Raw genomic sequence first — 57,671 nt, 5'->3', positions numbered from 1 at the left:
TCGCTGTCGAATTACGACCTGCGAACAGCGACGACGTGATCCGCGGGCTCGGCTGGTAAGTAATATTGGCGTCGTAACCCAGCCCCGAGAATTTCTCGCGGACGACCTCGGTGCCGACAAATCCGACCTGCGGCGGCGGCGCCGGGAAAATCTGCACGATTGTCGACGGATCGGGCATCGATTCGAGATACGACAGGCCGAGCGAGATGGAGAACCGCGACCCCAGTTCGCGCTGGAAGCCGAACCGGCCATTCATGATTTCGGCGCCGTCGTTCGTCACGCCGCCGCCCGGCAGAAAGACGTTGCGGTTCGGATAGCTGACCTGGTTCCACGTTCCCGACAGCGAGAACCGGCCAATATTCCCCAGCCCATAGCTGATCTGCGGGCTGACGGCCAGACTGTCGACGTCGAACTGGTTGCGCTCGGCGCTCTTGTTGCGCGTCTGGAATCGCCGGACACTGCCGCCGAAACCGATGCCGATCGGTCCCTGGCAGGTCACCGAAGCGCCAAGGGCCAGACGCTCCTGGACGTTCGGCACGACTTCCGCCTCTTCCGAGAACAGCGACTGCCGGCTGTTGAAATCAATGCCGACGCCGCCGGTGCAACGGTTGCCGGCAACCAGGTTGACGCCGCCGCCGATATTGTACCGGTTACGGTTCAGCCGCGTGTTGCGCAGGTAGAAATCCCGGCCGATGATACCGCCCAGATAGATCTGCTGCCGGCCGACCGGCACGCCGACCGATGCCGTCACCGATGGCGAGATCCGGAAATCGCTCTTGGAGCTGTCGGGACGCTGCAGGACCTCGTCGCCGGTGCGCAATATGTTGCTGTCGTACAATGTCCGGACGCTGGCCTCGAGCTGGTAACCACGGCCCGCCACAGCGGGTACCGAGGTCAACCCCGTGTCGGTGAAGCTGGGGTCATCGCCGGCCGTATTGGGTGCGGCGATCGCGGTCGCCGACAGCCCGACGGTTACGCTCGCTGCGGCCAACAGAACAGACCTGGACATCATTTTCCGCATCATATCGAAACCCCTTGGTTGGCTGCTGCTACACGCCCGCACTTGCTTCGGCAACTGTCCGCCGCATGTGCGAACTCAAGCCTTTCTACTCGATGAATGGCGTATTGTTGCGAAAAGCACCTGTTATTAAAACACGGGCTTGTATAGACCGGGCTCGATTGCGCGTATTGAGCAGAGTGAGAAGCAGAAATGATCTGGAAACGCTGGTCGCGCTCGGAACGGACCACAGCCGAGGCGGCCCCCGAGGCGCTGCTCGCCCCCGGTTTGTCCGACGCCTCGCGTTTCGACCCCGGCCTGACCGGCACGACATCGACGGCTTCTGACGGCCCGACCGTGTTCGCTGCCGGCACTGCCGATGGCACCCGCGAAGCCCGCCCGGCGTTCCTCGACACATTGTGGCGTGAGCCGGAGGAAGGCCCCCGCAACCAGGCGCTGCCGCGTTTCTCGGCATCGGCATCCGACGATGTCGAAAGCACCGACGCCGATTCGTCGCTGTCCCGTCGCAAATTGGCGCTGCGCGATGCGCTGGGCGCCTCGCAGCCGGTCATCGGCCGTGAGAGCTTTGCCGGCCGCCACGATGCACTGGCGCAGCTGATCGGCTGCATCGAGCAGCAGCGCGTCCATGTCGTCATCTACGGCGAACGCGGCATCGGCAAGACCAGCCTGGCGCATGTTTTCGCCGAAACCGCGCGTGAAGCCCGCTACCTTGTGCTGTATGGCAGCTGCGGCACCGAAGCCCATTTCGATGCGATGTTCCGCGCCTTTGCGGCCCGCATCCCGCGGCTTTATCACAAATCGGTCCTTCCGAATTCCGCAGAAGCCGAACGCGGCGACCATTTTGACACCATGCTCGAGGAACATTTCGGCCCGCGCGAACTCGCCGACCTGTTCGCGGACGTCACCGGCACCCGCGTCATCATCATCCTCGACGAATATGACCGGGTCCTCGATCCCAACTTCCGCCGCGACGTGGCCGAGCTCATCAAGAACCTGTCCGATCGCGCCGCGCGGGTCCAGCTGGTGCTGACCGGCGTCGCGCAGAACCTCGACGAGCTCATCGGCTATGCCCCGTCGATTCGGCGCAACATCGTCGGCTTACCGATGCGGCCGCTGTCGGCTGCCGAAGTTCGCGAAGTCATCGCCATCGGAGAAGTGGCCGCCGAAATCCGCTACTCCGACGAAGCCGTCGCCATGGTCACTGCCATGGCCGGTGGCTCGCCCTACCTTGTCCGCCTGCTCGCCCACCAGGCCGGGCTGGCGGCGCTGACCGACAAGCGCTCCGTCGTCGACGAAAAACACGGCCGGGCCGCCATCGAGCGCGTGTTGACTGACTGGAACGCCTCGCTGCCCCGCCGCGTCCAGGCCAGCCTCGGCCGCGACGAAGCCCGCTCGCAATGGCCACTGCTTATCGCTGCCGCCCGCGCCGGCAGCTCCGCCGACGGCTATTTCGGTGTCGACGACGTCTATACCGAGCTTGGCGGCACCCAGTCGCCGCCGCTGATCGAGCGCGACCTCAAGCGTTTTGCCCACCCGCACGACCTGCTCGAACTCCACGAATTCGAAAGCGAGGTGCGCTTCCGCTTTCGTTATCCCGGCGTGTCGTCGCTGTTGCTGATGTCGGCCGCAATGGCGCGGATGACCCCGTGACATCGGCTGGCCGGGGCCAATTGGCGCGCTGAACGCAGATGTTCTCGGGCATTGCCGAAAAGCTGCGGATCTGGCGATTGCGGCGCAACGAATATGAAAGCCTGCCGCTGCGAGCACATTTCGCGCGCCGCTGGCAGGTCGAGGTCGGCCTGTACAGCTATGGCTGCTTCGATCCGTGGCGAGTGCCGCCGCGGACCCGGATCGGCCGCTTTTGCTCGATCGCGAAATCGGCACGCATCCTCGATGCCAACCACCCGATGGAAGCGCTGACCACCCACCCCTACCTCTACGAAGCCCGCTTCGGCGTCGTACCGGCCGATCGCATCGACTCCGTCTGGCTCGATATCGCCGACGATGTCTGGATCAGCCACAACGCCATCATCACCCCCGGCTGCAAATCGATCGGCCGCGGCGCGGTCATCGGTGCCGGCGCGGTCGTGACCCGCGACGTGCCGCCCTACGCCATCATGGCCGGGATGCCCGCGAAACGGCTGCGCGATCGCTTCGATGCGCCAACGATCGCGGCGATCGAAGCGTCAGGCTGGTGGCTGCTCGACAAGGCGGCGCTCGCCGACCTCGTGCGCCGCAGCCCCGAATCGGTCTGGCACCCGACCCCGGCAAACCTGGCCCCGCTCGCTTGACTTCAGGTTCTGCCATGGTCGACAGCGCGCAACCCCGCGTCACCGTCATCATCCCGCACCTCAACACCCCCGAATCGCTCGGCCGCTGCCTCGATTCCGTCACCGCACAGCATCTCGACCGCGGCCGCGCCCAAATCATCGTCGTCGACAACGGCTCCTCGGTATCACTCGATGCTGTCAAGGCCCGCTACCGCGGCGTCGTTTTCGCCGCCGAGCCCCGTCCCGGCCCCGGCCTGGCGCGCAACCATGGCATCGCGCTCGCCGCCGCCCCAGTCCTCGCCTTCATCGACGCCGATTGCCGCGCCGCTCCCGGCTGGCTGCAGGCCGCCGTCGATGCGGTAGAAGCCGATCCCGCTCGCGCCATCATCGGCGGCGACATCCGCATCGATTTTGCCGATGCCGCGCACCTGACTCCGATCGAGGCCTATGAGGCAGTGTTCGGCTTCCGCCAGCAGATGTATATCGAGCAAAAGCATTTCTCGGTCACCGCCAACCTCGCCATGGCGCGCCGGGTCCATGCCATCGTCGGCGATTTCGCCGGCATCGACACCGCCGAGGACCTCGACTGGGGCCAGCGCGCCCATCGTCTCGGCTTCGCCATCCACTACCTGCCGTCGATGCGCGTGTACCACCCCGCGCGGCCCGACAGCACCGCTCTCGAGCGCAAGTGGCAGCGCCACACCCGCCACGACTGGAACGCACATGTCGCTGGCGGGCGTCCGGCGTGGCGCTGGCGGGCCCGCGCCGCGGCGATGGCGTTGTCGCTGCCGGTCGAAGCGCTCAAGCTGTTCACCTCGGACCGCATCTCCGGTGCGGCGAACCGCCTCGCTGGCGTCGGCGCCCTCGCCCGCATCCGCTGGTTCCGCGCCACCGAGATGCTGCGCCTGATGTCGGCACCCACCGAAAGCGGCGCCGATTTCTGGAATCGCAGCCCCTGATCGGTTGCCGACAAGTAAACATGGCACGCATTGCAGCGTTAAAAGTTGACCAAGGCGGCGCCTCAAGGGCATTGACTCCGTATCTTCAGTATCGAATCCGTTTTCAGGAGCATCAATAATGGCATTGGCACGTGTCTCCCTGCTGGCTTCGGCCGCAGTGGCGCTTCTCGCACTCTCGGCCTGCAACAAATCCGCCAAGCTTCCCGAAGGCCAGGTCGTCGCGACAGTCGACGGCACCGATGTCACCATTCACGAACTCAACGCCGAAATCGCGATGATCCCCAACAAGGGCGCCAACGCCCCGCGCAAGCTGGTTGAATCGGTCGCGCTGGCCCGTGTCGTCGAACGCAAGATGCTTGCCAAGGAGGCCACCAAGCTGGCGCTCGACAAGAATCCGCAGTTCCTTCTCGCCCGTACCCGCACCGACGAAGGCCTGCTCGTCCAGGCGCTGCAGTCCGATATCCAGCGCAAGGTCTCGCCGACGACCCGCGAAGCCGCGCAGAAGTTCGTCGCTGAAAATCCGCAGGTCTTCGGCGATCGCAAGATCTTCACCCTCGACCAGATCCAGTTCCTGCGCCCGGCCAATATCGACCAGTTGCCGTTCAAGGATGCCAAGACCATGGCCGAGGTCGAGGACATCCTCGTCAACGCCAACCTCGAATATCGCCGCGCCCCGCAGCAGCTCGACAGCCTGACCGTCGCGCCGGCGCTGACCAATCAGATCGTCAAGCTCAGCAGCAACCCCAACGCCGAGCCATTCATGTTCGCCGACCAGCCCGCCGGCGCGCCGGTCCCGGTGATCTACGTCAACCACGTGACCAACACCAAGACCCAGCCATTCACCGGCGAGCGCGCCATCGCCTATGCCCAAAACGTGCTGCAGCGCCAGGAAATCCAAAAGCGCCTCGCGAGCGAACTCAAGAAGTGGCAGGACGCCTACAAGTCCAAGATCGTCTACGCCAAGGGCTATGCCGCCCCTGACCTGACCGCTCCCGGCGCCAAGCCTGCCGCTTCCGGTGCCGCGCCGGCGACCCCGGCCGCCGCAACACCGACATCAGCGACTCCGACTGCAGCGACTCCGGCACCCGTCGCAAACTGATCGAGACGCGCCGCCGCCCCGCGGCGCGTCCCCTCCCTGCCTTCTGACAGGATCTGGCCCCTTGAAGACCCTCCGCATCGGGCTCCTCTGGCACGCAACCGCGGCCGGGAACCTCGGCGTCGGCGCGCTCAGCGTCGGCAACATCGCCCTCGCCCGCGAGGCCGCCGCCCGCGCCGGCGTCCGCCCGCACTTCACCCTGCTCGGCGCCCGCGAAACCGGCGTGCCCTACATCACCGATACCGACATCGACGTGCGCGCCCTCACCGGCCGCTACATGCTCTCCCCCGGCGGCTACCGCGCCGATGTCGCGAGGCTCGATATCCTCCTCGATATCGGCGCCGGCGACAGCTTCGCCGACATCTACAACGACAAGCGCTTCGCCTATATCGTCGCCACCAAGGCCATGGCGATCGCCATGGGCAAGCCGCTCATCCTGTCACCGCAGACCATCGGACCCTTCACCCGGCAACCCCACACCGCCATCGCCGCCTGGATCTGCAACCGCGCCGCGCAGGTCTTCGCCCGCGACCCCCTCTCGATGCAGGTCCTCCAGGACCTCAGCCCCCGGGCCAAGGCCCACCAGGTCATCGATGTCGCCTTTGCCCTGCCCTACGACCGCCCAGCCGCGCGAACTGGCGGCCCAATCAAGATCGGCCTGAACGTCTCGGGCCTGCTGATGAACGGTGGCTATGCCGGCGGCAACCAATACGGCCTTACCGTCGATTACGCCGCCCTAACCCGCCGCCTCATCACCGAATTCGCCGCCATCCCGGACACCGAAGTCCACCTCGTCCCCCACGTCTACGCCCCCGGCATGCCCACCGATGACGATGGCGCCGCCGCCGACGCCCTCAAGGCCGAATTTCCCCACCTCGTCCGCCATCCGGACTTTACCTCGCCGTCGGCCGCCAAGTCGTTCATCGCCGGCCTCGATTTCCTCGTCGGCGCCCGCATGCACGCCACAATCGCCGCCTACTCGGCCGGCGTCCCCGTCGTGCCGATCAGCTACAGCCGCAAGTTCGAGGGCCTTTATTCCGGCCTCCACTACCCCTGGCTCGTCCCTGCCAAGGGCATGACCACCGATGCCGCCACGTCCTTCATCCTCAGCGCCTTCGCCAACCGCGCCGATCTCGCCCGCGACATCGCCGCCGGCACCCCCGTCATCACCCGCGGCCTCGAGGACTATACCGCCGTCCTCGCCACCGAATTCAAGCGCCTCGCCGAAAAACAATGAAACCCTTCAAACGGCTCGGCGTCGTCCACGCCCGCCTGCGCCGCGGGCCTCTCGCTAACCGCGCCGCGCTGGTCGCCTATATCCGCGCCAACCCCAACATACCCGAGGCGATCTTCGCCTCGGCCATCAAGTTCGTTGGCGCCGCCGTCAGCTTCGGCTTCAGCTTCCTCATCGCCCGCAACCTCGGCCCGGTCGGCACCGGCGGCTTCGCCCTTGCCCTCACCACCGGGCTCTTCGGCTCGACAGTGGCGCTGTTCGGCCTCGATTATGTCCTGCTCCGCTCGATGGCGGGCAGCATCCGCGAGGGCAACCCCGCCGCCGCGCGCGGCATCTCGCGCACCACCACGCGCATCGTCGCGGTCTTCGCCGTCATCGTCGGTGCCATCCTCATCCTCGCCGGCGGTCCCGCCTTCGCCGCCCTCCTCGGCGGCGAGATCGACCAGCGCCTCGTCATCCTCGCCGGCATCGCCGTCCTCCCCCTCGCCATGATCCGCGTCGCCATCACCTCGCTGCGCGGCGCCGGCTTCGTCCTCGCCGGTCAATGGCTCGAAGGCCCGCAGGCTACGCTGCTCGCCATGCTCGCGCTCGCCGGCCTCGTCCTCATCGGGACAAAACTCGACGCCCTCGATGTCAGCCTCCTCTATTTCGGCATGGTCACCTTCAGCGGCGCCGTCGCCTGGATCATCTACGCCCGCCACGCCCGCAAATGGCCGCCCGCCGCCCCCCAGGCGGTCAAGCCCCTTCTTGCCCAGGGCTGGCAGATCAGCTTCATCGTGCTCAGCCGGATGGCCGTCGACTGGATCGTCCTCCTCAGCCTCGGCGCCTATGCGTCCGTCGCCGATGTCGGCCAGTTCCGCGCCGCCTGGCAGGTGGCGATGCTCATCACCCTCATCGTCACCACCTTCGATACTGTCTCCGGCCCGCGCATCGCCGCCGCTCACCGCGTCGGCGACACCGCTCATATCCGCCAGATCCTGCGCCAGGCGGTAATGACCATGTCGGCGCTCTCGCTCCCGCTTTTCGTCGTCATGCTCGGCTTTCCCGAGTGGGTGCTCGGGCTGTTCGGCCCCGAATTCGTCGTCGGCGCCACCGCGCTGCGCATCCTGGCGCTCGGCCAACTCGTCAACATACTCGCCGGGCCGCTCGGCGCCGTCATGGTGATGACCGGCGAGGAGCGCTGGGCGGCGCGCATCTCGGTCGCCGCGCTCATCCTGCTCGGCGTATTCTGCGTCACCCTGATCCCGGCATTCGGCCTCGTCGGTGCCGCGCTCACCACCTCTCTGACCCTGGTGTTCCGCACCGTCACCCAATATGTCATCGTTCGCAGGGTCCTTGCAGCACGAGATTAACAACAGGTTTCGCCAAATCCTTCGCGATCAAGTATTTGCTGCGTTGCAATATTTCTTACCGCCAAACCCGGCATTATCCGTTGCAGCCACCGCCCCTTGCCGGTATCCCGCACCAACGCGGCCAGAGTATCGGCCGGCCCCAACGGCAGGAACATACATGACTGAACGGCGTGGTATTATCCTGGCAGGCGGCTCCGGCACCCGGCTCTATCCACTGACCAAATCGGTCTCCAAGCAGCTGATGCCGGTCTATGACAAGCCGATGATCTACTATCCGCTGTCGGTGCTCATGCTCGCCGGCATCCGCGAGATCCTGATCATTACCACCCCCGCCGACAGCGCCGGCTTCCGGACCCTGCTCGGCGACGGTTCCGACTGGGGGCTGTCCATCCAGTACGCCGTGCAACCCGAGCCCAAGGGCCTCGCCCAAGCCTATCATATCGGTGCGGAGTTCGTCGGCGATCGGCCCTCCACCCTCATCCTCGGCGACAATATTTTCTACGGCCACGGCCTCCCCGAACTGCTCGCCAATGCCTCCGATCGCACCGACGGCGCTACCGTTTTCGGCTATTACGTCAAGGACCCCCAGGCATACGGTGTCGTCTCCTTCGACGAAAACGGCCGCGCCGCCACCATCGAGGAAAAACCCGCCAACCCGCGCTCGAACTACGCCGTCACCGGGCTTTATTTCTACGATGGCGACGCCGTCCGCCTCGCCCGCGACGTGCAACCCTCGCCGCGCGGCGAGCTCGAGATCACCGATCTCAACCGCCTTTATCTCGAAGCCGGCAAGCTCGATGTCGAGCTCATGGGCCGCGGTTTCGCCTGGCTCGACACCGGCACCCATGGCTCGCTGCTCGACGCCGGTCTCTACGTCCGCATCGTCGAGGAACGCCAGGGCCTCAAGATCTGCTGCCCCGAGGAAATCGCCTGGCGCCAGGGCTTCATCACCGCCGACCAGCTCGCCCGCATCGCCGAGCCGCTGCGCAAATCCGGCTACGGCGAATATCTCCTGACCCAGCTCCGCATCGCCGGATGACCAGCGCGGCGCCATCGACGGGCGAGATCGGGCCGCGGGCAATCGCGTCCTCCCCCGCCCTCGCCCGCGTCGAGCGCGGCCGCCTCTGCACCGGCTGCGGCCTCTGTGCCGCCATCGCCCCCGCCGCCATAACCATGGCGATGACGCCCCCCGGCTACCTCCGCCCGCGCCAGTCCGCCCCGCTCACCCCGCCACAAGAGTCCGCCATCGCCGCATCCTGCCCGGCCCTCGTCATCGACGAACGCGGCCTCACCGCACCCGTCGACGATGCACTCTGGGGCCGCGCCCATTTCATCGGCACCGGCCACGCAACCGACGCCGCCCTCCGCCACCAGGCCTCGTCGGGCGGCGTCATCTCCGCCCTGTTGGTCCACGCCCTCGAAACCGGCCTCGTCGCTTTCGTCGTGCAAACCGGCGCCGACCCGCTGCTGCCGATGGCCAATGTCACCACCGCATCGACCACCGCCGCCGAGGTCTTCGCCTCGGCCGGCTCGCGCTACACCGCGTCCGCCCCCCTCGCCGATCTCGAAACCTGGCTGACCCGTCCGGGCCGCTTCGCCTTTGTCGGCAAGCCCTGCGACGTCTCGGCCCTTCGCGCCCACGCCCGCACCGATCCGCGCGTCGATGCCAAGGTGCCGCTGATGCTCGCCTTCTTCTGCGCCGGCATCCCCAGCGCCGCCGGCACCGGCCGCATCCTCGAGCGCCTCGGCGTTGTTGCCAAGGACGTCGCCACATTCCGCTACCGCGGCGACGGCTGGCCCGGTTTCGCCACCGCGACGCTCAACGACGGCTCGAGCCACCGCATGAGCTACGCCGACAGCTGGGGCGATATCCTGTCCAAGGAAGTCCAGTTCCGCTGCAAGATCTGCCCCGACGCCATCGGCAACGCGGCGGACATTGCCTGCGCCGACGCCTGGATCGGCGACGAACGCGGCTACCCCAGCTTCGCCGAACAGGACGGCCGCAGCCTCGTCATGGCGCGCAGCACCGCCGGACTTGCCTTGCTTGACGACGCCCGCAATACGGGCCGCGTCGAAACCGCCCCCCTCGCCATCGACCAGATCGCCCTGATGCAGCCCGCCCAGGCGCGCCGCAAAAAGGAAATTCTCGCCCGCCTTGCCGCCATGGCCGTCACCGGTCGCCCCCGCCCGCACTATCACGGGCTTCAACTCTGGCAGGCCGCAGCCCGCGGCACGCCCCGGCAACACGCCCGCAGCTTTGCCGGGCTGGTTCGCCGCCTGTTACAGGGACGCGCCTGAATGATCGTCACCGAAACCACCCTGCCCGGCGTCATGCTGATCGAGCCGCGCGTCTTCGGCGACGATCGCGGCTTCTTCCTCGAAAGCTGGAACGCACGCAGCTTCGCCGACGCCGGCCTCGATCTCACCTTCGTCCAGGACAATCACAGCCGCTCGGCCCAAGGTGTCCTGCGCGGGCTCCACTATCAACTCGCCAACCCGCAGGGCAAGCTGGTCCGCGTCACCTCGGGCGCCGTCTTCGATGTCGCCGTCGACGTCCGCCGCAGCAGCCCCAATTTCGGCCAATGGGTCGGCTACGAACTCTCCGACACCAACAAGCGCATGCTTTGGGTCCCACCCGGTTTCGCCCATGGCTTCGTCGTCATCAGCAAAACCGCCGATTTCCTGTATAAATGCACCCAGCTTTACGACCCGTCGGACGATCGCGGCGTCCGCTGGGACGATCCCGCCATCGGCATCGACTGGCCGGCCGGCGGCCTGCCCCCCACCCTCTCCGCCAAGGACGCGACAGCCCCGCTGCTCGCCGACGCACAGGTGTTCGCCTGATGACCGCCACAACCATTGCTCTCATCGCCGGCGCCGGCGGCCAACTCGGCCGCGCCCTCCAGGAAACCGCGCCTCCCGGCACCAGCGTTATCGCCCCGCCCGAGGCCGATTTCGACATCACCGACCCCGACACCGTCGAGCGCATCGTCGCCGAGCATCGCCCCACCATCGTGATCAATGCTGCCGCCTATACCGCCGTCGACAAGGCCGAAACCGACGCTGCCACCGCCCAGCGCGTCAACGTCAACGCCGTCGGCCTGCTCGCATCGGCCGCGCGCCACGCTGGCGCCGCCTTCGTCCAGGTCTCGACCGACTTCATCTTCGACGGCACTGCGTCATCGCCGTACCCCCCAACCGCCGCGCCCAACCCGCTCGGCGTCTACGGCCGCACCAAGCTCGAAGGCGAGCAGGCCGCGATCGACCTCCACGGTGCCCCCCTCATCCTGCGCACCGCCTGGGTCTACGCCGCGCAGGGCAACAACTTCGTCCACACCATGCTCCGCCTGATGCGGGATCGCCCCGAGCTCCGCGTCGTGGGCGACCAGATCGGCACCCCCACCCACGCCGCCGGCCTCGCCCGCGCCGTCTGGGCGCTGTCCGGACACACCGGCACCTTCCACTGGACCGACGCCGGCACCGCATCCTGGTATGATTTCGCGGTCGCCATCCACGAGGAAGCCATCGCCATCGGCCTCCTCGAAAACGCCATCCCGATCATCCCCATTCGCACCTCGGACTACCCCACCCCGGCGCAGCGCCCGGCGTACAGCGTCCTCGACAAATCGGCGACCTGGGCCATTACCGGACCGGCGGCGCACTGGCGCACCGAACTCCGCCTCTGCCTCGCCGCCATAAAAGACGCCGCAATCAAGAAAGCCATCTCGTGACCAACCTTCTCGTCACCGGCGGCGCCGGCTTCATCGGCGCCAATTTCGTCCATTACTGGCGCGAACATCACCCCGCCGACACGATCACCGTGCTCGACAGCCTGACCTATGCCGGCAACCGCGCCAACCTCCAGGGCGCCAACAGCGCCGAGCTCGTCGTCGGCGACATCCGCGACACGCCGCTGGTCGAATCGCTCCTCCGCGACCGCGGCATCGACACGCTCGTCCACTTCGCTGCCGAAAGCCATGTCGACCGCTCGATCCACGGCCCCGCCGCCTTCATCGACACCAACATCCTTGGCACCATGAGCCTGCTCACCGCCGCCCGCAGCGCCTGGCTCGGCAACGATGCCAAGCCCCACCGCTTCCACCACGTCTCGACCGACGAAGTCTATGGCAGCCTTGGCCCGAACGACCCGGCCTTCAGCGAAACCACCGCCTATGCTCCCAACAGCCCCTATTCCGCCTCGAAAGCAGCGTCGGACCATCTCGTCCGCGCCTGGCACCACACCTACGGCCTTCAGGTCTCGACTTCGAACTGTTCGAACAACTACGGCCCGTATCAATTCCCCGAAAAACTGATCCCGCTATTCCTCATCAACGCCCTCCATGGCCGCCCCCTGCCGATCTACGGCGACGGCATGCAGATCCGCGATTGGCTCCACGTCGAGGACCATTGCCGCGGTATCGAATCGGTCCTGCTCAAGGGACGCATCGGCGAAACCTACAACATCGGCGGCGGCGCCGAGCTTCCCAACATCACCGTCATCGACACGTTGTGCGCAGCCGTCGACAAGGCCTTCGAGACCGATCCGAGCCTGAAAGCCCGCTTCCCCGACGCCCCCGCTGCCCGGAACATCCCCACCAACACCCTGAAAACCACCGTCACCGATCGCCCCGGACATGATCGCCGCTACGCCATCGACGAACGCAAGGCCCGCGCCGAACTCGGCTACACCCCCGCCCGCGACTTCGAAACCGGCTTCGCCGCCACCCTCGCCTGGTACCTTCAGAACGAATCCTGGTGGCGCTCGGTCCTCGACGGCAGCTACCGCGACTGGGTCGAAACCAACTACGCCGCCCGCAGCTAGACCCTCGGAACCACCTATAAACGTTCGTCATGCTGAACTTGTTTCAGCATCCATCCCGCGGCCAGTCTATCCTCGCAGTCGATGCCGGCCCATACCCGGCACGACCCTTCTCCACCGAGCCCCACAAATGGCCTTCTTCCGCCGCTACACCGCCTTCACCGCCTTCGCCCTTGTCACCGCCGCGACAACGGCGCTGCTGACCCTCGCCTTGCCCCCGTCCCGGGCCTTCCTCGCCGGCTACGACTGCGGCGCACTGGCCTTCCTCATCATCATCGCCATCCGCTTCAACACCGCCAATCCCGCCGCGATGCGCTCGAAGGCCGTTGAAAACGAACCCGATCACGCCGCCATGGTCGCGATCGCCCTTCTCGTCGTCGCCGTCATCTTCGTCGCTGTCTGGGTCGAGCTATCCGGCCGCTCGGGCCGGGACGCCGTCGGCATCAGCCTCGCCGCCGCCACTTTGATACTGGCTTGGCTCTTCGCCAACACCCTGTTCGCCTCGCACTATGCCCATGTCTGGTACCTGCCCGCGGAAACCGGCTCCGGCGACCTTGGCGGCCTCGATTTCCCCGGCGGCGACACCGACCCGGACTATTGGGATTTCAGCTATTACGCCTTTGTCCTCGGTATGACCTTCCAGGTCTCTGACGTCGAAGTCACCAGCAAACGCCTGCGCCGCCTCACCCTCGGCCACGCCGTGCTGGCATTCTTTTTCAACATCGCCGTCGTCGCCATATCGATAAACCTGGTGGCCTCCGTCCTCGGCGGCTGAGCCCGTCCCGCCTCAGGCCAAATTCGCCCGCAGCATCCACGCCGTCTTTTCATGGACCTGCATGCGCTGGGTCAACAGATCCGCCGTCGGCTCGTCGTTCGCCGCATCGGCCAGCGCGAACACCTCGCGCGCCGTCCGCACCACCGCCAACTGGTCCTCGGCAAGAATACGCACCATCTCCTCGGCAACCGGATGGCCCTCGGCCTCGACGATCGTCGAAAGCCTGGCAAATGCCGAATAACTCCCCGGCGCCGGCTCGCCGAGCGCCCGGATCCGCTCGGCGATCATGTCGACCGCCAGCGCCAGCTCGTTATACTGGCCCTCGAACATCAGGTGCAGCGAGTTGAACTGCGGGCCAATAACGTTCCAGTGAAAATTATGCGTCTTGAGATACAGCGTATAGGTATCCGCGAGCAGCTTCGACAGGCCGCCGGCAATCGCCCGGCGCTGCTTGTCATCGAACCCCAGGTCGACAGCAACGACAGATTTCTTGGTCGATTTCGCCATCTTCGATCCCTTGCATTCGAGACCGCACTCTATGGCATGTGAAAACGGCGCCCGGTAATAATTTTACCGAACGCCGTGATCATCGATTCAATTCAGCAATCAGCGGCAGGTGACGTTACCCTGCCCGATCGAATTGCCGAGCACCGCACCCAGGCCGCCACCGATCAACGATCCCAACGTCTTGGAACCGCCCGGCGCGATGACGTTACCAAGCACGCCGCCACCAAGGGCACCGATAATCAGGCCCGTCGTGCCGTCGTTCCGGCGGCAGTAATATTGATTGTCCTGTCCGCGATAAATTCGGTCGTTGGAATTCATCCGCCGCGGCTGATAATTCTGCCCCGCACGATAGTAATTGTCGGCATAATAACCGTTGTATCGCGGATCGGGACGATTATAATTATAGTTGCGGCCGCGCTGCCAGTCACGCGCATCCTGGCGATACTCCTTATGCGCCCGCTTCACATCGCGGCGTTCTTCCTTGATATCGCGCCGGTCGCCATAGCGCTGGGCATCGCGCAAATCGCGCCGTTCCTCCTGCAGGCGCTGGGCGCTACGACGCACCTCACCCTGGCTGGAATACGCCCGGTCATTGCGACCATTGTCATAATTCTGGGCCGCCACAGGTGCCGCAACGGCGCCGATGGCAAGGGCAGCAAACGGGATAAGCATCGTACGCATGATCATTCCTCCTTGAAACGCACTTGCACATTGCTTCAACCTGCCTGCAGGTTTCCTGAACAACATCGACAGCGCTCATTCAGCAATTTCCGCCGCTTGCGCCCCGCCCAGCGTCACCCCGCGCGCCATCACCAGGGCGTCGCAATCGAGCGGCGCCGCAAGCGCCCCCTGCTCGCCGGCAACCGCCCGCCCCAGCATCCGCAGCACACTGCCCACCGACTTGCTCCGCGGCGGCACATTGATCACCGGCGTCTTGATCGTCCCGCCAATCAAAATCGGCACATCCAGCCGCAGCACGCTCGCCTGTTTCGGCGCCCCGCGCAGCACCAGGTCGAACCGCTCGTCGGCCAAGGCGATCGTCCCTTCGATCCGCGTCACCGACCGCGACGTATCGATCAGCAACGGGTTGGTCCGCGCCACTCCCTGGTCGACATCGAGCGCCATCACGACACAGTTGAGCGTCGCCAACCTGTCCTTGCCGGTCAGCAGCCCGCGCCCGACATCCTGCCCGAGCAGCACCGCCGTCCGCGCCGGCAACTGGCCATCGCGCGCCACCAGCGTCACCGTTCCGCTCGACCTCCCGACCGCCTGCCGAACCGTCCGCCCCGCCCCCGTCAGCCGCAACTTGCCCGCCAACCGCCCGTCGACCCCGGTATCCGGCGCCAGGTCGAGCAATTGCGCGCCCTCGAGATCGAGGCTGAGCGTCAACACCGGGCCACCCTTGCGCTGGTCGACCAAAACCTCCCCGTGCATCGTCCCGTTCGACAGCCCGATCGTCAGCGGCTTGACCGTCAGCCTGCCGCCGCCGAGTACCAGCACCGCCTTCAACGTCCGCAGCGGCGACGGCCCCGGCCACAGCAATTCATCGATCGTGACGTCGAGCGTCCCTTCCGTCCGGGCCAGGCGCCGCAGGTCGATCGCCGTGTCGGGGATCAACCGCTTGCCATAAATCAACCGCTTGGCGGCCCCGCGCTTGCGCCCCTCGTCCGACGACAAATCATCGAAATCGAATTGCTTCGACCGGACCACGCCCTCGATTCGCGACCCGCGGCCCTGCTTGACCACCACCGCGCTACCGGCAATGTCCGAACGCCCGATCGTCGCCGCCAGGTCATCGATCCGCCATTCCCGATCGTCGTGGCGCACCCTGGCCTTCAGCGCGACCGCCTGTGTCGCCGGCAACCCCGCCTCGATGATCGCGTCGAGGAGCTTCAGGTCGCGGCCATGCCCCGTCACCTCCGCGCTGAAATGATCGACATCGAGCGGCCGGTCCATGCGCCCGACAGCCGTCAGGCCAACAGCCTCGCCCTCGATTTTTACCCGAAACGGCCAGGCCTGGCTCGTCGCCGTCTCGCCGACCGCCGCCCCGCTCGCCGAAATACGCACCGCCTCGCCGCGAACGAGCCCGGTCCCGCTAATCCGCAGCCCCTCCCGTCGGTCGGCAACGACCGCCACGGTGAACGACCGATCCCGCCGGGCGTCCCGATACCGAACGACAGTGTCAACGATGATCAGCCCGCCGATCGCCGGCGGCCCGCCATCATCGTCATCCTTTTCACCTGTCGACCAGCTCTCGCGCCCATCGGCATCGCGTACCAGGTCGATACGCGCCCCGGCGACTTCCAGCCTGTCGGCGCTGAACCGGCCAACCAACAACGGCAACACGCCAAATCGCGTTCGCAGCGCCTCGATCGTCACCAAACTCCCCGGCCCCGCCCACGCCGGTTGCGGAACTCGGACATCGTGGACGATCACTGTCGGTCGAAGCGAAAAGCGCTCCAGCCGCTCGATCGACCCGATCGTGACCGGCCTGCCGAGATCCGCGCTCAGCCTGGCCTCGGCCCGCGTCCGCAGTATCTCCCAGGGGAATGCCGCCAAAATCACGACTGCCACGACCGCGATCGCCGCCGTCGCCGCCAGGATCAGAGCTGCCCAACGCGCCCCCGACCACCCTGCCCGCCTGTTCGCGTCCATAAACCCTCGTGCTGAACCCCAATTACCCAGAACGCCCGATATTGTTCCGCCCGGGTTACAAACGTGGTCATGTAACATCTCGGTCCGAAGTTGCGCGCGCTGCCGATAGCCCGGCCGACGTCGCCAGCAAGCAATCAACTGCCCATTCGAACTGTTTCAGCAGCTTGCACCGGGCGGTTAGCGCCGTTGTCACAGGGAGATTGCAGCAGGCGCGGCGATCTTCCACCGTCGGTTTTTCGCAGCGACCTGGCGCTGCGGCCAACGAGATTTTCCATGCTCATTCGCGCCGGCTACGAGATCATTCTGTGTGTCAATGTACCCACCGCCATGACCGCCATGCTCAAGGTCCATCCATCGCGGCTTGCCGACCTGCGCACGCCGCAAAATGTCGTCACGGTCCCCGACCTGGCGATGCACGATTATCTCGACAGTTTCGGCAACATCTGCACGCGCATGACGCTGCCGCCGGGCGACACGATCCTCAGCTGCGACCTGCTGGTCGAGGACAGCGGCGAACCCGACCGCCAATCACCGGACGCCGTGCAGCACCCTGTCGCCGACCTGCCCGACGACATTCTCATCTACCTGCTCGGCAGTCGCTATTGCGATACCGACCGCATGTCGGGCCTGGCCTGGGACCTGTTCGGCCATTTCGAGCCCGGCTGGGGCCGCGTCTAGGCCATCGTCGACTATGCGCACCGCCACATGAAATACGGTTATGAACACGCCGACGCCACCCGCACCGCCCATGAAGGTCATATCCAGCAAGTCGGCGTCTGCCGCGACTTCGCCCATCTCGCCATCGCCCTGTGCCGCTGCATGAACATCCCGGCGCGCTATTGCACCGGCTATCTGGGCGATATCGGGATCGCGCCGTCGCTGACCCCGATGGATTTCCATGCCTGGTTCGATGTCTATCTCGGCGGCACCTGGCACGTCTTCGACGCCCGCCACAATCGGCCCCGCATCGGGCGGGTGCTGATGGCACAAGGCCGCGACGCCGTCGACACCGCGCTGACCACCACCTTCGGACCGGTCTGGCTCAACGGATTCAAGGTCCATGCCGACGAGGTCGAACCGGCCTGACCCGGCGCGCGAGGCTCGTTGCCGCCGCCCAAAGCCTTCGTTAGTGTGGAGGCGCCAGATAAAGTTGGGAAATCATCCTGTCGGTCATCGCTGCCCTCAATCACGTCACTGCCTATCGTTACGACGAGCCAGTCACCCTCGGGCCGCACGTCGTCCGCCTCAGGCCGGCACCCCATACCCGGACCCGCATCCCCAGCTATTCGATGAAGATCACGCCGGCGGCGCACTTCATCAACTGGCAGCAGGATCCCCACGGCAACTGGCTGGCACGCATCGTCTTTCCCGAACCGACCCGCGAGTTCAGCATCACCGTCGACATGACCGCCGAAATGGTCGTCATCAACCCCTTCGACTTCTTCGTCGAACCCTATGCGATGACCCTGCCGTTCGAATATCCGGTCCAGCTCGCCCAGGACCTGTCGCCCTTTCTCGCCGTCGACGACCACGGTCCCCGGCTCGAAGCGCTGTTCGAAAGCCTCAGGCCCGAGGGCCAGCCGACCGTCGACTTCATCGTCGGCGTCAACGCCCGGATTTCCCAACTGGTCGAATATACCGTCCGCATGGAAGCCGGCGTCCAGACCCCCGACGAAACCATCGCGTTGGCCCTCGGCTCGTGCCGCGACAGCGGCTGGCTGCTCGTCCAGCTGCTCCGCCGGATGGGTCTCGCCGCACGCTTCGTCTCGGGCTACCTTATCCAGCTCAAGCACGATATCGACCCCATCGAAGGCGCGCTCGGCACCCAGACCGATTTCACCGATCTTCACGCCTGGGCCGAAGTCTATATCCCCGGGGCAGGCTGGATCGGCCTCGACGCCACCTCCGGACTCCTGTGCGGCGAAGGCCATATCCCCCTCGCCGCCTCGCCGCACTATCGCTCCGCCGCCGCCACCACCGGCGGTGCCAGCCGTCCGGCCGATGATTTCAACTTCTCGATGACTGTATCGCGCCTCGTTGAACCGATCCGCATCACTCGCCCGTTCGAGGATGGCGACTGGGACGCCCTCGATGCCGTCGGCGAACAGGTCGAGGCCGATCTCCAGAAACAGGACGTCCGCCTGACCATGGGCGGCGAGCCAACCTTCGTCTCGATCGACGATTTCGAAGCCGCCGAATGGAACATCGACGCCTCGGGCCCAACCAAGCCGATCATCGCCGAAACCCTGCTCAAGCGCCTGCGCGATCGCTTCGGCGCCGGCGGCATGCTCCACTACGGCCAGGGTAAATGGTATCCCGGCGAGCCCCTGCCGCGCTGGGCCCTCGGCCTCTACTGGCGCCGCGACGGCCTGCCGGTCTGGCCCGAAATCGCCTCCGACCCCCTGCGTGTCGAGGCCGGCGTCACCATCGCCGACGCCGAAGCGCTGATCACCCGCCTCGCCGCCCGCCTCGGCATCGACCCCTTTATGGTCATCCCGGCGCGCGAGGACGCCATCCACTTCATCAAGGCCGAAGGCGACCTCCCCGCCAACATTGACTTGGACGACGCCGCCATCGACGATCCCCGCGCCCGCACCCGCCTGCGCCGCGCCATGCAGGGCGGCCTGTCGAAGACCATCGGCTATGTCCTCCCGCTGCGTCGTTCCTTCGGCAAATTCGAGGGCGAAGGCTGGCTCAGCGAAGCCTGGCAGTTCACCCGCGAGGGCCTGTTCGTCATCCCCGGCGACTCCCCGCTCGGGCTGCGCCTGCCGCTCGACACCCTGCCGGCGCTCGCCGACAAGGACTATCCGCACATCGTCCCGCTCGACCCCTATGTCGAGCGCGAGCCGCTGCCCGACTATAGAGCCGTCCAGCCCGCCGCCGCTCCCAAACTCACCAAACGCCAGCCCCCGCACGTCCGCACCGCGCTCAACGTCGAGGCCCGCGACGGCATCCTTTACGTCTTCATGCCGCCAGTCGCCCGGCTCGAGGACTATCTCGAACTCATCGCGCACCTCGCCGCCGCATCGGAGGGCCTGCCCATCCGCATCGAAGGCTATGCGCCCCCCGACGACGCGCGCATGGGCGTGCTCAAGGTCACCCCCGACCCCGGCGTCATCGAAGTCAACGTTCAACCCGCGTCGTCATGGCGCGAAGCCGTCGACATCACCAACGGTGTCTACCACGACGCCCGCGTCGTCCGCCTCGGTGCCGACAAGTTCATGATCGACGGCCGCCACACCGGCACCGGCGGCGGCGCGCACGTCGTCGTCGGCGGCGCCAGCCCCGCCGACTCGCCCTTCCTGCGCCGCCCCGACGTGCTCAAAAGCCTGCTCATCTACTGGCAGCGCCACCCGTCACTGTCGTACCTCTTCGCCGGGCTGTTCGTCGGCCCGACCAGCCAGGCACCGCGCATCGACGAAGCCCGCCACGACTCGCTCTACGAACTTGAAATCGCCCTCGGCATGATCCCCTCGGCCAAGGGCAAGCGCCCGGCGCCATGGCTCGTGGACCGCCTGCTCCGCAACCTGCTCACCGATGTCAGCGGCAACACCCACCGCACCGAGATCTGCATCGACAAGCTCTACTCCCCCGACGGCCCCACCGGGCGTCTGGGATTGCTCGAATTCCGCAGCTTCGAGATGCCACCCGATGCGCGCATGAGCCTGTCGCAGCAGCTGCTCATCCGCGCCCTCATCGCCTGGTTCTGGCGCCAGCCGCTCGATGCCCCGCTGGTCCGCTGGGGCACCAGCCTCCACGATCGCTTCATGCTGCCGCACTTCGCCTGGAATGATTTCAAGGACGTGCTCGCCGACTTGAACGGCGCCGGCTATGCCTTCGACAGTAATTGGTACGAGGCCCAACTGGCCTTCCGCTTCCCCGTGCACGGCCGCGTCCAGTACGGTGCGGTCGCGCTCGAGATCCGCCACGCCCTCGAACCCTGGCACGTCATGGGCGAGGAAGGCACAGCCGGCGGCACCGTCCGCTTCGTCGATTCCTCGGTCGAACGCCTGCAGGTCCGCGTCGAAGGCTTCAATCCCGACCGCCATGTCATCACCTGCAACGGCCGCGTCCTGCCGATGACCCCCACCGAAACTGCAATGGAGGCCGTCGCCGGCATCCGCTACAAGGCATGGAAACTGCGCAGCGGCCTTCATCCGACCCGCGAAGTCGACGCGCCGCTTACCTTCGACATCATCGACCGCGCCCATAACCGCTCGATCGGCGGCTGCGTCTATCACGTCGTCCACCCCGGCGGCCGCAATTACGAAACCGTCCCGGTCAACGCCTATGAAGCCCAGGCTCGCCGCAAGGCCCGCTTCGACGAACACGGCCACACCCCCGGCGTCATCAAGCCCCCGGTCTCCGAACGGTCGTGGGAATTCCCCATGACCCTCGACCTGCGCCGCCCGCGTGGCCGCTGACGCCGCACGCGCTGCGCCGCGCCAGCAAGGCGACCTCGGCCCCGAAGCCGCGGCGCGCCTGTCGGCATGGCTACGCGATTACCGCACCCTGCCCGGCGTTCCCGACGAGCTGTTCGATGTCATGCGCCGCCCGCGCGCCGACTGGCTTAACCTCCTCGCCGGCTTCGCCGAATATCCCGAAACCGAGTCCCGCAGCCGCTTCGCCGCCGCCACCCGCCACATCCGCGACACCGGCGTCTCCTACCGCGTCTACGGCGAGGAAACCGAGCGCAGCTGGCCGCTCAACCCCCTCCCCCTCATCCTCGGCCACCGCGAATGGGCGCAGATCGCCGCCGGCGTCGAACAACGCGCCACCCTCATCGAAGCCATCCTCCAGGACATCTACGGCCCCGCCAAGCTCATCGAGAGCGGCGCCCTCCCCGCCGCCGCCGTCACCGGCAGCATCGACTTCATCCGGGCCATGCGCGGCGTCGCCCCTCCCGGCGGCCGCCACATGCCGCTTTACGCCGTCGATCTCGGCCGCGGCCCCGATGGCCGCTGGTGGGTCCTCGACGACCGCACCCAGGCCCCCTCCGGCGCCGGCTATGCCCTCGAAAACCGCCTCGTCCTGTCGCGCGCCTATCCCGCCCTCTACAATTCCATGAACGTCCAACGCCTCGCGCCCTTCTTCGACGGCATGCGCAAGGGCCTCGTCGCCAGCGCCGATCGCAGCGACCCCCGCGTCTGCCTGCTCACCCCCGGACCCTTCAGCGAGACCTATTTCGAACAGGCCCATCTCGCCCGCTACCTCGGCTTCCTGCTCGTCCAGGGCGCCGACCTCGTCGCCCGCGACGGCCGCGTCTATGTCCGCACCATCGCCGGCCTCAAGCGCGCCGACGTCATCCTGCGCCGCGTCGATGCCGATTATCTCGACCCGCTCGAGCTCAACGGCAGCTCCCACCTCGGCACCCCCGGCATCCTCGAGGCCATCCGCACCGGCGGCGTCGCCATGGTCAACATGCCCGGCACCGGCGTCATCGAATCGCGCGCGCTGCTGGGCTTCCTGCCCAAGCTCTGCCGCCAGATCCTCGGCGAAAGCCTCAAGCTGCCCAATGTCGCCACCTGGTGGTGCGGGCAACCCGCCGAGCACGAGCGCGTCGATCGCGAGTTCGACAATCTCGTCATCGGCCCCGCCTTCAACACCTATGCCGGCAGCGGCGAAAAATCCCGCCCCCGCCTCATCGCCGACCTGTCATCCGCCGAACGAGCCACCCTCCGCGCCCGCCTGAACGACCGCCCCGGCGACTATGTCGGCCAGGAGGTCGTCCGCCTCTCGACCATGCCTGTCCTCCGCGGCGACCGGCTGGAGGCCGCACCCTTCGTCCTCCGCGTCTACGCCGCCTGGACCCCCGAAGGCTTCCGCATCATGCCCGGCGGCTTCTGCCGCACCTCCGAAATCAAGGACGTCCGCGCCATCTCGATGGACGCCAGCGCCCGCACCGCCGACGTCTGGGTGCTCGACGACAAGCCCACCGAAAGCACCACGCTTCTCGCCAGCAAGGACGACGTCAAGGTCCGCCGCATCCTCGGCCATCTCCCCAGCCGCGCCGCCGACAATCTGTTCTGGCTCGGCCGCTACATCGAACGCGCCGAAGCCACCCTGCGCCTCGCCCGCAGCCTCTGCACCAGCCTGATGGTCTCCGATTCCGCCATCCACAGCAGCGGCGAAACCCTCGAGGGCCTGCAACAATTGCTGATCGAATGGGGCGCGCTCGACAAGGACGCCCCCGCCGGCAGCTCGCTCGAGGCCGCGCGCTGCACCGTGCGCGACCAGGACGCCCATGGCTCGGTCATCTATCTCGTCCGCGCCGCCAGGCGAACCGCCGCCAGCATGCGCGAGCGCCTGTCCGCCGATTTCTGGGCGCTCCTTCTCAACCTCGAAACCGAGCTCACCGACGCCCACCGCGCCCCGCAATCCGAAGCCGAAGCGCTCGAGCAGGTCGAAAGCGCCCTGCAGATCCTCGCCGCGCTATCGGGCCTGTCGCAGGAAAACATGAACCGCGTCGCCGGCTGGCGCTTCCTCGACATGGGCCGCCGCCTCGAACGCGGCATAAACGCCTGCCGCATGGCGCGCACCTTCGCCCATGACGACGCGACGACCGACGACCTCGACCTGCTGCTCGACCTCATCGACAGCCAGATCAGCTACCGCGCCCGCTACCTTGTCGGCATCGCGATGATCCCCGTTCGCGACATGGTCGTCCTCGATTGCTTCAACACCCGCTCGCTCGCCTTCCAGGTCGAAACCATCAAGCACCATCTCAAGGCGCTACCGACCCTGCAGGACGACGGCATGATCGAGGAACCGCTGCGGCTGCTGCTGCCGCTGTCGACCGACATCGAGACCACCGAGGCTTCCTACCTGACCATCGAAAAGATCCGCCTCTTCGAAAAGACCCTGATGTACCTCTCCGGCGCCATCGCCGACCGCTATTTCCTGCAGGGTGCCACCGCTGTCCCGACCATCAAGCTGGCCAGCATGGGATGATCTACACGATCGGCCACAAGACGACCTACAGCTATGAAAAGCCCGTCGGTTTCGCGCGCTGCGTGCTCCGCCTGACGCCCGCCTCCACGCCTACCCAGCGTTTGCTCGACAGCAGTACCGCCGTCTCCCCCGCACCCGCCGGCCTCGTCATCGGCCGCGGTGCCTTCGGGGAGGAAACCCGCACCCTCGTCATCGACCAGTCGCACGACCGGCTCGTCATCGAGGCCCGCTCGCGCGTCGATGTCGACACCCGCACCATCGACCCCGCCGGCAGCGCCCCATGGGAAGACGTGCGCATCGCCGCGCTCGAAAGCCGGCTGCTCACCGAGGCCGGCCCCGCCGCCTATCTCTATCCGACCCGCCGGACCCCCACCGCCGCCATGATCACCGACTATGCCCGCATCAGCTTCCAGCCCCGCCGCCCGATCGTCGACGCCGCGCGCGACCTGATGACCCGGATGCACGCCGAATTCACCTATGATCCGGAGGCAACCAACGTCGCCACGCCCGCCATCGAGGCCTTCGAGGCCCGCCACGGCGTCTGCCAGGATTTCGCCCATATCATGATCGCCGGGCTGCGCGGACTCGGGCTTTCCGCTGCCTATGTCAGCGGCTATCTCCGCACCAACCCGCCCCCCGGCCGGCCACGCCTCGCCGGCGCCGACGCCACCCACGCCTGGGTCTCGGTCTGGTGCGGCGCCAACGGCTGGATCGGCTTCGACCCGACCAACGCCGTCCTCGCTTTGGGCGATCACATCATCCTCGCCATCGGCCGCGACTATTCCGATGTCGCCCCCATCGACGGCATCATCCTCGCCCCCGGCGGCCAGCACATCAAGGTCGAAGTCGATGTCGTCCCCGAAACCGAGCTCGTCGCCGCCGCCCTGCTGCTCAGCGACGCATAAGCCGTACTCTTGCGCGGCCTGACCCATTCGCCGCCGCTGCGCGTTGAATCGGAACCATAATCGAAAGCCCGAGTCCATGAGCGGCCCCAGACTTTTTCGACCGATCACCATCGGCAACCTAGCGATGTGCAACCGCATCGTCATCGCGCCGATGTGCCAATATTCCGCCGTGAACGGCTGCATGACCGACTGGCACCTCATACACCTCGGCAATCTCGCACTCTCGGGCGCCGCGCTGCTGACCATCGAAGCCACCGCCGTCGTCCCCGAGGGCCGCATTTCCTGGGCCGATGTCGGCCTGTGGGACGACGCCACCGAGGCTGCGATGGCACGGGTGCTCACCAGCATCCGCCGCCATTCGGACATGCCGGTCGCGATCCAGCTCGCCCATGCCGGCCGCAAGGCCTCGACCGACCTGCCCTGGCTCGGCAATGCCCAGATCGCACCCGATGCCGAAAACGGCTGGCAGACCGTCGCCCCGTCCGCCGAACCGTTCGAAGCCCATGAAAACCCGCCGACCGCGCTCGATCGCGCCGGCATGGACCGCATCCGCGATGCCTTCGTCGCCGCAACGCGCCGCGCCGATCGTCTCGGCATCGACGCCATCCAGCTCCACGGCGCCCACGGCTATCTGCTCCACCAATTCCTGTCGCCGCTATCGAACCACCGCGACGATGAATACGGCGGCAGCCTCGAAAACCGCATGCGCTTCCCGCTCGAAGTCTTCAACGCCGTCCGCGAGGCCTTCCCCGCCGCCAAGCCCGTTACCATGCGCGTTTCCGGCACCGACTGGGTCCCCGGCGGCTGGGACTCCGACCAGACCATCGAGTTCGCCAAGGCCCTCGAAGCGCGCGGCTGTTCCGCGATTCACGTATCAAGCGGCGGCCTCGACCCGCGCCAGCAGATCCCGGTCGGCCCCGGCTACCAGGTCCCCCTCGCCCGCGCCGTCAAGCAGGCCACCAGCCTTCCCGTCATCGGCGTCGGCCTCATCGCCGAACCCGAGCACGCCGAAGCCATCATCGCCGGCGGCGACGCTGACATGATCGCACTAGCCCGCACCATCCTCTACGACCCACGCTGGCCCTGGCACGCCGCCGCTGCCCTCGGTGCCCGCATCACCGTCCCCAACCAATATCTCCGCAGCCAACCCCGCCGCTACAAGGACCTCTTCAACCCCCCAAGCTGATCGCCCCCGCAAATTTGTCATCCCGGGCTTGACCCGGGACCCAGCTGCTTCTCTTTGGACGAAAAGCCAATCCCCTAGCGCACAAAGTTCACGCCCCAGCCGCCGCCAGGTCAACCTCCACAGCCTCGCCATACCCCGGAATCAGCCCCAGCCACTCACTCACCGGCACCCCCGACAGCCGCCCCCGCAAAGCCGCAACCGGCCCCCCATGCCCGACGACAATCACCCGCCCCGCCGGCAGCCCCGAAAACGCCCGCCCCGCCCGGTCGCCCATCTCATCCGTCGTCTCGCCCCCTCCCGGCCGAAAAACACCCGGCGCCAAAACCATCCCGTCCATGGCATCCCCCGACTCCCTATAAATCGCCGCCCAGCTCCGTCCCTCCCAATCCCCGAAATCACGCTCACCCCAGGCCGCATCTTCGTGCACCGCAACACCCGCCAATCCCGCAATCCGCACCGCCAAAACCGCACTTCGCCGCAGCCCCGAATGCACCACCACATCCGGCCGCCACCCTGCCAATCCACCCGCCAACGCCGCCGCCCGCGCGGCCCCCACCCGGCTCAACCCCATATCCGACCGCCCGTAACATCGCCCCCGCCACGCCAGCGCCACCTCGGTATGCCGCACCAGCAAGACCGTCACCGTCCCGCAGTCACCGCCAGCAGCATCATCAACTGCCCCGCATAGGCCGCAAACCCGAGGCAATCCCCCGTGCTCCCGCCGATCCGCCGCAGCAGCAGCCCGCGAAACCACAGCGCGAACACCAGCCCCGCCGCAATCGCCCCGGCAACAGCCAACGGCGCCAGCAACGCCAACGGCATCACCCCCGGCACCGCCGTCACCACCGCCATTCCCAGCAACCCCGCCCCGACGCCCGCCCCGATATCCTTGCCCAGCCCCGCCCCCGCCGGCGGCACGATCGCCATCATCCCCACCGCCAGCAACCGCCCGAAACTCGCCGAGGCAACAACCACCAACCCCGCGACCAGCGGCGCAAACCCCTCCAGCACCGCAATCATCAACCCCGCCCGCGCTCCGACCGCCAGCATCAACCCCAGCGCGCCATAGCTGCCGATCCGGCTGTCCTTCATGATCCGCAGCACGTCACCGGGCTCCTGCCCCCCGCCGAACGCGTCGCAGAAATCCGCCACCGCATCCTCGTGAAACGCCCCGGTCAGCCGCGCCTCGACCACCAGCGCCAGCACGACCGCAACCGGCACCGGCCACACGCTCGCACCGCCCACGGCAACCGCTGCGGTAACCGCCCCGACCAGCGCCCCGACCAGCGGAAACCATCCCACCGCCCGCACCAATCCGGTCCGAACCTCCGCCGCCCCCAGCCCCCGCAATCCGGGCACCGGAACCCGCGTCAAAAACTGCACAGCCAGCAATGGCGGCACCCACCAGGCCATCAGCCGCCAAGCTCCGACAACAACGCCACATCGCCAATGATCGCCGCCGCACTATCGAGCAAAGGCAACGCCACCAGCGCCCCGCTCCCCTCGCCCAGCCGCATCCCCCATTCAAGCAACGGCTCCAGCCCCAACTTTGCAAGCGCCGCCCCATGCCCCGGCTCCGCCGACCGATGCCCCGCGATGAAATTCCGCACGCTCCCCGGCGCCAGCCGCTCGGCCATCAAAGCCGCCGCCGTTGCCACATAGCCATCGAGCAACACCGTCGCCCCCGCCGCCGCCCCCGCCGCATAAAACCCCGCCATCGCCGCAATCTCGAACCCCGCCAACGCCGCAATCGCGCCCCGCGCATCACCGCCCGCCACCCGCGCCACGGCCGCCGCCACGACCGCGACCTTGACCGACATCATCGCATCATCCGCCCCGGCCCCGCGCCCGACTGCCTCGTCGGCACTGATCCCCGCCAGCAACGCCGTCAGGCACGCCGCCGACGTCGTATTCCCGATCCCCATCTCCCCCGCGATCAACACCGCATTGCCTGCCGCAATCGCCAGCCGCGCCTCATCCGACCCCACCGCCCAGGCCCGATCGAAGTCCGCCACCGTCATCGCCGGCCCCTGCGAAAGATCCGCCGTCCCAGGCCCAACCGCCGCCGCCCGATAGAAATCCGGCGAAGGCCCCACCAATGCCGCAGCCACCCCCACATCGACCAGCCGCAACGCACAATCATGCGCCCGCGCCAACGCATTGCTGCTCGCCCGCCCCGCCGCGATCGTCGCCACCATCGCCCCCGTCACCGCCGACGGCCACGCCGATACCCCCTGCGCCGTCACCCCATGATCCGCCGCAAACAACACCACACACCGCGGCCGCGTCACCGGGTCGAGCCGCTGCTGGATCACCGCCAGCCGCACCGCCAGCGTCTCGAGCATCCCAAGGCTGCGATGCGGCCGCGCCAACGCATCGATCCGCGCCCAGGCCGCGCCTTCGTCGATCATGTCGCCGTCCTCGCAATGTCCATCAACGCCCCGGTATCGACATGCTCGTCCAGCGCCGCCGCCAGCGCATCGAGCGCCGCGTCCACCCGCGCCCCCTGGTCAACCCCGTCCGACAAAACCCCCAATCGCCCCAGCCACGCCGCCCGCTGCGCCGGCGCATTGAACAACCCATGGACATAGCACCCGGCGACCCGCCCGACCGAACAGCCATCCCCGCTCCCATCCGAGAACCGCAGCAAGGGCGCAGCCGCCGCAACGGTCCGCCCCGAGTGAATCTCATACCCTGCGAAACCCGCTCCATCCGCAACGCTCACGCCCACGACCGCAGAAACTCGCTTGTCCCCCGTCAACACCGTCTCAACCGGCAGATACCCCAGCCCCGCCACCGTCTCCACCGGCCCCTCGACCCCATCCGGATCGGCAACACTCGTGCCCAGCATCTGATATCCCCCGCAAATCCCGAGCACATGCCCGCCCCGCCGCACATGCCCGGCAATATCCACATCCCACCCCTGCGCCCGCAGGAACGCCAGATCGGCAATCGTCGACTTGGTCCCCGGAATGACGATCAGCGCCGCCTCGACCGGCACCGCCTGCCCCGGCGGCACGAACACCAGCCGCACCCCCGGCTCGTGCACGAACGGATCGAAGTCATCGAAATTGGCAATCCGCGACAGCATCAACACCGCAATCGTCACCGCCCCTTGGGTCTCGCCCGCCGTCTCCAGCACCACGCCATCCTCCGCCGGCAACGCCCGCGCCGCCGCGATCCACGGCACCACCCCCAGTCCCGGCCAGCCGCTCCGCCGCGCGATCTCGGCATAGCCATCATCAAACAGCCGCACATCGCCGCGAAACTTGTTGATCAGGAACCCCCTGATCATCGCCGCATCCTCAGGCTCGATCACCACCCGCGTCCCCACGATCGACGCAATCACCCCGCCCCGGTCGATATCGCCAACGAGCACCACCGGCACCCCAGCCGCCCGCGCAAACCCCATGTTGGCGATATCCCCAGCGCGAAGATTGATCTCCGCCGGGCTCCCCGCCCCCTCGACAATCACCAGGTCGGCCCCCAACCGCAGCCGCGCATAACTCTCCAGCACCGCGCCCAGCAATTCCCCCTTGCGCCCCTGATATTCCCGCGCCGCCAGATTCCCCATCACCCGGCCATGCACGATAATCTGCGCCCCGGTATCCGACTGCGGCTTGATCAGCACCGGGTTCATGTCGGTCGTCGGCGGCGTCCGGCACGCCAGCGCCTGCAACGCCTGCGCCCGCCCGATCTCGCCGCCATCGGCCGTCACCGCCGCATTGTTTGACATGTTCTGCGGCTTGAACGGCCGCACCGTCATGCCGCGATTGGCGAACAACCGGCACAGCCCCGCCACCAGCACGGACTTGCCCACGTCCGACCCCGTCCCCTGCAACATCACAGCAGCCATGCCGCACCCCCGACCACCACCCACAGCAATCCGCACGCCCGCACATAAATCCGCAAGCCGCGCGCCAGGTCCGCCACTCCCGGCGCCCGGCCATCCCCCAGCACCGCCCGCTGCGCCAACTCACCATCATAGGAGACCGCTCCCCCCAGCCGCACCCCGAGCGCCCCCGCCATCGCCGCCTCCGGCCAACCCCCGTTCGGCGAAGCATGCTTGCCCGCATCCCGCCACATGACCCGCAACCCGCCCCCGCCCGCCGCCGCCACCAGCAACCCCGCCACCCGCGCCGGCACCCACATCACCAAATCATCCGCCCGCGCCGCCGCCCAGCCGAAATCGCCATGCCGCGCATCCCGGTGCCCGACGATCGAATCCGCCGTATTGATCGCCTTGCAAATCAACAGCCCCGGCAGCCCGCCCACCAGGAACCACAGCGCCGGCCCCACCACACCATCGCAAAAACTCTCCGCCAGGCTCTCGATCGCCGCCACCGCAACCCTGCTCTCATCGAGCGCCCCGGTATCACGCCCAACGATCGCCCCAACCGCCACCCGCGCCGCCACCAGATCGCCCGCGCCAAGCGGCCGCGCCACCGCCGCCACATGATCGTACAGGCTGCGCTGCGCCAACCCCGCAGTCGCCACAAGCACGAGCAAGGCAACGCCCCACCCCTCCCCGACCAAGAACGTCACCGCCCAACCAGCCCCGCCCGCAACCCCAACCAGCACAACCAGCAACAGCATCCCGAAAGCCCGCCGGCGCCCCGCCCCCCCCGCATTCCACCGCCGCTCAAGCCCCCCGATCAACGCCCCCACCCAACTCACCGGATGCCCCACCGCCGCAAACAACCACGCCGGATACCCCAGCGCCGCCTCGGCAACGAGCACCACCAACAACAGCTCACCCCGGTTCAAAGCGACCGCCGCACCCGCGCCAGCAGCCCCACCGCCTCTATGATCGTCGGCCCGCCGCAATGCATCAGCCGCTCCGGATATTCCCGCACCGCGATATGCCCGGCCAGCGGCCGCAGCACCCGGTGCCCCAGCATCCTGTCGGTCCCCGAGGCATCGCCCACCGAAAACAACACCCGCGGCGGCCGCCCAACCAAATGCTCCAGCGGCAACACGTCCCAGCGCTTCAAGCCATAATCCTTGCTCAGATTATGAAACCCCGTCGTCCGCAGCAGCTCATCGGCCAGCGTCTCGGTCCCCGGCACCAGCCCACCGCCCTGCCAGATCAGCGCCGGCACCGCCGACCCCGCCGTATGCGCCGCCTTCACCGCCGCATCGATCCGCGCATTCAACCGCGCCCCGCGCCCCACATGCCCCGCCGCCGCCGCAATCTGCGCAATCTGCACCCGATTTTCGGCAAGGCTCTCCGACACACCCAGCTGCAGCAGCGCGATATTCATCCGCCGCAGCGCCGCGATCGTCGACGGCGCCACATGCGCCCCGGCAATGACGATATCGGGCGCCAGCGCCACCACTTCCTCGGCAGTCCCCGACGTCGCCTTGAACCGCGCCGCTTGGGCGACCGTGATCGAACTCGCGCGCGGATCCTTCGAATAATGGCTGATCCCCGCGATCTGGCCCGGGTCGGCAACATGCATCAATATCGCATCGACACACGGATTGATCGACACGATCCGCGGCGCCGCTTCCACCGGAGCACCCGCCAACACCAGCGCCAGGCCGATAACTCGCATCAATATTCGACGCCCTTCTGCGCCTTGAAACCCGCCTTGAACGGATGCTTGACCTCGGCGAACTCGGTCACCAGATCGGCAACCTCGATCAGCTCCGGTTTCGCATCACGCCCGGTAATGCAGATATGCTTGGTCAGCGGGCGTTCCTTCAGAAACGCGACAATCTCGCCGATCGGCAGCGTATCGTGGCGCAACACGATATTCAGCTCATCGAGGATGACGAACTCATACGCCGGATCAAGGATCAGCGCCTTCGACCGCTCCCACGCCGCCCGCGCCGCCGCGATATCCCGCGCCCGGTCCTGCGTGTCCCAGGTAAACCCCTCGCCCATGACCTCGAACGTCAGCAGGTCCGGATTGGCCTGGAAAAAAGTCTTCTCCCCCGTTTCCCAACCGCCCTTCACATACTGGACGATGCCGACCTTCATCCCCCAGCCAAGGCTGCGGATCGCCATGCCGAACGCCGACGACGACTTGCCCTTGCCGTTGCCGGTGTGAACGATCAACAGCCCGCGCTCGAGCGTCCGCCGCGCCTGCATCCGCTCGCGCGCCGCCTGCACGCGCTTCATCCGCGCGTTATGAACAGCAAAATCCTCGTCGGTTTCGGTCATCGTCATCTCCCGAGTGCAACGCCAAGGCGCGCAAAGGCAACCTCATCCACAGGCAGTCCAATCCGCAATCGCCGCCCGTCATCGGCAAAAGGCCGGGTCAGGATGCTATGGCCGGCAAGCCGCACGAACAGCCCCGCCGCATCGGCCGTATCGACCAGCCGAAAACACGAAGTCCCGCCAACCACCGCCAATCCCGCACCCGTCAAAAGCCCATCCAGCCGCCCCGCCGCGTCGGCCAGCCGAACCCGCTGCGCCGCCTGCCAGGCATGATCGCCATACGCCGCCGTCCCGATGGCAATCGCCGGCCCCGATACCGGCCAATCCCCCAGCAACCGCCGCAGCGCCGCCGCCATCGGTGCCGGCGCAATCACGAATCCCAGCCGCAGCCCGGCCAGCCCGAAAAACTTGCCGAACGACCGCAGCACGATCGTCCCCGGCCAGCCCAGCGAGGCAATGCTCGCTTCATCCCCCGCATCGGCAAACGCCTCGTCGACCACCAGCCAGCCCCCCAGCGCCGCCAGCCGCCGCGCCGCGCCCGCCAGCAAATCAAAATCGATCATCCGTCCATCGGGATTGTTCGGCCGCGCCAGCACGACCGCGTCATGCCCCGTCTCAGGAACGTCGGCCAGCATCGCCGCATCATCCCACATCGCCCGGTGCCCCGAATATCCCGGCCCAACGACAGCCGGCGTCCGCGCCCCCGCCAGTTGCCCGACCAACCGCAGCGCCAAATCACTCCCCGGCACCGCCACTGTCTCGGCGGGCACACTGCCGAACACCGCCGCCGCCGCCTGTTCGAGCCCCGCCAACGCCCCCGGCTCGGGCAACCGCAACAACGCCCCGGCATCGACCGAAAACGAATAGGCCCAGGGGCTGATCCCTGTCGACAAGTCGATCCAACCCGCCCCGCCGGGAAATCGGGCGCGCGCCAGCTCGATCCGTCCGCCATGAACGGCAAACGGCGCGATGCTGGCGCGCATCCCTGTCATCAGTAGCGCAATCGCACCCCAGCATAACCGGCGCGCCCGGGCTGGCCATAGCGGAAGATCGTCTCATAACGCTCGTCGAACAAATTCTCGATCCGGCCATAGACCTCGACGCCCGTGGTGATCGGGAACGAAGCCCGAATATCGGCGAGCACATAGCCCTCGACCTTGCGCTTGTTGTTGGCATTGTCGAAGCTGGCGCCGACATGGGTCAGTGTCGCTCCCGTCTCGAGCCCGAACGGCCAGCGGTAATCGACCACCGTGCTGACACTGTGCTGCGGCCGCCGCACCAGCAGCTTGCCGAAATTGACGTTCCCCGGCGACCGGTTGACGGCGTTGACATAGGTATAGTTGGCCTGCACCCGCAGCGCATCGACCGGCCGCAACGCCAGCACCAACTCGGCGCCGTCGGCGCGCGCCTTCGCGACATTGTCATAAGTGCCGAACGGCCGCCCGGCACAGATCCCGGTCAGCGGCCGGGAACACGACACGAAGTTGATAAGGTCGGTGGTATCGCGCTTGAAATAGGTCGCGCTGGCCTCGATCGCGCCATCCAAAGCCCGCTGCGTAATCCCCGCATCCCAGCCCGTCGACCGTTCCGGCCGCAGCGCCTGATTGCCATATTCGCTCTGCAACTGGAACAGCGACGGCGCCTTGAAGCCTTCCGAATAGCTCGCCCGGATCGTCGTGCCCGTGGCTGCAACCGTATAAACGCCGCTACCGCCGAACGTCGTCGCACCACCGAAGCGATCATGATCGTCGTGCCGCACGCCGGCCGTCAACGTCATCCCGGCCACCGGCGACGCCAGCAACTGGCCATAGATGCTGTCAAGCCGTGCCCGCCCCTTGGTCACCGGCCCGCCATAGCTCGACGTCGAGAACCGCGAAGTCTCGCGCTCGAGCCCGGCCGTCGCCTGCCAGCCCTTGGCGATGTCGAATACGCCCTGGTATTCGAACCGCTCGTTGCGCCCGTCACCGGCAAAGGTCTCGGTGCCGGTATCGTCGTTGCGGCGCCGCGAGTCGGTGAACGCAAAGCCGGCCCGGTTGCGAAAGCGCCCGTCCAGCAACGCCGCGTTGATCCCGGTATAGGCGACGATCTCGCGGGCCGTCGACGTCTCGAGCGTGTCGCCAAAGGCAAAGCTGGGTGCGGGGAAACCGTCGATGCCGACTTCGCCGTTTGAAAACCAGCCGCGCGCGTCGATCGAGATCGCCTCGCTCAGCGCCAGGTTGAGATTGGCATTGGCGCCGAAATTCTCATAGCCGTCCTTCTCGGTGCCGCCGCGATCCTCGGAAAAGTTCGAGATGCCATCGGTGCGGAAATATCCCGCCCCGGCGCTTGCCGACAGCGGCCCGGCCTTGCCCGAGACATTGCCGACGATCTGCGCCGTGTTGCGATAGCCATATTCGCCGTGCGCATTGATCGCCAGGTCTTCGCTTGGCTGGCGGGTGATCATGTTGATGACGCCGCCGATCGCCTGGCTGCCCCACAGCACCGACTGTGATCCGCGCAGCACCTCGATCCGGTCGATATTGCCGACCAGCAGATTGCCGAAGTTGAAGCCGCCGCCGGGCGACGACGGATCGTTCAGCTTGACGCCGTCGATCAACGCCACCGTCTGGTCGCTGTCGGCGCCGCGGATGTAAACCGAGGTCGACGACCCGATACCGCCATTGCGCGAGATCGCCACGCCGGGAACGGTCCGCAGGATATCGACGACGTTCGCCGTCTGGCGGCGCGCGATCTCGGCGGAATCGATGACCGTTATCGACTGTCCGACCCGCTCGATCGGCTGCGGCGAACGATTGGCGGTGACGACGATGGTATCGGGTGCCTCGTCGGCATGGCCCGCGGTAGCAAGAACCGACACAGTAGCGAGCAGAAGATAGGAAAGATTGCGCATTTGGCCTCCTGGTTGAACAACAGGAGAGGGCGTGCCCCGGTTACCCGGACACGGCAGAAAGCCTGGCAAAACGGTCATGATCGACCCTTCGCGCAACGCCACCTCCTTCGATGTCGTCACGCGAGGCGAACCTCGATCACACAGAACACCCCGTCTGCACAATGGACCGACCGCGACAGGCAGGTCTCCTGGCTCCCGGGTCGCTGCGTCCGCCCCGCCTTCCCGATCGCTTGCGCAATCAGTGGCAATTTGGGGCGACCGCTATCCGGTCACAGTTGCGGGCACAGCCCCGGTTTGCAGAAACGAAATCTGCCTCTGGGTTCCCTATTATTTCCATTTCTGGAAACCTGTCGCATAGGCCCGATATGCGTCCGCCGCCGAAAGGGCAAGAGTGACCAAGAATTCCCTGACCTTTTTCCTCGGCGGCGCCCGCTCGGGCAAAAGCCGCCTGGCGCAGGAAATGGCCGAAAGCCAACACGGCTCGCTCGCCTATCTCGCCACCGGCCAAGCCTTCGACGCCGAAATGGCCGACCGTATCGCCCGTCATCGCACCGACCGCGGGCCGCGCTGGCGCACCACCGACTGCCCGCTCGACCTGCCCGCCGCCATCGCCCGCGAAGCCGTCCTCGGCAACATCGTCCTCGTCGATTGCCTGACCCTCTGGACCAGCAACCTCCTTCTCTCGGACGCAGACCTCCCGGCCGCCCAGGCCGCGCTCCTCGCCGCCCTCGCCGCCGCCCGGTGCCCGGTCATCCTCATCAGCAACGAAACCGGCCTCGGCATCGTCCCCGACAACGCCCTTGCACGGCAATTCCGCGACGCCGCCGGCCGTCTCCACCAACAGGTCGCCGCACTCGCCGATACCGTGTTCTTCGTCGCCGCCGGTCTCACCCTGCGCTTGAAATAGAAGCTGTCATCCCGGACTTGAACCCGGGACCCAGCTACTTCCCTGCGCCCTTTTCTAGCTCAACCGCGCGGCGTGCCAGGCCAGATGGTCGGCCATGAACGTCGATATGAAATAATAGCTATGGTCATAGCCCGGCTGCATGCGCAGCGTCAGCGGAATGCCCGCCGCCGCGCACGCCGCCGCCAGCAATTCCGGGCGCAACTGCTCCGCCAGGAACTGGTCGGCATCGCCCTGGTCGACCAGAATATCCGCCACCCGCGCGCCGTCTTCGATCAGCGCCGTGGCATCATGGTGCCGCCATAGTTCGCGGTCGCCGCCCAGATAACCACCCAGCGCCTTTTCGCCCCACGGCACTTGGCCCGGCGCGGCGATCGGCGAGAACGCCGAGACCGATCGATATTGCCCCGGATGGCGCAGCGCCAGCGTCAGCGCGCCATGGCCACCCATCGAATGGCCGGTGATGCCCTGCCGCGCCGTGTCGACCGGGAAATTCGCCACAATCAGCGCCGGCAACTCCTGCGTGACATAGGTCTCCATCCGATAGTTCGCCGCAAACGGCGCTTCGGTGGCATCGACATAAAATCCGGCGCCAAGCCCGAAATCATAAGCCCCGGCAGCATCGTCGGGCACGCCCTCGCCGCGCGGCGACGTATCGGGCGCAATGAAGATCAACCCAAGCTCGGCACACGCCCGCCGGAACTCGCCCTTGTCGGTGACATTGACGTGGGTGCAGGTCAGCCCCGACAGATACCAGACCAGCGGCAGCTTCGTCCCCGGCGCATGATCGGGCACGAAGACGCTGAACACCATCGGCGTCCCGGTCGCGGCCGACGCATGCCGATAAACGCCCTGCGTGCCGCCAGACGCCCGGTTGCTCGATACCGTCTCCAGCAAACTGTCCATCGACATGCCGTTTCCTAAAAAACCACGACGCTGCGGATCGACTTGCCCGCATGCATCAGGTCGAACCCCTTGTTGATCTCGTCGAGGGTCAGCACATGGGTGATCATCGGATCGATCTCGATCTTGCCGTTCATGTACCAGTCGACGATTTTCGGCGTATCGGTCCGGCCGCGCGCACCGCCGAATGCCGACCCCTTCCACACCCGCCCGGTCACCAGCTGGAACGGCCGCGTCGAAATCTCCTTGCCCGCCTCGGCAACGCCGATGACAACCGACACGCCCCAACCGCGATGACACGCCTCGAGCGCCTGGCGCATTACGGTCGTGTTGCCGGTGCAGTCAAAGGTATAATCCGCCCCGCCCTCGGTCAGCGCCACCAGGTGCTGGACGATATCGCCCTCCACCGCCTTGGGGTTGACGAAATGCGTCATGCCGAACCGGCGACCCCATTCCGCCTTGTCGTCATTCAGATCGACCCCGATGATCTTGTCGGCGCCGACCATCCGCGCCCCCTGGATGACATTCAACCCGATGCCGCCCAGCCCGAACACGATGACAGTGGCGCCGGCCTCGACCTTGGCGGTATTGACCACGGCGCCGACGCCGGTGGTGACCCCGCACCCGATATAGCACGCCGACTGGAACGGTGCGTCGGTGCGGATCTTCGCCAGCGCAATCTCGGGCAACACCGTGAAGTTCGAAAACGTCGAGCAGCCCATGTAATGATGCAGCATCGCGCCCTTGTAGCTGAACCGCGACGTGCCATCGGGCATCACGCCCTTGCCCTGCGTCGCCCGGATCTGCGTGCACAAATTGGTCTTCTGGCTCAGGCACGACTTACACTGGCGGCACTCGGGCGTGTAAAGCGGGATGACATGGTCGCCGACAGCGAGGCTGGTCACCCCGGCGCCGATCTCGCGAACGATGCCGGCACCCTCATGCCCGAGCACGGCGGGGAACAGCCCCTCGCTGTCGAGGCCGTCCAGAGTATAGGCATCGGTATGGCAGATGCCGGTGGCCATGATCTCGACCAGAACCTCGCCCGCCTTGGGCCCCTCCAGGTCAAGCTCGACGATTTCGAGCGGACGCTTGGCTTCGAACGCAACGGCGGCACGGGTCTTCATGAAAACTCCTGTCTGCCACCAACCTGAACTCCGGTGCCGGCAGGCCGGAATAGTCCGCAAATGTCGCGAACGCTACAAATTCGCCGATATCCCGAAACAAGGTCGGAAATGCCCCCCCCCCCCGGACCACCCCGAAATGCCGGTTTCAAGGTCGTAACGGCCCCGGCATTATCCGGCAGCTTACCCGAAACACGCTCCGAAACACCCGAAATCACCCCGCCAGATAGGCAGCCAGCAACATGTTCGACGTCTGAACCAGCGTCGAAGAAGGCCCCTGCGACCCCGATGTATGCCGGCTGCTGCTGGCGCCCTCGAGCAGCAGCATCAGGCCATCCGCCAGCCCCTCGGCATCCTTGACCGGCAGCCGACGAATCAGGTCGCCCATCCGCTGGCGCATGAACGCCTTGCAGTTATCGGTGATCGCCCGCGCCGGATGCCGGGGGTCCGGAAATTCCACCGCCGCATTCGTCGACGCACAACCGCGATAATCAGGCGCCCCGATTTCCTCCGCAAAATCAGCGAAATGGGCCTTCAATTCGGCAAGCGCATCGTCCGGATAACGCGCTGCGATCGCCTCCCATCGCGCCTGGCTATCGGCAATCTGCTTCTGCAGGCACACCACAATCAAATCGTCCTTCGACGCAAAGCTGCGGTACAATGTCGGCTTGGTCACGCCAGTCTCGGTGACGATCTCGTCGACCCCGACGGCCCGAATACCGCGTTGATAGAACAGGTTGGTCGCCGTCTCGCACAGACGGTCGGCCGCCGATCGGCGCTTGCCCTCTGCGATGTCGGTATCGGCTGCGGCTTTATGCACTGACATTTTTTCTTTGCCTCGCGTTCGCGCCGAATTCCCCAACCGACGCTTGACTTAATGTAACAGAACGGTACGTAACATCAAGACGTACCGGTCTGTTACATTTGATAGCGCAGGGAATATGAACATGGCATGTGTGGATCACGTTGAAAAGCGCGGCGCATCGAACCGCGCCATCAAGCGCTGCGGCACCCAGGCGCCATCCGCCGCCCTGGGTAGCCCGGTCGCCGCGCCCGACATCATCGACAAGCTACTGACAATGCTGCTCGGCGAGGCGCGTCACTTCACCCCTGCCCTCTACCGCATCGAAGACGTGCACGCCGCCGAATTCGCGCTGCTCGCAACCCATCAGGATCTCCGCGCATGAACATGACCGTACAATCCGACTTTTCCCGCGCCATCGACCGCGCCCGGCGCCGCCCCAACCGTGTCGGCGTTGCCATCATCCTCGGCACCACCGCCCTCATCGCCATCGGTGCCGCCAAGCTCGCCGGCAGCGCCGCCCCCGCCCAGGCCGCCCTGCCGCCCCCCGGCGTCACCGTCGCCGTGCCGCTGGTTCGCCAGGTCAACGAGTGGGACGACTATATCGGTCGCTTCGCCCCCAGCAAATCGGTTGAAATCCGCCCCCGCGTCTCCGGCGCCCTGACCGGGATCTTCTTCACCGACGGCGAAATCGTCCGCCAGGGCCAGCTCCTGTTCCGTATCGATGCACGCCCCTTCGCCGCCGCCCTCGCCGAAGCAAAAGCCCGCGAATCAAGCGCCTTGTCATCCGTCCAACTGGCCCATAGCGCCCTCGCCCGCGCCACCCGCCTCATCGCCGACGAGGCCGTCTCCGCCGAGGAAATCGACACCCTCCGCGCCGCGCTTCGTGCCGCCGAAGCCGCCGTCGGCGCCGCCCGCGCCCAGGTCACCGCCCGCGCCCTCGACGTCGAATTCACCGAAGTCCGCTCCCCCATCACCGGCCGCATCTCCGACCGCCGCGCCGATATCGGCAACCTCGTCGCCGGCGGCGAGGCCAACAGCGCCACGCTCCTCACCACCGTCTACGCCCTCGACCCGATCTACTTCAGCTTCGACGGCTCCGAGGCGCTTTACCTCAAGGCCCACCGCGGTGGCGACGCAACCAACGACCGCGTCGAAATTCAGCTCCAGGACGAAACCGGCTACCGCTGGAAAGGCCGCGTCGATTTCAGCGACAACCGCATCGATCCCGGCGCCGGCACCATCCGCGGCCGTGCCATCATCGCCAACCCGGGCTATTTCCTCACCCCCGGCATGTTCGGCAACATGCGGCTCGCCAGCGGCCCGACCCGCTCGGCCCTGCTTGTGCCCGACAGTGCCATCGGCACCGATCAGGCCCGCAAGACCGTGCAGGTCGTTGGCGCCGACAATATCGTCGCCATCCACCCCGTCGTCCTAGGCCCCGTCATCGAAGGCCTGCGCATCGTCCGCAGCGGCCTCAAGCCGACCGACCGCGTCATCGTCCAGGGCATGCAGAACGCCATCCCCGGCGCGCCCGTCACGCCCAAAACGACGACCGCGGCCGCCAGCGCCGACGACACCATGACACTCGATTCCACCGCACCGATCGCCGCCCAGGCGACCTTTGCTGCGGCCCGCTAGGACCAGTTCAATGCGTTTCTCCCGCTTCTTCATCACCCGGCCGATCTTCGCCGCGGTGCTGGCCATCGTCATCGTCATCATCGGCCTCGCCGCTTATTTCCGGCTGCCGATCGCCCAATATCCCGACATCGTGCCGCCAACGGTAACCGTCACCGCAAACTACCCCGGCGCCACTGCCGAGGTCGTCGCCGACACCGTCGCCGCGCCGATCGAGCAGGAGATCAACGGCGTCGACAACATGCTCTACCAGTCGTCGCAATCGACCGGCGACGGCCGCGTCACCATCACCGTCACCTTCAAGATCGGCACCGATCTCGATGCGGCGCAGGTGCTCGTCCAGAACCGCGTCGCCATCGCGGAGCCGCGCCTGCCCGAGGACGTCCGCCGCCTCGGCATCGTCACCCAGAAAGCCTCGCCCGACTTCCTCATGGTCATCAACCTGATATCGCCGGATAAATCGCTCGATCGCAGCTATGTTTCCAACTACGCACTCACCCAGATCCGCGACCGCCTCGCCCGTGTCGACGGTGTCGGCGACGTCCGCCTGTTCGGTGCCCGCGATTACGGCATGCGCGTCTGGATCAACCCCGGCAAGGCGGCGTCGCTCGACCTGACGGCGGGCGAAATCATCGCCGCCCTGCGCGCCCAGAACGTCCAGGTTTCCGCCGGCACCCTCGGCCAGCCCCCATATGCCCGCGGAAACGCCTTCCAGCTCAACGTCGAAACGCAAGGCCGGCTGACCGATCCGGCACAGTTCGCCAACATCGTCATCCGCACCGATGCCAGTGGCCGCCAGACCCGCGTCTCCGACGTCGCCCGCGTCGAACTCGGCGCCCAGGATTACGGCACCAACACCTATCTCAGCGGCGAGGAATCGCTGATCCTTGCCGTCTTCCAGCGCCCCGGCTCGAACGCCCTCGCCGCCGCCGACGGCATCCACGCCGAACTCGACCTAATGGCCAAGCGCTTCCCCAAGGGTCTCGAATACCGCATCATCTACAACCCGACCGAGTTCATCAGCCAGTCGATCGACGCCGTCAAAAGCACCCTCGTCGAGGCCATCATCCTCGTCGTCCTCGTCATCCTCATCTTCCTGCAAAGCTGGCGCGCCGCGATCATCCCGATCATCGCCATCCCGGTCTCGTTGATCGGCAGCTTCGCCATGCTCTCGGCGCTCGGCTATTCGCTCAACAATTTGTCGCTGTTCGGACTGGTGCTCGCCATCGGCATCGTCGTCGATGATGCCATCGTCGTCGTCGAGAACGTCGAGCGCAACCTCGAGCGGAGCCTGTCCCCGCTCGAAGCCGCGCGCACCTCGATGGACGAAGTCTCCGTCGCCCTCGTCGCCATCGTCCTCGTCCTCTGCGCGGTGTTCATCCCCACCGTTTTCCTCACCGGTATCTCGGGCGAATTCTACCGCCAGTTCGCCGTCACCATCACCACCGCAACGGTGATCTCGCTCGTGCTGTCGCTCACCCTCTCCCCTGCCCTTGCGGCGATGCTGCTCCGCGGCAAGGACCATCACGCCCCCGCCCCCAGCGGCTGGCGCGGTATCGGCCCCCGCGCCGGCGCCGCCTTCAACCGCGGCTTCGACCGCCTGAGCACCGCCTATGCCAGCCTGACACGCACCCTCGTCCAACGCCCCAAGTCGGTCTTCGCCGCCTATGCCGGGCTGATCGCGCTCACCGCCGCTGCCTTCACCTTCACCCCGACCGGCTTCATCCCGGCGCAGGACCAGGGCTATTTCCTCACCATCGTTCAGCTGCCCCCCGGCGCCTCGCTCGAGCGCACCGACGCCGTCCTCCGCAAGGTCTCGGCGCGGATCCTGCCGCTAAAAGGCGTCAACGGCTCGGTAATGCTCGCCGGCTTCGACGGTCCCTCGCAAACCGCCGCGCCGAACTCCGCTGCCGCCTATATCCCGCTCAAATCCTTCGAGGAACGCGCCGCACTAGGTGTCACCCTGCAAAGCATCATGGCCGAGGCCCAGGCCAGCATCGCCGATATCGACGAAGCCCGCACGCTCGTCGTGCCGCCGCCCCTCATCCAGGGTATCGGCTCGGCCGGCGGCTACCGCATCATGGTCGAGGACCACGGCGGCCACGGCTATGCGGCGCTCGGCAAGGTCTCGTTCGGCCTGATCGAAAAGGCCAACGCCACCAAGGGCCTCGCCCAAGTCTACAGCTTCTTCGATACCGGCACGCCGAGCATCTTCGCCGACATCAACCGTGCCAAGGCCGACCTTCTCGGCGTCCCTCCCGCGCGTGTCTTCGAGGCACTCCAGGTCTATCTCGGCTCGGCCTTCGTCAACGACTTCAACCTGCTCGGCCGCACCTACCGCGTCACCGCACAGGCCGACGCACCCTATCGCAACACCGTCGCCGACATCGCCAATCTGAAAACCCGCTCCAACTCCGGCGCCATGGTTCCCCTCGGTGCCGTCGCCAACTTCCGTGACAAGACCGGGCCGTACCGCGTCACCCGCTACAACCTCTTCCCCGCAGTCGAGGTCGATGGCGACACCGCTCCCGGCTTCTCGTCGGGCCAGTCGCTTACCGCGATGGAGCAGCTCGCCGCTTCGACCCTGCCCGCCGACTATACCACAAGCTGGACCGGCATCGCCTTCCAGCAAAAGGCCGCCGGCTCGACCGCGGCCATCGTCTTCGCCCTGGCCGTCGTCTTCGTCTTCCTCGTCCTCGCGGCCCAGTATGAAAGCCTGACGCTCCCACTGGCGATCATCCTGATCGTGCCGATGTGCCTGCTCGCGGCGATGGTCGGCATCAACCTGCGCGGCATGGACAACAACGTCCTGACCCAGATCGGCCTCGTCGTGCTGATCGCGCTTGCTGCCAAGAACGCCATCCTGATCGTCGAATTCGCCCGCCAGGGCGAAGAAGTCGATGGCCTGACCCCGGCCGAAGCCGCCGTCCGCGCCGCTCGCGATCGTCTCCGGCCGATCCTGATGACCTCGTTCGCCTTCATCCTCGGCGCGCTGCCGCTGGTGCTGGCGACCGGCGCCGGTGCCGAACTCCGCCAGGCACTCGGCACCGCGGTGTTCTTCGGCATGATCGGCGTCACCGTCTTCGGGTTGATCTTCACGCCGACCTTCTACGTCGCCTGCCGCGCGCTTTCGGCATGGCGACCACTGGCCCGGACCACGAACCTCCAGCCGGCCGAATAGGAACGATGACCATGTACCGCATCCCAAGCCTCGGCATATTGCTGGCGCTCGCCGCCTGCACCGTCGGCCCCGACTATGTCACGCCGAAACCCCCGGTTGCGTCGGCGCCCGCCTTCATCGGCAGCGCCTCGCCGGCGGTCACCAGCGCCGACCAACCCGCCGGCAACTGGTGGCAACTCTACCAGGACCCGATCCTCGATGGCCTGGTGGCCGACACCCTCGCCGCCAACAAGGACATCGCCATCGCGGCGGCCAACCTCGACAAGGCTCGCGCCGCCCTGCGCGGCGTCCGCGGCGATCGCCTGCCCAGCGCCACCTTCGACGCACGGGGCGGCTATCAACGCCTGCCGTCGATTCAATCGTTGCCCGGCTTCAGCCGCAACAACGGCGTCGTCGATGGCGGCATCAGCATCGCCTATGAAGTCGACCTGTTCGGCCGCATCTCGCGCGGTATCGAAGCCGCGCGCGGCGATGTCGCCGCCGCCGACGCCGATCGCGATGCCGTGCGCGTCGCCATCGTCGCCGAAACCACCCGCGCCTATGCCGATCTCGGCTCGCTGGCGGAGCGTATCCGCGTCGCCCGCCGCATCGTCGTCCTCGTCGACCAGAGCGTTAAGCTGACCGCCAAGCGCTACGAAGCCGGCCGCGCCACCCGCCTCAATACCGCCCGCGCCGCGACGCTGCGCGACCAGGTCCGCGCCAGCGTGCCGCCGCTCGAGGCCGAGCGCGACGCCGCGCTCTACAGCCTCGCGCTGCTCACCGGCCGCACGCCGCGCGACCTGCCCCCAACAATCCACACCGGCGCTACCCTCCTCCATCTCGATCGCCCGCTCCCCGTCGGCGACGGCCGCGCCTTGCTGGCACGCCGCCCCGACGTGCGCGCCGCCGAGCGACGCCTCGCCGCCCAGACCGCACGCATCGGCGTCGCCACAGCCGATCTATACCCGACGATCTCGCTCGGCGCCTCGGTCGGCTCGACCAGCACCGGCTTCGGCAACTCCTTGACCAGCAGCGCACTCCGTTTCTTCACCGGCGGGCTCCTGTCGTGGAACTTCCTCAACCAGGAGGCCGCGCGGGCCAACATCGACGGTGCCAACGCCGACACCGCCGCCGCCCTTGCCGGCTTCGACCAGACGATCCTCCAGGCCCTGCGCGAAACCGAAACCGCGCTTTCCGCCTTCACCCATGAACTCGATCGCCGCCAGGCCCTGGGCGACGCCAGTGCCGAAGCCGCGATCGCCGTCCGCATCGTGCGCGCGCAACTCCGCGAAGGCCGCGTCGACTCGCTCAGCCTCATCGACGCCGAGCGCAGCTTCGCCGATACCGAAGCCGCGCTCGCCGCCTCCAACGCCCGCGTCATCACCGCCCAGATCGACCTGTTCCGCGCCTTGGGCGGCGGTTGGCAGGCGGACGCCACCGCCCCCGCCGGAACCGCCGCGGCGATGTAAGCCTCATGCGAGATATGATTGAACCTTCCCCGCAGTTGTGGGAGGAGGCGCCGGCAACAACCGCCCTTGGGCAGAGGCAAGACCGAAATGCGCTGGTTACTGCGATCGAAGATCCACAATGCCTATGTGACCGAGGCCAACCTGGCCTATATCGGCTCGATCACCATCGACCAGGATCTCCTCGACCAGGTCGGCCTGTGGGCGGGCGAACGCGTCCTCGTCGTGTCCAACACCTCAGGCTCCAGGCTTGAAACCTATGTCATCAGCGGCCCGCGCGGGTCCGGCGCAATCGCGATGAACGGCGCCGCAGCGCATTTGATCGCCAGGGGCGAACAGATCATCATCATGGGCTTTGAACTTTCGGCCGCGCCGATCGAGCCATCGGTCATTCTTGTCGACGAAGCCAATCGCTTCGTGCGTTTTCTCGGAGAGACCGCAAACACGGTCCTTTGACGCGACAACGGGGCGGGATGACCTCCGCCCCGCCCTTGTTTGGCTGCATCGCGGAAATCTCAGTCGCGCGATGCGATGGTAACGTTCGTCTGGGCTTCGGCGCCGGCGCGGGCTGCATCGACACAGTTGGCTTCGTCGCTCCGCGACCGAAGGTCGTCGCTGCCGGTCCGGCAGACCTGGCGAGCGGCATGATTGACGCGGAACTCGAGGCGCTGGCGATCGGCTGTGCTGCCCAGGTTGAGATCGCTGATCTTCACATAAGCCGTGCGCGGCGCTTCGGCGGCAGCGGCTGGAGCAGTTGCGCCAACAAGGCAGGCGCCGGCCAGGACGACGGTGCCGACAGCGCCGATGACGGTGCGAACGGCGGCGTGCGAGACGGCGGTGAAAGCATTTGCGAACATGGTGAGATCCTCTGGTTGGCGGAGATCCAGACCATCCGGCCTCCGATAACCAATGCTTTGCAGGTCCCGTGCCAACTGCTGGGCCTAATCGATATCGACGTCAATTCGACGACTTACAAGCACACCGGCAATTGCAACCATTTGTTATGCGAAACGAGCCTGCCAAACATCGGTAAAGTTTCCATATGTTTGGCGATCCTTCCCGCGCGCTGCGCAGTGCCCGCACTCGAACGACCGCTTCGCCGGTCAAAATCGGTGCCCACCAATCCTTCGCAGTGCACGTCGGCGCACGATATTCCCCGATCAAGGCAGGCGGCTTGCAGTCATTGTCGATGACAATTCGGCCGGCTTTCACTCACTGATCGCTGCTTTTCAATCATTGGCCCTGAGTAATATACCGGGATTCTCGGCATTTTGGCTTGAGTGGGATTGTACAACATGACGCAATCACTCTTCGTTATTGCCGCCATCTTGGCGACGCCCGTGTTTGCCCAGGAGGCTGCTCCAGTCGCACCTGCTGCGCAGCCTGTGTGCAGTGCCAAGGTTACCGACAGTTGTCAGCAGACAAAGGGCCAGGAAGACAGTGCCATGACCGGTGCCGAGGCCGACCGCCGCGACTCCCGGAATGCCGGCAACTGGACACCCGATGGTGCCGCCGGTGCGAAGGCAACCGGTGGTCGCCTCGAAGTCGTGCGCGGCCAGCTTGCCGTAGCGGACACCACTACCGACGGCGTGCTGACAAACGACCGATGGGTCGCTACCGGCGGCGTCGAGGAAATTTCTACATCCTCGATGCCGATGCCGACGGCAACCTCACCCGCGCCGAACTGCGTGCCGCCCGCGACCACCTCTAGGCGCGTGTCGCCGACGCCCGAGCCCTGTTCAAGGCCGCCGACACCAATGGCGACGGAAAATGGAGCAAGACCGAATGGCTGGATGCCGGCATGATCGACCAGACCTTCACCGCGCTCGACGCCAGCAAGGACGGCTTCGTCAGCCAGGCCGAAGTAACAGCCCTCAAGCAAAAGGCACTGCGCTCTTATGATCGGGCGATGAGCCGCAAGTAAAACGGGATCTTGCCGATCGCGGGGCAGAGCAACTTGCAATAGCCTCACGGTCGGTACCGCCCCCCAATGCGTTGCAGCGTCGGCGCGCCACCTGTTCAGTGCGGTGAACAGCAAAGTTCATGCCGAGTGGGAGATTGCATAACCGCGCGGATCGAGCTCCTGCCCGTCTGCAGCGCACACGACGAGGATCGCGGCCAACCCGGCCAGCGCCCGAAACCGGCAGGACGCGTGCCGAACAAAAGCGGAACGTCACACCGACAATGGGACTCTTGTATACCACATCGTACAAGAACAGGTCGCGACCGGTGCCCTTCTCGTACTTCATGTAGGACAATTGGTAGCCAACATCGATCGTCGCATGCGGCGAGATGTTCAAATGACCATCGGCCTGAACTGGACGGCGATGCCCGAGCCGATGCCGCAATCACCGACATTGGCCTGAACAGTCGACGCCGCCAACTTGCTGAACGGCGCCGACATCCCGAAACCCACGATGGGATCCACCCGGTCCTGTTTGCGACTGGCGCCGTCAAGCGCCGGGACAAGCTTCTCGAACTCGAGTTCTATCTGGTTGAAGCGTGCGCCGCCGACCAGTTCGAAATTCTCGCTGATGCGATCAACAATATCGGCTGCACGGCGCGCTGGGAGACGTTGGCCAGGTCCCGCGATCATCGTCGCTGGCATCGGGGTTCATGTAATTGACGTCGACGCCCAGCGTCCAGTCGACGTCACCTGCCCCGCACCATGCCAGCAGCAACGCGGCTACAGATGCGGCTCGCCAAGGCTCCGTCCGAAAGCGTGGTGGGCGCGGCAGGGTTTGAACCTGCGACCCCTCGCGTGTGAAGCGAGTGCTCTACCGCTGAGCTACGCGCCCACGCTTGCGTGACGATCTCGCCTGCGTGACGATCTCGTCCCGAGTGCGGGGTGGTTAGGGGACCCGCCCCGCCAAGTAAACCCCACCCCGGCCGTTATACGCCGCTCGAGCCGATCTCGCCTGCGCCGTTGTTGCAGGCATCCTTCAGATTCCGCCCGACCCGGAACTTGGGCACGACGCTTTCGGCAAGGTCCATCGGCTCCCCGGTCCGCGGGTTCCGCCCCGTCGATGCCTTGCGCACCCCCGCAACGAAGTTGCCGAACCCGACCAGCCGCACCTCTTCGCCCTTCGACAGCGACTCCGTGATCGTATCGAGCATCGCGTCGATCACCCGAGCCGCATCCCCGCGCGCCAACCCGGTCGTATCCGCCACCCTGTTGGCCAGGTCCTGCTTGTTCATCGATTCGTCACCCCGGAATCGCGTTGGAAACGTCTATCATGGCAAGCCACCGGAACGAGTCAAACAAGACTTCAAATATTCGGCACGGTCGACGTCCGACCGTGCCGAATTTACGTTTCAACGACGCCTATCAGTGCCTTACGGTCACTTCCGGCGTCAGTGGCGGCTTGGGCTGGGCCGCCAGTTCATCAGCTTCCGACCATTCGATCGGAACCAGCGGCGTGACTAGCGCCAGTGCCAGCACCTCGTCCGCATGCGCCACTGGAATGATCTTCAACCCTTCCGTCACATTGGCCGGAATGTCGGCCAGGTCCTTCTCGTTCTCTGCCGGGATGAACACCGTCGTAATCCCGCCGCGCAGCGCCGCCAGCAGCTTTTCCTTCAACCCGCCGATCGGCAGCACGCGGCCGCGCAGCGTCACTTCACCCGTCATCGCCACGTCCTTGCGAACCGCGACCCCGGTCAACGTCGATACGATCGCCACGACCATCGCCACGCCGGCCGACGGCCCGTCCTTGGGCGTCGCGCCTTCGGGAACATGGACGTGGATGTCCTTCTTCTCGAACACCGATGGCTTGATGCCGTACTGCAGGGCGCGCGCCTTGGTGAACGACAGCGCCGCTGAAATCGATTCGGTCATCACATCGCCCAGCTTGCCGGTTGTCTTGACCAGCCCCTTGCCCGGCGCCGTTACCGCTTCGATGGTCAGCAACTCGCCGCCCACTTCGGTCCATGCCAGCCCGGTCACGGCGCCGATCTGGTCGTCGACTTCCCCGACGCCAAAGCGATACTTCCGCACCCCGGCAAATTCGGCGAGGTTATCTGCATCGATCCGCACCGACTTGGCCTTGCCCTCCAGGATCCGCCGCAGCGACTTGCGCGCCAGCTTGGCAAGCTCGCGCTCCAGAGTCCGCACCCCGGCCTCGCGCGTATAATATCGCACCAGGTCGCGCAGCGCATCGTCGCCAACGCTGAACTCGTTCTTCTTCAGACCGTGCGCCTCATACTGCTTCTCGAGCAGGTGCCGCTTGGCGATCTGGACCTTCTCGTCTTCGGTGTAACCCGACAACTGGATGATCTCCATGCGATCGAGCAGCGGCTGCGGCATGTTGAGCGAGTTGGCCGTCGTCACGAACATCACGTCAGACAGGTCATAATCGACCTCGAGGTAATGATCGTTGAACGCTTTGTTCTGCTCCGGATCGAGAACCTCGAGCAGCGCCGACGACGGATCGCCGCGGAAATCCTGGCCCAGCTTGTCGATCTCGTCGAGCAGGATCAACGGGTTGCCCGTCCCTGCCTTCTTCAGGTTCTGAATCACCTTGCCCGGCATCGAGCCGATATACGTCCGCCGATGACCGCGAATTTCGGCTTCGTCGCGCATCCCGCCCAGCGACTGCCGCACGAACTCGCGCCCGGTCGCCTTGGCGATCGAACGGCCCAGCGAGGTCTTGCCGACACCCGGAGGCCCGACGAGGCACAGGATCGGACCCTTCAGCTTGTTGGTCCGCACCTGTACCGCCAGATACTCGATGATGCGATCCTTGACCTTCTCGAGGCCATAATGATCGTCATCCAGCACCTTTTGCGCCGCCACGATATCGCGCTTGATCTTGGACTTCTTGCCCCATGGCAGGCCCAGCATCACGTCGAGATAATTGCGCACGACGGTCGCTTCCGCCGATTGCGGTGCCATCGCCTTGAACTTCTTGAGCTCGGAAATCGCCTTGTCGCGGGCTTCCTTGGGCAGCTTGGCCTTGGCGATCTTCTCCTCGAACTCGGTCGCCTCGTCCTTGGCCTCGTCGCCCTCGCCCAACTCGCGCTGGATCGCCTTCATCTGCTCGTTGAGATAATATTCGCGCTGGGTCTTCTCCATCTGCCGCTTCACGCGGTTGCGGATTTTCTTCTCGACCTGCAGCACGCCCATCTCGCCCTCCATATGGGCGAACACCTTCTCCAGCCTCTTGGCGACGTCGGGCTCGGCCAGCAAGGCCTGCTTGTCGACGATCTTCAGCCCCAAATTCGCCGCCACCGTGTCGGAGAACCGACCAGCATCCTCGATCTGGCCGATCTGCACGGCAATCTCGGGTGCCGTCTTGCGGTTGAGCTTCACATAGGATTCGAACTGCTTGGCAGACGATCGCAGCAGCGCCTCGAGCTGGGTCGGATCGGACTCGACATCGGCGCGCGGCCGCACCTCCGCCACCAGGTAACCGGCGTCGTCGCTCAGCGATACCAAAGTGCCGCGATTCTGCCCCTCGACGAGCACCTTCACAGTGCCATCGGGCAGCTTCAACAATTGCAGCACAGTCGCCACTGTGCCGACGTCATAAAGATCGTCCGACGACGGATCCTCGTCGGCGGGGTTCTTCTGCGACAACAGGAACACCGTCTTGCCGCCCTGCATCGCGGCCTCGAGCGCCGCCACCGATTTGTCGCGCCCCACGAACAACGGCACGATCATCTGCGGAAACACAACGATATCCCGCAGCGGCAACACCGGCAGCGACAGGATCGTCTTGGCTGGATTCTCGTCGGTCATGTCAATCTCCACGCCGGTACCACATCGATATACCGACTTGCTTCATTCTGGCATATGGGGAGCCTGGCGGCGCGCATCAATCCACGCGGCTTGCCTGCGCGCTTCAGTCCCCGCCGCAACTATGGGCCTGCCCGTCCTTTACGCCAAGTGGGGGAATCGACCAAAGCGGCCCAGACGATATTTAAGTCGCCGGCACAGCAAGCTAACCTATCCGACCAGCGCGCCCTCCCCGGCAAACCCCGCGATCTCCGCCGCACTGAACCCCAGCCCCGCCAGCACCGCCCGCCCATGCTCGCCCAGCGCCGGCGCCGCCCCGCCCGCCAGCGCCGGTGTCACCCCGAACCGCGCCGCCGGTCGCGCCGCGCGCACCGCGCCGGCCGCGCCGTGGTCGATCTCGACCACGATCTCGTTGAACATCACCTGCGGGTCATCGGCCACATTGGCGCTGTCATTGACCCGGCCGCCCACCGCCCCCTCGCTAATGAACCCCTCCATCAGTTCGTCCATGGTCCGCGCCGCGATCTCGCTGGTGAACGCTGGCGCCCAATCGTCCCGATACTGCAGCCGCCCGCCGACCGTGTGCAGCCGCGTGTCGGCGGCCAGGTCCTCGCGCCCCAGCGCCCGCGCCAGCGCGATGAATTCGACATCCTGCATCATGCCGATAGCCACCTGCCCGTCGGCCGCCTGCCACAACCGCCCCAGCGCACCATATTCGGGAAACGGCGCCGCCGGCTCGACGAAGCTGTGGTTGTACATGCCCTCGGGCCAATTGAACGCCAGCGCCGCATCGAGCATCGCAACGTCGATCCGCTGCGCCTCCCCCGTCCGCTCGCGGTGAAACAACGCCGCGGTGATCGCCTGCGCCGCCGTAAGCGCCGTCACCTTGTCCGCCACCAGCGTGCGCACCAGCGACGGTTGCCCCTTGGCATCGACCTGCGTCGCGGCAATCCCGCTCACCGCCTGCACGACGGGATCATAGACCCGGATGTTGCGGTACGGCCCGTCCGGCCCGAACCCCGTTATCGAGGCAAAGATCAGCTGCGGGTTCAATTCGGCACAGCGTTCGGCGCCGAACCCCAGCCGTTCCATCGTCCCCGGCCTGAAATTCTCGACCAGCACATCGGCCCACAGCACCAGCCGCTCCAATATTGTCCGCCCGCCGCGCGTCTTCAGGTCGATCGCCAGGCCCTGCTTGCCGCGATTGACCGCGATGAACATCGCCGAGCGATCGCCCTTGCGCGGCCCCAGCGTCCGCACCGGGTCACCCCCGGGGCTCTCGACCTTGATGACCTCCGCCCCTTGGTCGGCCAGCAGCGCCGTCGCCATCGGCCCCGACACGATCTGCGAAAGATCGACGATCTTTATCCCCGCCAATGGTCCGGCCATTACTGCTCCCTTGCTGTTCCACGATCCTAGCAGGATCGAATGCCAAGCGCCCCTCGCGGAAACACCAAGGACAGCCGCACATTTCGCCTTGTTGATGTTATATCACTGTCGTGTATTCTGGTTCGGAATTCTTGGGAGGAACAATATGCGCAAGTTGTTGTTCGCCGGTCTTGCTGCATTCGCAATCGCAGTTCCTGCCGCCGCCCAGTCGGCGCCCGATATCTCGCAAAATTTTATGGCTTCGCCGGGCTCGGTGCTATTGCCGGTCGATGAGCTCGGCATCGGTGAAGTCGCCAGTATAGGCGAAGCCGCTCGCACAGCCTTGCTGGCCGGCGATTACGCCCGGACACGCTCTCTGCTGCGCCGCCTGATGGCCAGCAATAGCGGCTATTTGTGGTCGCCCGGCCTGCTCGTGGTCGCCGGCCTTGCCGAAGCCGGCCTCGACAACCAGGCCGGCGCGCGTCGCTATTTCGAAGCTGCGCTTCACGGCGATCGCTACAACCTCGGCGCCCGCACGAGCCTCGCCTTGACCCTCGCCGAGCAGGGAGATGATGACGCGGCGGCCTACCATCTGCGCGTTCTCGAACGGCGCCAGCAAAGCTGCGGCGGTGACTGCAAGGCCGCCTCGACCCTCGATCAGGCGGTCACCGCCGTGCGACAAGCCATCGCCAGCTAGAGCAAGAACCCCGCCCCAATAACGCCCTCGTCCTCCACTGTCATGCCAGCGAAGGCTGGCATCCAGCCCCGCCGCCCGGCTTACGCCAAAAGAACAAGCAAGAACCCTCCGGCCAAGCACCCCTGCCCAACCAGACCAACCTAGCCCTAAACCCGAATATCCCGGTGCCGCGTTTCCGGCAGCCAGATCGCGCTGACCACGAACGCCATGGCCACCACCCCGAACGTGTACCAAAGCCCCGAAAAGCTATCCCCCGTCCGCACCACGATATATTGCGAGATCACCGGCAAAAACCCGCCGAAATACCCCGTCCCGATATGATAGGGGATCGACATCGACGTATACCGGATCCGCGCCGGAAACAGCTCGACCAAAATCGCCGCGACCTGGCCATAGGTCATCGCCGACAGCGCCACCATGATCGCCACCGCGGCGATCACCTTCCAGTGCGTCACCCGCTCGGGGTCGGCCTTGTCGGGATAACCCGCCGCCACTAGCGCCGCCAGCAGCGCCGGCTTGTCGAAGCCGGCCAGCCGCACATCGCCGACCGTCACCGCCAACTCGCTCGACGGCGTCTTCGAATAGCTCACGCCGCGCTTGGACAAAAACTCGAGCGCCCGGGCGCAATCGCTCTCGGGCTTGCTGAACACGCTGAACTCGCACGGCGGCAACTCGATCACCACCGGCGAGGCCCGCGTCGCTTCCTCCAATGCCGGATTCGCACCATCGGCCATCAGGTGAAACAGCGGAAACAACAGTACCAGCGTCAGCCCATAACCGATGAGCAGGACTTTCTTGCGCCCGGTCCGATCCGACAGCCAGCCGAAGAACACATACAGCGGCGCCGCCAGCAACGCCCCCGCCGCCATGTAAAGCAGTGCCTGCGTCTCGGGCACCCGTGCCGTCCCCTGGAGGAAATACAGCGTGCCGAACTGCGACGTGTAATAAATCACCGTCAGCCCCGCCGCGACGCCGAACAGCGCGACGAACAGGTTGCGGAAATTGCCCGGCGCCGTGAAACTTTCCTTCAAAGGGTTCTTCGAGGTCGTGCCCGCCGCTTTCATCGCCTTGAAAACCGGGCTCTCCGACAGCTTCAGCCGCATGTAGACCGAGATCGACAGCATCACGAGCGACATCAGGAACGGCACCCGCCACCCCCAGGCCTCGAACGCCGCGCTGCTCATCGACGCCCGCGTGCCGAGCACGACGATCAGGCACAAAAGGAACCCACCCGCCACCGACGCCTGGATCCAGCTCGTATATTGCCCGCGCTTGTTCGCCGGCGCATGCTCGGCGACATAGATCGCCGCGCCGCCATATTCACCGCCCAGCGCCAGCCCCTGCAAGGTCCGCAGCACCAGCAGCATCACCGGTGCCCACACGCCCGCGCTGGCAAAGGTCGGCAACGCCCCGATCGCCGCGGTCGCCACGCCCATCAGCGAAATGGTGATCAGAAACGTGTGTTTACGCCCTACCCGGTCACCGAAATACCCGAAGATTACCGCCCCCAGCGGCCGAAAAAAGAACCCGACCGCAAACGCGAACAACGAGAACAACAGCTCGGTCGTTGGATTGCCGGTGGTGAAAAACAGCCGCCCGAGCAACGACGCCAGGATGCCATACAGAAAAAAGTCGTACCATTCGAACACGGTACCCAGCGACGACGCCGCAATGACCAGCCGGTCGCGCTTCGGATCGAGCACCACCAAGTCCGGCTCCCCAGCCGCCCCCTCAACCGTCACTGCCAACCACCCTCTCCCCGCCGCTCGGTCTCAAAACCTGTTCCTGCTGTCCTACACGACCTGTTTCGGCTAACAACAGCCATTCTCGTGCAACTATTTCCGCTCTTTGAAACTGTCTATTCTTTCTTCCCCCCTCCCTTCTTCAAGAGAGGGGTCGGGGGCGGGTTTCTTGCTTCCTACTGCCCCAGACAAAAACCGCCGAAAACGGAAAATGCGGAAAATGTCCGCACACCATTAATAATTCAGCACTGTAATCCCAAACTAATCTCAAATCCCGAAAACCTTCAGAGCCGCATCCACCACTCCCTCCAGACCGCGCGAGACACCGCCCCGCCGCCCCGCCATCGGCGCCTCCTCGGCAATCAACAGCCCCTCGCCCGCCGCCACCCGGTCCTTCAGCAAAGGCTCCTGCCCGAACAGATACGGCAGGAACGTCTCGGTCCGCCCCGTCGAATACGCCAACCCCGCCGAAAACCCGATCAACTGGTCGTGCCCGATACTGCGACCACCCCGTGCAAGCTCGATCCGGACCCCGCGCCCGCCTTTCAAGATCACCTGCGCCGGGCCATGAAACACCAGGAACCGCAATTGCCACGTCAGCCAGGCGTTGAGCGTCCCCAGCCGCCAATGGCTGGTAATCCGCATCGGCCGGGCCACTGCCTGTACCACCCCGACCAGCGCCCGCGGCTGCAACACGGCCGCCCCGCCCTCGGGCAATGCCAGCATCACCACCTCGGCAAAGGCATCCCGCGTCGCCGAAACCGTCGTCACATCACCTGGCGAGCCAGCCCGCACCCGCGTCAGGAACGCCAGCCCCGAAGCCAAGCTCGAAACCGGATACCGATAATCGAGCAGCAACCGTGTATCCTTGCTGCCGCCGTGCGAAATCGTCTGGACGAACCCCTGTTTGACCAGCAACTCCTCGCCCGGCGCCAGCACCACCGGCTTCGACACTGCGGACCGCCCCAACGGCGGTGCAATCGGCGCGGCGCGCTCCAGCAACCTGATCGGCTTCTGCAGCGAAGCGAGTGGTGCCAGCACCCAATAGAACAACGTCCGGATCGCCAACGGCAACAGGATGATCCCCGCCAACGCCCACAATGCTGGCCGCAACACCTTGTCGATTCCCAGCTTCTGGTACCAGCGCCGCGCCTCGCCCTGCAAAGTCGCCTCGAGCTTCGCCCGCTGGTCCGCGGAAACCCGCGTCAACGGCGCCATCACTCCCTCAAGCGCGTCGATCGCCACCACCGGCGTCGCCAATGCCTCGACGTCGTGCACCATCCGCCGCTGCGCGATCAGGGCATCGCGGCTGCCGATCGCCGCACCGCGCAGCTTTAAATTCTCGGCCCGCCGCTCGGCATAGAATTCAGGTAAATTGGTCACCCCGCCCATGTCGACCGCATAGCGATCGAGCACCGACCGCGACTTCAGCACCTGCAACCGCTCCCCATCCGCCGCATAGCTCACCGCCAGCTCGGCAATCCGCCGCTCCTGCGCCGCGATCCGCGCGTCATACCCCGCCCGCTGCTGCAACGCCGCCCCGCGATCCGCCAGATTGCGTCCCAACGCCTCGAGAAACGCGATCTCCTGCTGAAGGACCGCGCGGTTCAAGTCCCGCTCGACCACCTGTACAATCACCCCCTGCAGCGACTTCATCATGTCGAGTGCTCCCGGCCGAGCACTCCCCAGCGCCGCCAGTTCGCCCCGCGCCGCCCCCAGTCGCCGCGCCACCGCCGCCTGCGATCCAAGGTCGGCCGCCGTCACCGCCGTAACCGCCTGGCCGCGCCGGGCGTCGACAAAACCGCGCAGCTCGCGTTCCGCACCCTCGAGCCTTTGGGCCCGCGCCTGCATCCCGCCATCCGCCGACGAGTCGACCCACGCCGCTGCTGTCAACGCCGCCAACAGCAGCACGAACAGGATTAGATGCCTGCCGATCCAGCGCAAAATCCCGCCGATGATCACACGGTCAGTACCAGCCCCTCGGCCGGATCGATCCGCCCGGCCGCGAGCCCTCGCCAATGCCCTGCAACCGCCTCGGCACCGTCAGCCTCGATGATCTCCACCCACCCCGTCGAAGCAATAAACCGCCCCCAGGCTGCCGCCAGCCGCGCCTCGAAACCCGCCGGACCCCATTCCTTGACCCGCTCGACGATCACCGTCGGCGCAAAAAACATCTTCGCGGCAACGCCCGGCAAATCATTGGAATTGGCCATGTCCCAATGCGTATCGCCCACCACATGGCTCTCGATCAACCGCTCCCCCAGCGCCACATGCACCGCATGCCGAACCGCGCCATTCCCCGAAAAATCGACCAGCGCCACCGGCCCGTCGCCCGCCAAATCCGCTACATCACTATATTCGACCACGTTATCGTAATAGCCCGTCGCTTCGACAAACGCCCGGTTTGCCGCCGACGTCAGCCCGATCACGCGTTGGCGACCCTTGGCCGCCTGCGCCAACCCCAACGCCGTCTTCGACGAGGCCGACGTCAGTACCAAAGTCTGTGCCAGACTATCCGCCAGCATCACATCGAGGACGAACGACGTCGTATAGAGCGGCCGAAACAGCGCCTGCACCGTCTCCGGCCCATAAGCATCGCTCGCCGGCACATAATTGTTATAGACGGGCGGCAATGCCAGCCGGTGCGCCCCCACATCACTGAATCCGCGCGCGCTGACCTTGCCCGGCAACAGCACCGCATGGCTCGCCATCGGCCAATACCCGTAGAACCGCTCTCCAACCGCGACGCCCTCGGCGCGGCTTTCGGCGACCACCGCAAAACCCCAGACCGGCACGATGCCAAACCCCGCCGGCGCCGGAAAAAAGCCCCAATACCCCATGTCCACGCCGTGCGCCGCATAAGTCATATTGTTGGCGGTGAGGGCAAACCGCTCGATCCGAAACAACGCCTCGCCGTCCTCGATAACCGCGCTGCGATCGATTGCCGCGATCACACCGAGATCATCCCGCCGCACGTGCAATTCGGTTATCATTACCGCGAACTCCCCAGCCACCACCACCGCATCGCGCGCTTCCCGCACGCCGTCAATTCCAACCGGCTTTGTTCTATCTTTGTTCCGTTAGACATGCTAGCCAGCACCATGCCCCTAACGCCACCCCGCCCCGGCCGCGGCGCCACCCAAAACACGCTGTCCAGCCGATTCGACGACCGCGGCCGCGTCATCGACAACGACTGGCGCGACGACTGCGAGATCGTCGACGATGGCGCGCCGCCGCTGCGCACGACTGTCACCGTCGAGCATCCCAAGACGATCCTGACCCGCAACACCTCCCCCGACATCGCCTTCGATCGCTCGGTCAACGCCTATCGAGGCTGCGAGCATGGC

49 protein-coding genes, 1 tRNA gene, 2 pseudogenes and 1 riboswitch (2 of these 53 only partly in view) are annotated in these 57,671 nt (G+C 66.2%); of the genes and pseudogenes, 27 read left to right on the top strand and 25 right to left on the bottom strand.

All coding sequences use genetic code 11. The annotated features are described in order from the left end of the window. A protein-coding gene (locus tag IEW98_RS03720; protein ID WP_188761586.1) for an outer membrane beta-barrel protein crosses the window boundary here: on the bottom strand, positions 1–991 show its 5' portion. It extends 332 nt beyond the left edge of the window; 991 of the gene's 1,323 nt are visible here — the first part of the coding sequence; its start codon is at positions 989–991; its stop codon lies off the left edge, out of view. A gap of 219 nt (positions 992–1,210) precedes the next feature. On the opposite strand from IEW98_RS03720, the gene IEW98_RS03715 reads away from it, so the two are divergent. The 12 genes from IEW98_RS03715 (at position 1,211) to IEW98_RS03660 (ending at position 13,523) form a co-directional block, all read left to right on the top strand. Then, positions 1,211–2,668 carry an AAA family ATPase gene (locus IEW98_RS03715; RefSeq protein ID WP_188761585.1) on the top strand — a complete coding sequence of 486 codons (1,458 nt, stop codon included), beginning with the start codon at positions 1,211–1,213 and terminating at the stop codon, positions 2,666–2,668. Positions 2,669–2,706: 38 nt separating this feature from the next. After that, entirely contained in the window at positions 2,707–3,309 is a 603-nt protein-coding gene (locus tag IEW98_RS16710; RefSeq protein ID WP_188761584.1) for a CatB-related O-acetyltransferase, read from the top strand. Then, the gene (locus IEW98_RS03705; RefSeq protein WP_188761583.1) at positions 3,306–4,247 is read left to right on the top strand and encodes a glycosyltransferase family 2 protein; all 942 of its coding nucleotides are present in this window, start codon (positions 3,306–3,308) and stop codon (positions 4,245–4,247) included. Before IEW98_RS16710 ends, IEW98_RS03705 begins: the two co-directional genes overlap by 4 nt. Before the next feature lie 118 nt (positions 4,248–4,365). Next, positions 4,366–5,346: a hypothetical protein gene (locus IEW98_RS03700; protein ID WP_188761582.1), complete on the top strand. Its 981-nt coding sequence runs from the start codon at positions 4,366–4,368 to the stop codon at positions 5,344–5,346. Positions 5,347–5,407: 61 nt separating this feature from the next. Further along, a complete protein-coding gene (locus IEW98_RS03695) occupies positions 5,408–6,580 on the top strand; it encodes a polysaccharide pyruvyl transferase family protein (protein WP_188761581.1) in 1,173 nt (390 codons plus the stop codon). Then, positions 6,577–7,929 (top strand): MATE family efflux transporter, encoded by a 1,353-nt coding sequence (locus tag IEW98_RS03690; protein WP_188761580.1) that lies wholly within the window; start codon positions 6,577–6,579, stop codon positions 7,927–7,929. Before IEW98_RS03695 ends, IEW98_RS03690 begins: the two co-directional genes overlap by 4 nt. Positions 7,930–8,086: 157 nt before the next feature. Next, complete coding sequence (rfbA, locus tag IEW98_RS03685) at positions 8,087–8,968, top strand: glucose-1-phosphate thymidylyltransferase RfbA (protein ID WP_188761579.1); 882 nt, start codon at positions 8,087–8,089, stop codon at positions 8,966–8,968. Beyond that, positions 8,965–10,227: a Coenzyme F420 hydrogenase/dehydrogenase, beta subunit C-terminal domain gene (locus IEW98_RS03680; RefSeq protein WP_188761578.1), complete on the top strand. Its 1,263-nt coding sequence runs from the start codon at positions 8,965–8,967 to the stop codon at positions 10,225–10,227. The genes rfbA and IEW98_RS03680 overlap by 4 nt, the downstream gene beginning before the upstream one ends. Beyond that, positions 10,228–10,773, top strand: a complete 546-nt coding sequence (gene rfbC, locus IEW98_RS03675) for a dTDP-4-dehydrorhamnose 3,5-epimerase (protein ID WP_188761577.1) — start codon at positions 10,228–10,230, stop codon at positions 10,771–10,773. Continuing rightward, positions 10,773–11,660, top strand: coding sequence for a dTDP-4-dehydrorhamnose reductase (rfbD, locus tag IEW98_RS03670; RefSeq protein ID WP_188761576.1), 888 nt, complete (start codon positions 10,773–10,775; stop codon positions 11,658–11,660). Before rfbC ends, rfbD begins: the two co-directional genes overlap by 1 nt. Further along, a complete protein-coding gene (gene rfbB / locus IEW98_RS03665) occupies positions 11,657–12,751 on the top strand; it encodes a dTDP-glucose 4,6-dehydratase (protein ID WP_188761575.1) in 1,095 nt (364 codons plus the stop codon). The genes rfbD and rfbB overlap by 4 nt, the downstream gene beginning before the upstream one ends. 127 nt (positions 12,752–12,878) lie before the next feature. Further along, complete coding sequence (locus IEW98_RS03660) at positions 12,879–13,523, top strand: DUF1345 domain-containing protein (RefSeq protein ID WP_188761574.1); 645 nt, start codon at positions 12,879–12,881, stop codon at positions 13,521–13,523. A 12-nt stretch (positions 13,524–13,535) separates the two neighbouring features. Here the strand turns inward: IEW98_RS03660 and IEW98_RS03655 are convergent, their stop codons facing one another. From IEW98_RS03655 to IEW98_RS03645, 3 genes are all read right to left on the bottom strand, one after another. Next, positions 13,536–14,030, bottom strand: coding sequence for a Dps family protein (locus tag IEW98_RS03655; protein ID WP_188761573.1), 495 nt, complete (start codon positions 14,028–14,030; stop codon positions 13,536–13,538). Between the two features lie 99 nt (positions 14,031–14,129). Next, positions 14,130–14,711 carry a glycine zipper 2TM domain-containing protein gene (locus IEW98_RS03650; RefSeq protein WP_188761572.1) on the bottom strand — a complete coding sequence of 194 codons (582 nt, stop codon included), beginning with the start codon at positions 14,709–14,711 and terminating at the stop codon, positions 14,130–14,132. Between the two features lie 75 nt (positions 14,712–14,786). Beyond that, entirely contained in the window at positions 14,787–16,685 is a 1,899-nt protein-coding gene (locus IEW98_RS03645) for an AsmA family protein (RefSeq protein WP_188761571.1), read from the bottom strand. Positions 16,686–16,958: 273 nt separating this feature from the next. Here IEW98_RS03645 and IEW98_RS03640 point away from each other — a divergent pair. From IEW98_RS03640 to IEW98_RS03620, 5 genes and pseudogenes are all read left to right on the top strand, one after another. Beyond that, a pseudogene (locus IEW98_RS03640) lies at positions 16,959–17,771 on the top strand (transglutaminase-like domain-containing protein). A gap of 77 nt (positions 17,772–17,848) precedes the next feature. After that, entirely contained in the window at positions 17,849–21,109 is a 3,261-nt protein-coding gene (locus tag IEW98_RS03635) for a transglutaminase family protein (protein WP_188761803.1), read from the top strand. After that, entirely contained in the window at positions 21,099–23,636 is a 2,538-nt protein-coding gene (locus IEW98_RS03630) for a circularly permuted type 2 ATP-grasp protein (RefSeq protein WP_207792496.1), read from the top strand. The genes IEW98_RS03635 and IEW98_RS03630 overlap by 11 nt, the downstream gene beginning before the upstream one ends. After that, positions 23,633–24,541 carry a transglutaminase family protein gene (locus tag IEW98_RS03625; RefSeq protein WP_188761570.1) on the top strand — a complete coding sequence of 303 codons (909 nt, stop codon included), beginning with the start codon at positions 23,633–23,635 and terminating at the stop codon, positions 24,539–24,541. The genes IEW98_RS03630 and IEW98_RS03625 overlap by 4 nt, the downstream gene beginning before the upstream one ends. A gap of 76 nt (positions 24,542–24,617) precedes the next feature. Then, positions 24,618–25,727, top strand: a complete 1,110-nt coding sequence (locus tag IEW98_RS03620; protein ID WP_188761569.1) for an NADH:flavin oxidoreductase/NADH oxidase — start codon at positions 24,618–24,620, stop codon at positions 25,725–25,727. An 88-nt stretch (positions 25,728–25,815) separates the two neighbouring features. Here IEW98_RS03620 and IEW98_RS03615 read toward each other — a convergent pair whose 3' ends face one another. The 9 genes from IEW98_RS03615 to IEW98_RS03575 are packed head-to-tail and all read right to left on the bottom strand — an operon-like array spanning position 25,816 to position 34,783. Then, complete coding sequence (locus IEW98_RS03615) at positions 25,816–26,370, bottom strand: histidine phosphatase family protein (RefSeq protein WP_243450538.1); 555 nt, start codon at positions 26,368–26,370, stop codon at positions 25,816–25,818. Further along, on the bottom strand, positions 26,367–27,140 hold the full coding sequence (locus tag IEW98_RS03610) for an adenosylcobinamide-GDP ribazoletransferase (RefSeq protein WP_188761567.1): 774 nt from the start codon (positions 27,138–27,140) through the stop codon (positions 26,367–26,369). Before IEW98_RS03610 ends, IEW98_RS03615 begins: the two co-directional genes overlap by 4 nt. Beyond that, positions 27,140–28,138, bottom strand: coding sequence for a nicotinate-nucleotide--dimethylbenzimidazole phosphoribosyltransferase (gene cobT, locus IEW98_RS03605; protein ID WP_188761566.1), 999 nt, complete (start codon positions 28,136–28,138; stop codon positions 27,140–27,142). Before cobT ends, IEW98_RS03610 begins: the two co-directional genes overlap by 1 nt. After that, positions 28,135–29,583, bottom strand: coding sequence for a cobyric acid synthase (locus IEW98_RS03600; protein ID WP_188761565.1), 1,449 nt, complete (start codon positions 29,581–29,583; stop codon positions 28,135–28,137). Before IEW98_RS03600 ends, cobT begins: the two co-directional genes overlap by 4 nt. Then, complete coding sequence (locus IEW98_RS03595; RefSeq protein WP_188761801.1) at positions 29,571–30,479, bottom strand: cobalamin biosynthesis protein CobD/CbiB; 909 nt, start codon at positions 30,477–30,479, stop codon at positions 29,571–29,573. The genes IEW98_RS03600 and IEW98_RS03595 overlap by 13 nt, the downstream gene beginning before the upstream one ends. A gap of 11 nt (positions 30,480–30,490) precedes the next feature. Then, the gene (locus IEW98_RS03590; protein ID WP_188761564.1) at positions 30,491–31,285 is read right to left on the bottom strand and encodes an ABC transporter substrate-binding protein; all 795 of its coding nucleotides are present in this window, start codon (positions 31,283–31,285) and stop codon (positions 30,491–30,493) included. Next, entirely contained in the window at positions 31,285–31,896 is a 612-nt protein-coding gene (cobO, locus tag IEW98_RS03585; protein WP_188761563.1) for a cob(I)yrinic acid a,c-diamide adenosyltransferase, read from the bottom strand. Before cobO ends, IEW98_RS03590 begins: the two co-directional genes overlap by 1 nt. A 2-nt stretch (positions 31,897–31,898) precedes the next feature. After that, positions 31,899–32,885, bottom strand: coding sequence for an aminotransferase class I/II-fold pyridoxal phosphate-dependent enzyme (locus IEW98_RS03580; protein ID WP_243450537.1), 987 nt, complete (start codon positions 32,883–32,885; stop codon positions 31,899–31,901). Next, complete coding sequence (locus tag IEW98_RS03575) at positions 32,885–34,783, bottom strand: TonB-dependent receptor plug domain-containing protein (RefSeq protein WP_188761562.1); 1,899 nt, start codon at positions 34,781–34,783, stop codon at positions 32,885–32,887. The genes IEW98_RS03580 and IEW98_RS03575 overlap by 1 nt, the downstream gene beginning before the upstream one ends. 161 nt (positions 34,784–34,944) lie before the next feature. After that, a riboswitch (cobalamin riboswitch) is annotated at positions 34,945–35,149 on the bottom strand. 25 nt (positions 35,150–35,174) lie between these two features. Here IEW98_RS03575 and cobU point away from each other — a divergent pair. Next, entirely contained in the window at positions 35,175–35,690 is a 516-nt protein-coding gene (gene cobU / locus IEW98_RS03570) for a bifunctional adenosylcobinamide kinase/adenosylcobinamide-phosphate guanylyltransferase (protein ID WP_279380338.1), read from the top strand. Positions 35,691–35,744: 54 nt separating this feature from the next. On the opposite strand, the gene fghA is transcribed toward cobU, so the two are convergent. The 3 genes from fghA to IEW98_RS03555 form a co-directional block, all read right to left on the bottom strand. After that, positions 35,745–36,599 carry an S-formylglutathione hydrolase gene (fghA, locus tag IEW98_RS03565; protein ID WP_279380337.1) on the bottom strand — a complete coding sequence of 285 codons (855 nt, stop codon included), beginning with the start codon at positions 36,597–36,599 and terminating at the stop codon, positions 35,745–35,747. 8 nt (positions 36,600–36,607) lie between these two features. Further along, complete coding sequence (locus IEW98_RS03560; protein WP_188761561.1) at positions 36,608–37,717, bottom strand: S-(hydroxymethyl)glutathione dehydrogenase/class III alcohol dehydrogenase; 1,110 nt, start codon at positions 37,715–37,717, stop codon at positions 36,608–36,610. A 211-nt stretch (positions 37,718–37,928) separates the two neighbouring features. Then, positions 37,929–38,540, bottom strand: a complete 612-nt coding sequence (locus IEW98_RS03555; RefSeq protein WP_188761560.1) for a TetR/AcrR family transcriptional regulator — start codon at positions 38,538–38,540, stop codon at positions 37,929–37,931. Positions 38,541–38,655: 115 nt separating this feature from the next. On the opposite strand from IEW98_RS03555, the gene IEW98_RS03550 reads away from it, so the two are divergent. The 5 genes from IEW98_RS03550 to panD all read left to right on the top strand — a co-directional run bounded on the left by IEW98_RS03550 (position 38,656) and on the right by panD (position 45,236). Beyond that, positions 38,656–38,901: a hypothetical protein gene (locus IEW98_RS03550; protein WP_188761559.1), complete on the top strand. Its 246-nt coding sequence runs from the start codon at positions 38,656–38,658 to the stop codon at positions 38,899–38,901. Continuing rightward, on the top strand, positions 38,898–40,157 hold the full coding sequence (locus IEW98_RS03545) for an efflux RND transporter periplasmic adaptor subunit (protein WP_188761558.1): 1,260 nt from the start codon (positions 38,898–38,900) through the stop codon (positions 40,155–40,157). The genes IEW98_RS03550 and IEW98_RS03545 overlap by 4 nt, the downstream gene beginning before the upstream one ends. Positions 40,158–40,167: 10 nt before the next feature. Then, entirely contained in the window at positions 40,168–43,335 is a 3,168-nt protein-coding gene (locus IEW98_RS03540; protein WP_188761557.1) for an efflux RND transporter permease subunit, read from the top strand. Between the two features lie 11 nt (positions 43,336–43,346). After that, a complete protein-coding gene (locus tag IEW98_RS03535; protein ID WP_188761556.1) occupies positions 43,347–44,783 on the top strand; it encodes an efflux transporter outer membrane subunit in 1,437 nt (478 codons plus the stop codon). Positions 44,784–44,870: 87 nt separating this feature from the next. Continuing rightward, entirely contained in the window at positions 44,871–45,236 is a 366-nt protein-coding gene (gene panD, locus IEW98_RS03530; RefSeq protein ID WP_188761555.1) for an aspartate 1-decarboxylase, read from the top strand. 59 nt (positions 45,237–45,295) lie between these two features. Here the strand turns inward: panD and IEW98_RS03525 are convergent, their stop codons facing one another. After that, complete coding sequence (locus IEW98_RS03525) at positions 45,296–45,637, bottom strand: UrcA family protein (RefSeq protein ID WP_188761554.1); 342 nt, start codon at positions 45,635–45,637, stop codon at positions 45,296–45,298. Between the two features lie 875 nt (positions 45,638–46,512). Between IEW98_RS03525 and IEW98_RS16890 the strand changes: the two are divergent. Together IEW98_RS16890 and IEW98_RS03515 are read left to right on the top strand one after the other, a co-directional pair. Further along, positions 46,513–46,566 (top strand): annotated as a pseudogene (locus IEW98_RS16890) (hypothetical protein); the annotation flags it as partial. A 15-nt stretch (positions 46,567–46,581) separates the two neighbouring features. Then, the gene (locus IEW98_RS03515; protein ID WP_188761553.1) at positions 46,582–46,704 is read left to right on the top strand and encodes a hypothetical protein; all 123 of its coding nucleotides are present in this window, start codon (positions 46,582–46,584) and stop codon (positions 46,702–46,704) included. 372 nt (positions 46,705–47,076) lie between these two features. Here IEW98_RS03515 and IEW98_RS03510 read toward each other — a convergent pair whose 3' ends face one another. The 5 genes from IEW98_RS03510 to IEW98_RS03490 all read right to left on the bottom strand — a co-directional run bounded on the left by IEW98_RS03510 (position 47,077) and on the right by IEW98_RS03490 (position 51,906). Beyond that, the gene (locus IEW98_RS03510; protein ID WP_188761552.1) at positions 47,077–47,376 is read right to left on the bottom strand and encodes a hypothetical protein; all 300 of its coding nucleotides are present in this window, start codon (positions 47,374–47,376) and stop codon (positions 47,077–47,079) included. Positions 47,377–47,503: 127 nt separating this feature from the next. Next, positions 47,504–47,578, bottom strand: a tRNA-Val gene (locus tag IEW98_RS03505). 94 nt (positions 47,579–47,672) lie between these two features. Then, entirely contained in the window at positions 47,673–47,978 is a 306-nt protein-coding gene (locus IEW98_RS03500; protein ID WP_188761551.1) for an HU family DNA-binding protein, read from the bottom strand. A 130-nt stretch (positions 47,979–48,108) separates the two neighbouring features. Beyond that, positions 48,109–50,520, bottom strand: coding sequence for an endopeptidase La (gene lon, locus IEW98_RS03495; RefSeq protein ID WP_188761550.1), 2,412 nt, complete (start codon positions 50,518–50,520; stop codon positions 48,109–48,111). Positions 50,521–50,727: 207 nt separating this feature from the next. Further along, positions 50,728–51,906, bottom strand: a complete 1,179-nt coding sequence (locus IEW98_RS03490; RefSeq protein WP_188761549.1) for a CaiB/BaiF CoA transferase family protein — start codon at positions 51,904–51,906, stop codon at positions 50,728–50,730. Between the two features lie 145 nt (positions 51,907–52,051). Between IEW98_RS03490 and IEW98_RS03485 the strand changes: the two genes are divergently transcribed. Further along, positions 52,052–52,582 carry a hypothetical protein gene (locus tag IEW98_RS03485; protein ID WP_188761548.1) on the top strand — a complete coding sequence of 177 codons (531 nt, stop codon included), beginning with the start codon at positions 52,052–52,054 and terminating at the stop codon, positions 52,580–52,582. A 146-nt stretch (positions 52,583–52,728) separates the two neighbouring features. On the opposite strand, the gene IEW98_RS03480 is transcribed toward IEW98_RS03485, so the two are convergent. The 3 genes from IEW98_RS03480 to IEW98_RS03470 form a co-directional block, all read right to left on the bottom strand. Further along, positions 52,729–54,330, bottom strand: coding sequence for an MFS transporter (locus IEW98_RS03480; RefSeq protein WP_371870740.1), 1,602 nt, complete (start codon positions 54,328–54,330; stop codon positions 52,729–52,731). A 261-nt stretch (positions 54,331–54,591) separates the two neighbouring features. Beyond that, positions 54,592–56,286 (bottom strand): hypothetical protein, encoded by a 1,695-nt coding sequence (locus tag IEW98_RS03475; RefSeq protein WP_188761547.1) that lies wholly within the window; start codon positions 56,284–56,286, stop codon positions 54,592–54,594. Next, positions 56,283–57,365: a DUF2855 family protein gene (locus tag IEW98_RS03470; protein WP_188761546.1), complete on the bottom strand. Its 1,083-nt coding sequence runs from the start codon at positions 57,363–57,365 to the stop codon at positions 56,283–56,285. Before IEW98_RS03470 ends, IEW98_RS03475 begins: the two co-directional genes overlap by 4 nt. 60 nt (positions 57,366–57,425) lie before the next feature. On the opposite strand from IEW98_RS03470, the gene IEW98_RS03465 reads away from it, so the two are divergent. Then, positions 57,426–57,671: the start of a PA0069 family radical SAM protein gene (locus tag IEW98_RS03465; RefSeq protein ID WP_188761545.1), read on the top strand. It continues 828 nt past the right edge of the window; only the first 246 of its 1,074 coding nucleotides appear in the window; it begins with the start codon at positions 57,426–57,428; the stop codon falls past the right edge of the window.

Source organism: Sandarakinorhabdus glacialis (assembly GCF_014643455.1).
In the GTDB taxonomy this organism is placed as follows: domain Bacteria; phylum Pseudomonadota; class Alphaproteobacteria; order Sphingomonadales; family Sphingomonadaceae; genus Sandarakinorhabdus; species Sandarakinorhabdus glacialis.
Note: the sequence above shows the minus strand (reverse complement) of the source record. Positions and strands in the feature narration are given on the sequence as shown.

What these genes read in the sequence shown, in the direction of transcription:
- IEW98_RS03490 (WP_188761549.1), bottom strand. Translation starts at nt 51,906, where the DNA reads ATGGCCGGACCATTGGCGGGGATAAAGATCGTCGATCTTTCGCAGATC.
- IEW98_RS03680 (WP_188761578.1), top strand. Translation starts at nt 8,965, where the DNA reads ATGACCAGCGCGGCGCCATCGACGGGCGAGATCGGGCCGCGGGCAATC.
- rfbA (WP_188761579.1), top strand. Translation starts at nt 8,087, where the DNA reads ATGACTGAACGGCGTGGTATTATCCTGGCAGGCGGCTCCGGCACCCGG.
- IEW98_RS03660 (WP_188761574.1), top strand. Translation starts at nt 12,879, where the DNA reads ATGGCCTTCTTCCGCCGCTACACCGCCTTCACCGCCTTCGCCCTTGTC.
- cobT (WP_188761566.1), bottom strand. Translation starts at nt 28,138, where the DNA reads ATGATCGACGAAGGCGCGGCCTGGGCGCGGATCGATGCGTTGGCGCGG.
- IEW98_RS03575 (WP_188761562.1), bottom strand. Translation starts at nt 34,783, where the DNA reads ATGCGCAATCTTTCCTATCTTCTGCTCGCTACTGTGTCGGTTCTTGCT.
- IEW98_RS03715 (WP_188761585.1), top strand. Translation starts at nt 1,211, where the DNA reads ATGATCTGGAAACGCTGGTCGCGCTCGGAACGGACCACAGCCGAGGCG.
- IEW98_RS03535 (WP_188761556.1), top strand. Translation starts at nt 43,347, where the DNA reads ATGTACCGCATCCCAAGCCTCGGCATATTGCTGGCGCTCGCCGCCTGC.
- rfbC (WP_188761577.1), top strand. Translation starts at nt 10,228, where the DNA reads ATGATCGTCACCGAAACCACCCTGCCCGGCGTCATGCTGATCGAGCCG.
- IEW98_RS03700 (WP_188761582.1), top strand. Translation starts at nt 4,366, where the DNA reads ATGGCATTGGCACGTGTCTCCCTGCTGGCTTCGGCCGCAGTGGCGCTT.
- IEW98_RS03500 (WP_188761551.1), bottom strand. Translation starts at nt 47,978, where the DNA reads ATGAACAAGCAGGACCTGGCCAACAGGGTGGCGGATACGACCGGGTTG.
- IEW98_RS03550 (WP_188761559.1), top strand. Translation starts at nt 38,656, where the DNA reads ATGAACATGGCATGTGTGGATCACGTTGAAAAGCGCGGCGCATCGAAC.
- IEW98_RS03655 (WP_188761573.1), bottom strand. Translation starts at nt 14,030, where the DNA reads ATGGCGAAATCGACCAAGAAATCTGTCGTTGCTGTCGACCTGGGGTTC.
- IEW98_RS03610 (WP_188761567.1), bottom strand. Translation starts at nt 27,140, where the DNA reads ATGGCCTGGTGGGTGCCGCCATTGCTGGCTGTGCAGTTTTTGACGCGG.
- IEW98_RS03510 (WP_188761552.1), bottom strand. Translation starts at nt 47,376, where the DNA reads ATGATCGCGGGACCTGGCCAACGTCTCCCAGCGCGCCGTGCAGCCGAT.
- IEW98_RS03620 (WP_188761569.1), top strand. Translation starts at nt 24,618, where the DNA reads ATGAGCGGCCCCAGACTTTTTCGACCGATCACCATCGGCAACCTAGCG.
- fghA (WP_279380337.1), bottom strand. Translation starts at nt 36,599, where the DNA reads ATGTCGATGGACAGTTTGCTGGAGACGGTATCGAGCAACCGGGCGTCT.
- IEW98_RS03645 (WP_188761571.1), bottom strand. Translation starts at nt 16,685, where the DNA reads ATGGACGCGAACAGGCGGGCAGGGTGGTCGGGGGCGCGTTGGGCAGCT.
- IEW98_RS03545 (WP_188761558.1), top strand. Translation starts at nt 38,898, where the DNA reads ATGAACATGACCGTACAATCCGACTTTTCCCGCGCCATCGACCGCGCC.
- IEW98_RS03560 (WP_188761561.1), bottom strand. Translation starts at nt 37,717, where the DNA reads ATGAAGACCCGTGCCGCCGTTGCGTTCGAAGCCAAGCGTCCGCTCGAA.
- IEW98_RS03485 (WP_188761548.1), top strand. Translation starts at nt 52,052, where the DNA reads ATGCGCAAGTTGTTGTTCGCCGGTCTTGCTGCATTCGCAATCGCAGTT.
- lon (WP_188761550.1), bottom strand. Translation starts at nt 50,520, where the DNA reads ATGACCGACGAGAATCCAGCCAAGACGATCCTGTCGCTGCCGGTGTTG.
- IEW98_RS03600 (WP_188761565.1), bottom strand. Translation starts at nt 29,583, where the DNA reads ATGGCTGCTGTGATGTTGCAGGGGACGGGGTCGGACGTGGGCAAGTCC.
- IEW98_RS03590 (WP_188761564.1), bottom strand. Translation starts at nt 31,285, where the DNA reads ATGCGAGTTATCGGCCTGGCGCTGGTGTTGGCGGGTGCTCCGGTGGAA.
- IEW98_RS03650 (WP_188761572.1), bottom strand. Translation starts at nt 14,711, where the DNA reads ATGCGTACGATGCTTATCCCGTTTGCTGCCCTTGCCATCGGCGCCGTT.
- IEW98_RS16710 (WP_188761584.1), top strand. Translation starts at nt 2,707, where the DNA reads ATGTTCTCGGGCATTGCCGAAAAGCTGCGGATCTGGCGATTGCGGCGC.
- IEW98_RS03515 (WP_188761553.1), top strand. Translation starts at nt 46,582, where the DNA reads ATGATCGACCAGACCTTCACCGCGCTCGACGCCAGCAAGGACGGCTTC.
- IEW98_RS03525 (WP_188761554.1), bottom strand. Translation starts at nt 45,637, where the DNA reads ATGTTCGCAAATGCTTTCACCGCCGTCTCGCACGCCGCCGTTCGCACC.
- IEW98_RS03555 (WP_188761560.1), bottom strand. Translation starts at nt 38,540, where the DNA reads ATGTCAGTGCATAAAGCCGCAGCCGATACCGACATCGCAGAGGGCAAG.
- IEW98_RS03625 (WP_188761570.1), top strand. Translation starts at nt 23,633, where the DNA reads ATGATCTACACGATCGGCCACAAGACGACCTACAGCTATGAAAAGCCC.
- IEW98_RS03690 (WP_188761580.1), top strand. Translation starts at nt 6,577, where the DNA reads ATGAAACCCTTCAAACGGCTCGGCGTCGTCCACGCCCGCCTGCGCCGC.
- rfbD (WP_188761576.1), top strand. Translation starts at nt 10,773, where the DNA reads ATGACCGCCACAACCATTGCTCTCATCGCCGGCGCCGGCGGCCAACTC.
- IEW98_RS03540 (WP_188761557.1), top strand. Translation starts at nt 40,168, where the DNA reads ATGCGTTTCTCCCGCTTCTTCATCACCCGGCCGATCTTCGCCGCGGTG.
- panD (WP_188761555.1), top strand. Translation starts at nt 44,871, where the DNA reads ATGCGCTGGTTACTGCGATCGAAGATCCACAATGCCTATGTGACCGAG.
- cobO (WP_188761563.1), bottom strand. Translation starts at nt 31,896, where the DNA reads ATGACCGAAACCGACGAGGATTTTGCTGTTCATAACGCGCGGATGAAG.
- IEW98_RS03580 (WP_243450537.1), bottom strand. Translation starts at nt 32,885, where the DNA reads ATGACAGGGATGCGCGCCAGCATCGCGCCGTTTGCCGTTCATGGCGGA.